This is a genomic window from Xylocopilactobacillus apis (assembly GCF_033095965.1).
Taxonomy (GTDB): domain Bacteria; phylum Bacillota; class Bacilli; order Lactobacillales; family Lactobacillaceae; genus Xylocopilactobacillus; species Xylocopilactobacillus apis.
The window spans coordinates 288,358-344,365 of the sequence record NZ_AP026801.1 but is presented as its reverse complement, the minus strand read 5'-3'; the positions used below and the strand labels follow the sequence as shown (position 1 = coordinate 344,365).

The following is a 56,008-nucleotide window of genomic DNA, read 5'->3' as shown; positions in this document are numbered from 1 at the left end:
TATCAACACTTATTGATCTAGACAATCATTTACCCGCAAACGATAAAAGAACTCCAATTAATAACACTATTAACAAACATACAATCGACCCAACAAAGTCCGGATTCTTTTGGCAAAAGTTCTTTTTCTCTTCTTCCTTATTCTGATTAACACCTGTCAGTGTTCCCGTAAGCAATCTTAAAGCCGAATTCGCTATCATATTATAAATAGGTAAATTTGTTTTACTCTTATCTTCTCCAGAAAGAGCTTTAATTAACTTCAGCAAAAGACGAAAAAATACAAAAATGGCACAAATCATTACTATTCCAATCGAAGAAATAGAAACCAAAACATGCGATAAGGTCGGAGATTTAGTGGCAGCAATATCAACAGTAGATTTAAAACCGCCAAAAAGCGAAAAAATTAATGACGAGAAAAGTCCGATTATTGCAATAAAACTTGTATAAATTTTGACCTGAGAACTCTCTAATTTAGACTCATAACTAGCAGATCTTTTTTCAAGCTCATCGGATTTATTTTCAATTTTACCGAGTTGTTTGGTTTGACTTAAAATTTCTGCTTCCAAGTTTTGAGTTTGTTTAACCTGAATCCCAGCTAATTCGATATGATCCAACATTTTATTTATACCATATGGCATGCTATCTGAATACTTACTCCGACAGGATTCTTTTAAAACATCTATAAAATAATGAATCTCCTCGCCCTTATTGAGAACAAAGCCACTAATTGGAGAGTACCGAATTGGATTATCTTGACTATTGCAATCTTTATAAAAGTCACATAAATCTAAGAATTCTTGTTCATTTTCTAAATTTGATTGATCGGCGGTACTTAACTCATAGAGACGCTGTAATAATCCCATAACATAACCGTCACTGATGTTTTGATCCCCTTGATTAGCTAGCAGCGATGTCATTTAACTTGTACCTGAATGTTTCTGTATGGTTTAAAATTTTTTCTCGGTTTTCTCTCCACAGTGGCTGTTGATGGCTTATTTTTACTAGGTCGAATACTTTCTTCCATAAATATTTAACAATAGATTCATCAAAACATTCCAATTCAGGATCATTTATTCCCTTGTTTGGTATTGGCATGCTTGAATAACCGCTATATTTTCGGTAAATACTAGGAACAACTGGACCATAATCCCAAGTTTCAAATCGATCATCATATAAATTATTAATAAAACTATCATTCTCGAAATCTGGATGTTCTTTTAGATAGTCTCTAATGCAGAAATACATTACTTTTTGTAACTGCAGGTTAGTGACACCTAAATTGTGATCTTTAGCAACTGCGAAAATGTGTTCAGCTAATTCATTCATACCCATGTTGCTCCTCCTTTGATTAAATACTTATGAACTCTATCTATATACTATCATTTGGAAAAAGATAAAGAAAGAATCTTATCTGATAATAATAATTTTCTTTAAAAATCATTTTTTTTCAAATTAAAACAACATATATTTATTTAAACGTGCAGCCATAGCAATTCAGGTTCTCCATTATCATCAATAACAATAAACGTGTTAGGAAGATCTTTTAAACTCCCATGTATCGCCTATTGTAAAGAACAACCCATTTTCCATTAATCTTACTTAGTTAACTTGTAACTTTTATCAACTAGCTTAAATATTTGGTCATCATCAACCTTACCAATTCTAATTGATATCCAATTTGTCTTATTCATATGGTAGGCTGGCATAAAACCATCTAAATTTTGAATGATTTCTACAGTTTCTGGATCAAGTTTAATATCCAAAACATCTTCGCTGCCAGTTTGAGATATTCCTAAGCTAGATCTCTTTACGTTCATAACAATGCCAAACCACTTTCGATTACGATTATGTCTAAATACACAATAGCTTGGATGCTTTTCCCATAAGGTTTCCGGTAAAACGCCATACTTTTGTTCGATAAATTTAAAGAGTTTTTCGCGTTTCATTTTCTGATTTCCTATATTGACATTCCTTCCATTTTATAAAGGATATAATTCTACTTCCGAAACAGACTGAAAGCGATCCAAATCCAAGTTTCTATTTTTCAAATAATCCTCTAACTCAGCGAGAGAGTTTAGGTAAAAAAATTGACCAACTCGCTCATATGATGGATCAAATCCTTGTTCTAAATCTGATCTTATAAATGCCGACTCCCGCAATTTGAATTTAGCCTTTTCAATCGGACAACTGTTAAAAAAATTCGGCTCTACTCTTGCGTAGTGATCACGACGAAACGAATAAGTTGGCTTCAAATCATCTTGCAGTGAGATCTCAAGCCACATTACATCATCAGGATTATTGCTTGGGATTTCTTTAATCACAGAATTACCTTTTAATAATAAATCAAGTATTTTGCAATCTGGCATTTATATTAACCCTTTAAGTCTCATTAAGTCTTGTTTGGAAAGTGAAGTATAAGTGCAATCAAGATCTGTGTGGCAGACAAAATCGTCCTTGATAGCATAAGCATAATAGCCTTCCGACATTTCGGGGTTAAAGAGCGACGGCGGATCTTCAAAGTATCCTTCCAAACTGCACCAGCTTAAGCCAGCTTCTTCACTAAAATATAGAAGCGTTTCTCTCATTGCTTTACGCCAGTCTTTAGGAAAACTACTTACTTTTAGATCCCAGACCCAAACGACCCAATCATCGCCGAATAATTTATTCTTTTTGACGACTGTCCCTTTTTTCCAGAAACTAAGCGGAAAATCTAGTTCACTACCCCAAACATAGAAGGTTTGACCTGGTACGTCTCCGACGATTGAGTCCCAATAAATAGTTAAAAAATCTTTTGTAATGTTATTTGTGTTCAAAAAATCCTCATTTGATATATTAAATTAACTTTTGATAGTTGTCATATGGTACATTTTTACCTAAAAATTCAAAATCAACCAAACTTAATGTTATGATATTTTTTGCAGATAAGTTAAGACGGTGGCGCTTACTTTCTGAGGAGGTGATGCTTATGAATCACTCAAAAATTCCAAAGAAAGGAGAGCTAACGTGTCCAATGCGGACGCAATACAACTAATGTTAGCTTTTGGTACTTTTACCTTAATGCTAATTACTGTTGTAATTGATTTGATTAAAAATCAAAAAAAATAACCGTCTTAGCTCCAACAAGCTGATGGTTATCTAATTAAACATTTAGTTTGCGTCACCGTCTATGACGGATCTGCTGAGAACTAGTGTTAACGCACTGGTTCTTTTTTTATGGTTTTATTATAACACTAAGAACGGATTCTACAAACAATCGTATTTTCTCTCTTTATTTCCATCAATTCAACTTTTTAAACTTCTCTCCATTCTGATGACTCTCGTCTTTCGTAGCAAACTAGATCATTCAAAGGAATCTGCTTTAAATTATCTGTAATACGATCATATACGATTAATTGGTCGCCTTGGAAAATAATAAAAACCGAATTTTGTTCGTCAAAATCGGCAAGATAAAGCCCCCACTGTTCATGATAAACTCGACTGTGAAAAGTTCTAATTGTTTGAATCACGAATGGATCTAACTGCTTTTCCAATCGTTTTAATTCGTTATATTTTGCATAAAGGTTAAAAACATCAACTTCATCCGGCCAAAAATTAGAAAAATACGGATTCACTCCGTCAACAAAAATCCCAACATTTCCAAGATATACTAAATCTCCCAATCGATCACCGTCTTGATCGCTAAAAAAAGTTAAACTCTTAACCTCATTTCCGTAGAAAAAGAAATCTAGCTTCTTAAATACTGATTTTAAATATTCCATCATCGCTCAACCTGCATCGCCGTAAAAAAGTACTTGTTGCTTTCATCAAAGTATAAATTTTCAGTAACCAAAATAATTTGAGAATCTTTGCGTAACTTGCGAAACTCATCGACCGTCGTCGTTGACCGAATTTTGTGTCTATTGAAAGATAATTCATCAGATCGATCAATTTCGTATTGAACATTAACTAATAAATTATTATCAAAAATTATTTCTGCCCCCTCAACAAAGATGCCAAATTGTCCCTCAGCATCATTAATTGGACAAACATTATAATTACTGAAATTTCTGGCAAGATCTGAAAAACTATACCAAACTTCACGCACGTAATCCCATGCTTTATAAAATCATCAAACATCATCATATTCGTTTCTCACCAATTGACGATTAAACTCCATTTTAAGATCCAGATTATTCTCAAACCCTAAATACTTTTTTCTTAGCAGTTAGTCTAGATCGACTTCAATCGATTTATTATGATTTAGTGCAGCCATCACAATCAAAAACGGATACGAATAATTCCTGGGACTTTCTTTCACATCATTGATTAACTGTTCGTTTAATTCAATTAAATTAAACACCCGTGGAATGTAAATTGATTGGAAAACTTTCAGAAAATTTTCGAAAGTTCGTTTTTTTCCAGCTTCAGTCGTCGGAAGCATTAACGGAAAATACTGTTTTTCATTCAGATAATAAGAATAGTAAACGAGGTTTGACGCTGAAATATTCGAAGGATAAGGAGGATTGATCTGCTCAATAAATTTTTGAATTCGTTTTGAAGACACATTCATACTAATCGAATATTCCATCGAAATATTTAAATAAGTAAAATTAATTTCAGCTTTGGTCCCAGATCGATCATCGATTATTACTTGATGGAGATTTACTTTAAAACTTGCTGGCACACTAAGATGCTCTTTTAGAAAAATTTGGAGTTCTTTTTCGAAATCGTTTTTCATCTGCCAATCTCTGTTTTATTTGTCCAACCATCGTCGGCGTAAACTTTCAATATCATGTACTTCTTCACTAGTATCTTTAATTAAACCAAATTCTTCAGCCTTAACAATCCACATCGCCTCTTCAACCTCACGAGGAAGAGTAGAAAATCATCCAAGCTATCTTTACGTTTGATCCGACAGCTACGATTAAATTGATCAATCATCAATTTAATAACTTCTTCTACACTAAGCCCCATGGAATTGGCATTTTTCTCTAATTTTCTTTTTTCTAACTCATCTAGTCCGATCTTAATTTCAGTTGTTGACATGAGGGCACCTCTCTTAAAAACTAAATTTGCCAATGTACTTTAATCCGTTATAATTGTCGCGCTCTGGCGGATTAAAACCTAACTGATTAGCATCATACCAAAATAAGGTGTTACCATTATCGATGCCTAGTCGATGGCAGCTCTCTACGATTTCTTGTTCACACGGCATCCCAGGTCCTAACAGCTTGTTCACTAGTTTTGAAACCGTGACTTCTTTTTTCAAAGGTTTCGGATAACCGATGAAATCTTCATCATACCAACTAATCCCTAAATCATGACAAAAATTATTCGGACGATCTAGCTCGAAATACTCATCGTATTCTTTGTTAAAATTGCTTCCAAGCCATACATGCTGTTCGGTTGCTTGATGCGTTAAAGTTTTTTCTTCATAAATGCTTCCTGCACAAAAATTTCCGATATATTTTAAACCGTTGTAGTTTTCTCGATAAGGTTTTTCAACCTCCAACTCGACTTCAAGGTCAGCGTTAACGTACCAAAAAACGGCATTAGCCTCCGTAATTTCCAAGATTTCACACACCTGGTGAATTTTGGCTTTTTCTGCTTCATCCACTTTAATAATATCGATAATCGTTTGAATATCTTGCGATTCAGCAAATCTTTTGGGAATAACCATAAAATTCGGGTCGAACCAGATGTCACCAATATTGGCAAGAAACTGACATTCTTCAACATAATTAGGATCTAGCGGATTAGCATCCTCATTTTGCTCAAAATATTTTAGATATTTATCTTCCGCAGCAAAATTATTGCCAATCCAAATCTGAATATTTACTTCATTCATCTGACAACCTCCTTAAAATTGTATCAAATTGTACTAATAATCTACTAGACAAATTACCTTGTCTCTTGTAGCATACCTAAAAAAGGAAATTTTCTATAATTGTGCCAACAATATCACTGCATTTTAATAAAGAAGAAGATCAACTATTTCGTGATTACGCTAAACTTAATGGATTAACTATCAATGAATTTTTCAAAGAATCGGCTCTTGAAAAAATTGAATCTGAAATAGATTTAAAACTTTACAATAAAGCAATTGAAGATTTTGAAGAAAATCCGATCATTTATTCCCATAAAGATGTGTTGAAAGAATTAGATCTACAATCGATCTCTCATGTAATCTTCTAGTCGAAGTTCGCTATGTAAATATCTCTTCCATAAATAACACCATGATTTTGCCCCGAATTTATTTGATATCTTTTAGTTCGATCCCTATAACGTCATTTGTCAGAAGAAAATTTCGGCTTTGATCGGAAACAATAATACAAGATGGATATTCCTGGCATCTGGCAATCCAAAAGTCCTCACTCACGTCTTCTTTAAAAACTATTCTTCTAAATTTTTTAGGGCCATCAGGAAGATAACTTAAAATCGGCTCACTTTCTGAAGCTTCTAGATCTATCGCAGAAACTTTCCTAACAATTTTCACCATTTTATAACCTTGATAATTAACACCATTAACCGAAACATTTACCTCGATTAACTGAACATCTGAATTAGTTTCATCTATTAACGATGCAAGTCGCGGTGAGATAAAAGCTGGACCATCACTGAAAAATACATCGAAGGAAAATAATTTTTTTAAACTAACTTTCGATTTTAACGAAAACTGGTTATTCTTAAATTTAAACCAATAATTATTTGGATAACTAGCGTAAATCTTTAATTCATAAATCATATTAAATATCCTCTACATCTATTAATAATTCCTCGGATCTGAAGTGTTTGATCCAATAATATCAATATTCTTGAAACAGACATTAGTGTTGGAAGATCACTGATTTTCATAATCTTTTTAATCTTCAATTCAACAGAATATTTAGTCATAAAAAGTGCCTCACAATCGTTAGTATTTGTCTAACAATTATGAGGCACTTCACCTTAGGTCTTAACTGATTGGAATTTATCATATTTAAAAGATAACATTTTGTAACAAATCATTTCTATTTTTTCAATCAGCACTATAGTATAGTCATTCTATATACAAGAGGAGTTAAAATATGTCACCAGCAATTAAATCCTTAAGTAGGGCAATTCGTTAGGTATTAGGTTAACCAGCGATATAGCATCTCAGATCTCACTTCACGTCGGTGATAAAATTGACATTGTTGTTTCTGGCACTGAGCTAATTGTAAAAAAACACCAATCATTAACTGAGGAAGCTTTATTAGAAGACATTGATAAAATCAATGCTCATGCCGATAAATTACCCTCTATCTCAGATTCTGAATTTACCTATTAATTTTCAAAATGCAACTATATCGTGCTGATTTGCTGTCCAATCAGCACGGGAACTCTATCAGAAGTCCCATGTGTTGTAGCAACAACTCTTATTCAAACATTAGACTGGCGTATCCGTAAAGTTAAATTTTTAATATCAGTTTTATTAAGAAATGAACTTTTTGCTGAACGTCAATCTGATCTAAAATGATCACATCACAAGCCCAGAAGAAGATCCCCTCTGCAGATTCACCAGTTTTTCTATCTTTATCCATTATTGATTTAATCGCATCAATAGTAAAAGCCCAACAAAAGTAAACTTTGTCGATAATCATCCGTAATAAAGTTGAAAATTTTTCATCCTATATTCTCCTAAGAGGTTTTAACTAGTTGCACTAAAAAATTAATTAGTTTTTAAATTCCATACTGAAAAATCAGAAACGTAAATTTCATTCAAAGTCAAATTGCACGGTATATCTTTAATGCTATCTGCTATCTCATCGTATGGTGTAGGCAATATAAAGGCCAAACCAAACTCATCATCAATGATAAGATGACCATAAAATATTCGTTGTCGAGATGTTAATTTTACAATTTCTATCATAGATAATCCTGTGGAAAGTTTATTTTTATAGAAACCGTGATATTGTTCATTACAACTAATCGCAACTATTGTCTCACTTGATAAGGTAGTTATTTTTATTATGTCGTTGAGCGAAAATACAATTCTTTCCGTGCCATCAAGCAAGGTGAAACTCTCTGATACCACATTATACTTTGCATACATTTCTTCAATATAATCACTAATGTTATTTCCGATAATAATATTGCCTATCGAATTATAGGGAATGATATCTGCTCTTAAATCTATCAACTTCTTCTCCTAGATAATGTATTGACTTAAAAAACTCCCAATATTTATCATCATATTCCTTGAAAGCCTGATCTTTGTCATAAGCTTTAAGAAAACATTCGTAAGCCTCGTTATCTTCTCCCAACTCAAAGTGAACTCTTCCAAGATCAATCAGCTCTGAAGCTGCTTTTTCTGGGATGTTACATTTAAATATATCTTTTGCCCACTTCTTAGCCTCAAAATGAAGTCCTTCATCAATTTTCTTTACAATCGTTGCGTCCATTTTCACATCCTAACCCTAAGACATCAATGTATTAAGCTGATTTTCTTCTGAGATAAACAAAAATCGACATATCCCTCAAAACTTATAACAAGGCACCATTTATTCAAAAAATCAAAAAAATAGTGATGCTGAGGAATATTTTCTATAGCAAAAGCAAGAAATTTATTAAATTGCTTAAGTGTTAAACAAACTGCAAAATCTAAAGACGAATCATTTATATAATAAATTTTTTGACTCTTTTTTATCTCAACATTTATATCATCGTCAGCAATAAACTTTCTTATTGTAGATAACCAATCAGGGTAATTTCCCAAAAGTTGACTACTCTTATGATTAATTGTCTTTGACCAATCAATTTTCGTTCCCTTCCAGTCAAAAGAATCAGAAAGATTATCAGCAATTCTCTTCCAGCTATCAACCATTTCAGGAGGATCTAATAATTGAGAAATCTTTATTCTTATTTCATCATCAAGGGTCATAAACCCCTCCTTGCCTTTAAACATCAGAAAAATATATTACCTAAAGCATTTCCTTCAGGATTACAGTAAATTTTCTTTCCTTAATAAAGTTAATAGTTCTTGACCTTTTTCTGAAAGCTCTAATTTTTTCAAATATATTTGCACTCGATTTCCAGTATTATTTGAAAAGAACAATTTCGGGTTTTCAAAAAATATTCCAAGAACTTTATCCGGGAAAGGGACTGTTGAATCCATATAAACATCGTATCTTTCTTCTGGTTGTGTTTCTTTACTTAAAAATATTAACTTTAAAAAATCATCAAATGATTCTGCAATTAAAGACAATTTTTCATTCTGCGGCTGATAACTGTTAGGCTCTTTATTAAAATACAAATCATTTATTTCATGGTTCCAATGATATATCTTTCCTTGAGAATTTATGCAAACTATATCTTCTGAGTTAATCGAAGCCACTGGCAAATAAGAAGAAGGAATTCTATTTCTATAAAAACGGCTAACAGACTCTATATCTTCCTCTTCCTGCTTTGAAAAACCAAATATAGTTTCAATAGAAATACTCTCTTTTCCTGATTTAATATTATAATTTCCATCAAATTCAACGACATTAAACCTTTTCAGAAAATTTAAATAGCTTTTACTAAACTTTATTTGCGTGTCTGTTTCGATTTTTTCAATTAACTTATCTAAATTTTCAGGCGTTTCATATTTCGATACAAACATGTTTACTCCTTTTTTATTACAACGCAAATCGGTTTCTAGTTCTATTTGCTCCTAATCACACCTACAAAGCAACTTACCGATGTCAGAAATAATTTTATTAAATTCAATAAATACTTCGTTCTTTTTATCAAACACTAAATCATCTGCATATTGTTTCTCAGATATGAAATTGAATTCAACATGCCAAGGTTTTTGTAAGGAAATAATAGCCGGTCCTAAATTGATTAGATCGTAATTTTGATCAATTTCTTGATATAAATTTTCAGAAAAGTCTTCTGTATACAAATAAGGATTGGGTAGTTTGATTACTTCCCAATCTAGTTTAGAGATTTCAAACCTAAACAAAGTACTTTTCAAAGCCATTTGTGTATAAATACATTAAATCATCAATAGAGAAAAATATATGAAGTATGATAAAGCCGTCTTGCTCCAGGTAATGCACTATATCGTCAATAAATTCAGTATTTGAAAGAGTTTTATCTTCAAAATACAATAATTCTTGACCAATCGATTGGAAACTTTTTACTTCTTTTTTATATTTATTAAAAAAGTTATATTCATAATTTTCATCTTCAATATTTGTAGAAAATACTAATTCGAAGAAAAATTTTTGATCGTATTCTTTAAGTAAATATTCACCAAGAAAACTTAAAAATTTACCAAGATTCATCTGTGATATAAAAATATTTTTATAATTCATACTTCTAACTCTATCATTTTATTTAAGTTCTATTGTTTAAAACTTCAGGCAATTTCCAGTGCTCGCCAAAATCATCAAGTTATAATTTTTCTAAATAGCTAAACCCATCAAGACTATCAGTATAACCAACTGCCTTAAGGTCTTGCTTAAGGTTTCTCAGCAAATTATCCCACTGATTCACAAAATGAGTTTTATTAACCAAGACTTGATATAAATTCGGATCGATTTCATTTATTAATTTATTAGAAAAAATACTATTACTATTCCATTTTGCATTAATCCTAATTTGCTCTGTTTTATATAGAGTAAATTCCCATTTTGCTGTAAAGGCATTTGATAAAAAATTTATATAAAATCCTTTTTCCTTATTCATCTTGATAAGGATCAACATTTTAACAATGTCATTATAAATTTCACTCAAATCTCCTTTTTTACTCAAAGGAATTAAGTAATTATTCCAATTCAACGTAAAAGTTTCACTGTACTCTGAATATATTGTATATATTGCTTCTGCTACCGTTGAATCTTCACTGTCTAACTTACCTAAATTAACAGAACTACTAAAATCAATCTCAAACATCTCGTCTTTCCTATATTCTTCTATCTAACTTCCCGATTGATCTGAGGTCACATTCTATAAGATAGTAAAATAGCTGGAAATTTGATTCCAGCTATCTTTAATCTTCAAAAGTCAATCAAGAAAATCATCTTCTTCGAGATAATAAACAACGGCATCCAATGGCTCATCTTTAGTGGAGCGAGAATGTGTAATTCATTCCAAATCTAGATGTGCCATATCCATCTTACCGTATATAATTCGTACAATACTTACAGTATGAGAGTCTTTGTTAGGCAAGTATAAAACTATATATTTATCAATGGGCATAAAACGAATTTCTTTGGTTCGAAAGGTCTCTATTGAAGTTAATGGATAACGAAAAGGTTGATGATCAAGTTGTTTGACTGCATTTTCAATTTTAGCAATTTTATTTTTTGTGGTTTGCTCGGATCTAGAAAGTTCGTATAAATGCGTTTTTAGATTAATAATATCAAAAAGCGCTTTAGCAGAATAATCTATTTTCCAATTTTTTTCCACGATCTATTCTCCTAAAGTCATGTTTTTGACTTCCTCTGCCGTATAAGTTCTTCCTGCAGCTATATCGTCAAGTCCTTTTTGGATTTCATGGTTAAATTCTTCTTTGCTGAGATGGCTTAAGTCTAAAGGATTTCTAGCAGTTTTTACTTTAAAAGGAATTTCATTTGTATTTACTACTTGTTGTAAAAACATATTTATTGCTGTAGTCATTGGGATTTGTAATTGATTTAATACTTCCTCTGCCTGCCGTTTTAATTCAGGAGTTACCCGAGCGTAAATGCTTTCTGTTCTTTTGCTTGTATTTTGCATGAATTTGTACCTCCAAACTATTTGTTATAAGTATATTGCAAAAAGCAGTAAACAGCAATCATATAGCAACCATTAATCTAATTCTTGTGAAATGTTTTGCTTCAGTAATTTTTCGTTCAAAATATCATAAATGATGGTGTACATTTGTTGCTAGGATACCTTGGTTTCATCACCCACCGTTGTTTCAAAGGAATTAGGTAATTATTCCAATTAAATGTAAAGCCATCACTGTACTCTGAATATATTGCTTCTGCTGCCGTTGAATCTTCACTGTCTAACTTCCCGATTAATCTGAGGTCACATTCTAAAACTAAAGTATTTAAAGATAGTAAAATAGCTGGAAATTTGCTTCCAGCTATCTTTAATCTTCAAAAGTCAGTCAAGAAAATCATCTTCTTCGAGATAATAAACAACGGCATCCAATAGCTCGTCTTTAGTGGAGTTGGGATGATGTTCAAGTTTATTATCAACAATATCACAAAATGTCGGGGATTCTAAAAATGTCCTAAGTTCATCATTTTCTTGCATATCAAAAGATTCATCATTAGTTTCAGCTAAATAATAATTTTTATTTAAAATATCCATTTTTGAATCAAGATCAAAATCTTTATCTACGTACAACCACCCAACATTGGGTAATGTTTTATTCTTAGCTTCAACTAATAAGCCATCAAATCCTTTAACTGTTTTCATATAAAACCTCCTAGAGGAATTATAACGTAAACCGGTTTCTATATCTACGTATTCTAGGTTGGATGGTTTTTTAGACATCGCTTTATAGTTCTAAAAAATCATCATACTCAGCATAGTAGTTCAAGGCTTTAATAAAATCATCTAAAGAAGCTGAATCCTTTTGATCTAAAACTGAGTCTACTACATCGGCAAATTGCTCACCTGAATAAAGGTAATACAGTTTCTTTTGTAAAATGAGCGGGGGATAAACTTCTTTCCCGTTATCGTCTACGCTTGGATATTCATCGACATAATAACTGTTATTGCTTTGTAAGTCTTCATCTGATTCTCCGTATAGAGAAAAATTATCATCACGTTTATTACTATCTTTCATATAAGAAATGATATCGTTTATTGAGTAAAGATTTCCTTTGGCAAACATATTAATACTCCTAAATAATTTTTTTTACAATTACCAAGATTTCATTTCATCTATTGAACTTACTTCCGTAAACTTCACTTGATAATCTTTTTAAAGACAAAAGAACGTTATGATTAAATTTTGCCCTGCTTACGGCATATTGTTAATTAAGGCACGACATCCGGGTTTTTCCCAGTATTTTATCTTTTCCATATCATCTTCACCAAGTTCATCATCAAATTTTTCCGTAATTATTCGCCTAACTTCGGCTAACATTTTTATTAATAAATTGTGTCGTTTCTTGATAGTAGGCAAACAAATCATTGTCATTGTTTCCACCAAAATAATAATCCGAAATATTTTTTAAGAAATTAATATATATTCGATTTCAGATAAAACGTCAATCGCCTCTGCTCCTGATAACTCTATGCGCTTTCATATTATGTCCTTTAAATCATTTGTACTATAGTTTTTTTGCCTTCCAGACCCTTGACGCAGCTGAAAAAGAAAGGTCTTTAAACAATGCTGCTAGCGGGGTCAGTTGCTCCCACGTATAAAGTTTCTTAGAGCTATATGTAATACTTCCATCTTGATTCGTTATTTCTAAGAAATAACATCCTTTGTTATATTCGCGATTTGAATATTCATCTTTGGCGAAAGCCGGACGAAAAAGAATTACACATTGATCTAGCAATAGAAATTTTTTCTTAATTTCAGCTAAATCTTGATTCCACGGATTGTAATCCAATGGATTGTTTTCATCATTATTAACAGCAAACCAAGTATCATCTACACCTTGCTCTTTTGCTTTTAATCTATCAGAATTAAACATAAATATTTCTTTTGTCATATTCGACTTTACCTTCATTTAGCTACTTGATTTTTTCCTTCTAATCTAGTACCGATTGCAGATGCACCAGTTCAACGATAAATTGTAATGTAAGAATTATTTCATTCTGATTAACCAGTCGCCATCATATAAACGCAAGTCGCCATCTCCATATTCGCTCCACATTAACTTATTATCCGATTCATTGTCATTAATCACTCTATATTCTGAATATCCTGTTGCTGACAAAGGTAGTATATGAATATCTTTAATATCAATTTCCCCTTCAGATTTATCAAGAAAATATGCAAGTTTTATCAGTGCATCAATCTTATGGAGGAATAATGTGTCATTATTATTAACGTTAATAGAATGATCCTTTTTTAATCCCCTTAAAAACTCTATAACTTCATTCATTAGAAACCTCTCTCAATATAAATTGTGGCTTTACAAGTAAAGTTTCGTGTCTCTCCAAACCGATAATCCTTAAGGGAAACAGATTAAATCCACCCCCAAAAATCGCATCAGGATCATAGTAACTGAAAGTATTATAATGTATTTCCCTTGCCACTTTTAATCATTTGAATTTGTCATTATTTCATATAAGTATCTAGAGAAGTAGTTACTCGAGTTCTTAAAATCTTCTATTGGTTTCATTTGTTTTTTCAAAATTTCTTCTCTAGTTTTCTGCCTTATTAAATTTTCTTTTTGAAAAGCCCCTTCTATTTGAGAAATAAAAATATTATTTTCTGTACATATGAACCTAGTTACTGTGTTATTTAAGATAATAACGCCCTCATCCTCAAAATCACGCAGCAAATATATTTCAAACTTATTTTTAACTATAGATAAAAAATCATCTAACGTTAGATTGTTATTATCTAAATTAACTGCATCCATTATTAATTCATAATTTTCAAAGTAAAACTGTACTTCAATAATATAGTTATCGGTAATATCTTTTCTTTGAATAAAAAATGAAAAAATTTCATATCCATCTTCGCCTGAACTATTATCACATTCGTTTTTTAAAATATCATAACTATGATTAATTTTAAAAACATTGGGGAAAAATAAAATAGAGCCATAAGAAATATAGTTTAGTATAAATTGTTCGAATTTATTTGATGCTATGCAATTTAGATAATTTGTTATTTGCATGGATTGGTTTTAGCCTCATTTCTCGTTTCCATAATTTAGTATCTATTTCAGATTTTATGCGAGGATCAAGAAGAGTTACAATGCAACTTTAGGTTATTTGAACAATTCATTCTTTAACCTTATTTCTAATTGAGTTGGAGTCCAAACAATCCATTGTTCATAATTATTCGCTTCAATTTCACTAATTTTCCTTTCAATTCCATTCTGCCATAACCTTGAATCTTCTCCTCTGCCCAGCACTAATTGAATTTTTGATAAACTAGAATCTTTTTCTGGATCATAATCCCTTTGCGTATAAATTTTTTTCCATCTTCCTTTTAAAATTCCTAATCCTGATATAGATATTGGTGGAAATAGTCTACAAGAGTTTATAATGGATTGAAAATCTTCTTGCAGTGTCCCTACTTTATTAAATACCTCGACAAATATACCACTTCCAACTTTATCTTTAATAATTCTGCAATAGGCAAATTCTCTACCTCTATTTTCAAACTTTTCCTTTTTATAATTTTTTAAATTTTCCTTAATATCTTCAGTAGGTAGAAATAGAGGAATAGCGTATATTTCCCCTGGTCTAACTTTAATTTTTTCCATTAATGGCATTCCTTCATAGCTGATTCTTTTCTTTTTTCATGTTTCACGCCAAGATATAAGAATCCCTGCCTCCCCGCAGACTTTATTAATATGATCCAATTGATTACTATCTACACTCCACAGCCAAAGTTTATTATTTATTTTAGTTAAATCGCCGTGTTTAGTGTCTGATAAAATCCAATCCCTCAAGGAGATCGCATTATTAAGTTTTATCTCAAGATGTCTATCATTGATAATATTAAACTTGTATATCATTCGGAGCATTGACTCTTTATATCTAGCAGAGCCTTTAAATCTTCCTGGCGTTTCTCGATTCCAAGTGTTAGGCGATTCATACTTATAAACTGAATAAAAATTTTCGCCTTCTGTATAAAAATACGTTTCGAACATATCATTTAATTCGAATGATATTCCATAAGGAAAATCTATAAACTCTGTGACTTTTTTCGCCAGTTCTACCATAAATTGTTTTTGATTTTCAATTTTATGCGCATATTGCATATTCAAATTATAAAAACTACCGAATTCCTTAGTAATGTAATAAAAGGCAGCGATGGTTTCATTATTCTCAATACCATATAAGCCGAATTGTAATTCATTATTCTGCTCTAATTTTTTAAGTAATCCCTTTGCTGTAATCTTTTGGGAAGTATGATCTCCATTAGATAAAGGTTTGTAATAAGAAGCAGTAGTAATGTTAATGTGCAATCGATCAAAAATAAATTTGCCTATTTCATATGCGTTTAATGCTGTAAGACCATCTGTATTGTATAAAGAAATTCCTACGCTCATGATATACCCCGCTACAAATAATAATCTAATAAATCATTTATAGAATCTGCAATTATTTTTTTCCTAAAACTACTTTTAATACAACTCAAGTTTGGTGTAATTGTTTTGTCTAAACTTTCAACAAGTGGACTCATATCACCATTAAATTTTTTAAGATTATTATCTGACATTATTTCGAAATAAGTACCCATTAATTTGTATTCATCTGAATTTGGTTCAGTTTTATAATCTGGTTTTTCCATTTCATGACCAGTTAAATAACTCAACGGATTTTTTAGCATAAAGCCTGAATAAGAATCTTAATTAAATAGAAGGAAAAAATCACTCTTGATTTCAACAAGATCGATAGCCATCTCTTGAGATAAACCATATTTTGTACAAACTAGCGATCTTGAAACTGGATCAAAATAACGCAATTTATTGGGAGGTAAGATCAAACCTGCATCTGTATTTTCTTTAATAGCTAGTGTGCCAATGCACTTTTTTCTTTCATTTAGAAATATTTTTTTGTTCGATGTGGGAACATATAACTCTAAATTGCATAAATAGTTATCAATATCAAATCCAAAAATATCAGAATTATCGCTAATCCAAGGTTCTGAACTGATATTTATTTTTTGGGAGTTAGATAATTTTACTATCGACGAATTACCTCCCCAAATAAATGATAGAAAAAAATCGGTATCTAAATCCGGGTTATTTCTTACTGCTACGATTTTTGAATTAATTAGCATCGTATATTCCTTAATTTATTAGAACAACTTAGTTAATCCCCATTTAACCAGTCTAGCCAAGCTAATAAATCTTTGAATTTTTGCTCACTTTGACCTGAATATCTCCAGATCTCAGGTTCTAAATGCTTGTTCCACACAGCAAGAGTGTAATCTCCCTCATCTTCACTCATTACAGAAATTACTGATAACTGTGCGTCAGGATAAATTGCTGGGGCGGAGTCTTCCCAATTTTCTCTCATAGACGTAACCCAACTTTTAAAGTGCGGTTTACCGACTAATTCGATCATCTCCTCAATGCTCAAAAATGTTTCTCCGATATCTTCCCACGTCCCACCGTACAAAAACCTTTCTTTCAACTGTGGGGAGACTTTTTGACATACAGCTGTATCTAGTGTCGGTATTTTATCCACTACCGAACCGGGAAGTATTTTTTGTTTTGCGTAACTCTTGGCTTCTTTCTCTGTTATGCCATACGAAATACATTCTTCAATAAAGGCTTTAGATCGCTTATCAAAACTATTTTTATAATTATCGAGAGATTCTTTTACGGACATTTTGCTATCACCTCATGATAGATTTTTACGAAAATCAATTACAGTTTAACGCGATCAAGAACAATTTAATTCACTTATCCATTCCCTAAAATCCTCTTCAGTATATAAGTAGTTTCTATCTGAGGATGGTAAATCTACCGCGCCTAACATCTCCAAGTAATTAGATATCATTGGATCTGATATTCTTAAAGAATCATCATTATAAATATCAAACGCCACTCAGATACAGCTTTCCTATTTTCATGTCTTGATAGTAAATTTTGTATTTTTTTAATTAAGTCACTTTTTCTAGGGATTTCTCTCATATTTACCTTCGCCCCATATATTCACCATTTGAATCAAATATGTGGTGATTCTTTTCATGCACTACAGGCTTTGGAGCAACGCTTCTTACACGACCAGAATGATCTACAGTTTTATACCATGTTCTTCTATTACCTGTCGCAGGATCCCATTCTCTTACCAATCTTGCACCTTGCATTTCTCCATATGTTCTAGATGGTTTTATATTTCCATAGAAACGATAACGACCGTTCTCAAGGCTTTTAATGTCAGCTGAACCATATTTTTCAGCTTGCTCATAAAAATCTTTCAATTTCTGATAGTTTGCCGCATTATGAGCATCATTTCCTTTTCCTGAAGAACAACTAGTCAGCCCCAACGGGTCAACCCAAGTCAGCGGATTATGTGCATACCCATACGGATTTATTCCACCTAATAGCCCTATCGGGTCAGGACTAATATATTGCCCGGTATCCGGGTCATAATACCTGAATCGATTATAGTGTAGCCCACTTTCATCATCTCGATACATCTTCCAAAGAGCTCATGACAGGTCGTTGGGATCGTGCCATAGAGCAAATCGACGCACTCCTACAATAGAGATGGGCAGCCCCTCCGCATCTGCGCTCACATTGTCGTAGAGAAATCATCAACAAACCCAAGAAACCGCCTCTCTTCTACTTCCGAAAAGCGCCGTTGGGCTACATCTGCCAACCACCGATTACAAGCGTCTAATCTGCTTTTGCTGCTGTCGTCAATTTCGAAGATTCCAGAGTCGCAGTAGGACTCATCAAGCATCTCGAGTATTTGAAGGAGCTCGGAGTCGTTTCCCACCAGCTCGCCTTCCGGAATCGTTTGTAAGGCCTCCATGACCTCCAAGATCTGGGGCAAGCCTAGAATGGTCGGCCCGCTCTGCAAGCGCTCAACTATCTGGCTGCAACTCAGTTCTTCAGTCATGAAAGTTGGGTATCCTCCCTGTTCGAATCGCTATATTTATCGTTGAGGTGCTTCCAATTGGCAACGTTGGAGAAGGATTCATAGCTATATTTGCTGAAATGGCGATAGTCGTCGGGCGATGCGCCGTGCTTGAGGGCCCATGCGCTCCCAGGTAAGGTCAGGAGACTCTCGAACTCCATGTCTGGATCGAGCTTTTGCTTCCCTGCCTTGACCTGGTCATAGAACTGCTTCCCATTCACCAAGGCTATGCAGCGTTCATAGAGGAAGACGTCACCTGAGTCGCCCGCATACCATTGATCCCCATCAATGTCATACAGGAGCTTGCTCATGATCTCGTCAAAGGCAAAGATGTCTTCATCACTGCATGAAGCCAGGTATGTCACTGCGGGCTTGAGTATCTTCTCATCGTCCTTATCCGCATATTTCCAATCCAACATATCCACGATTTTCCAAAACTCATCAGCAGTCATAATAGCACCCTTCTCCTTGTTGACCGGAAACACTGCTGTCCGCAAATGTTTTAAACGATGCCTTGGTCCAGCCTATAGAACGAATGCCCTGTCTTACTCCATTGATGTCAACTGAACATCAGAATCGAAACCCGTACAACCCTATTAGTTTTCAATCACCATCTGTAATTGTTACTTTATCTTAGCGAATTGAACCCACCGTTTAATCGCATGAGCAAGTGAAGAGGGATAACCTAAACTTAACACTTCTCAAAGGGGGCGGCATGGGCGCGACAAATACGGAATCATTGGTTTTCGTTAGAACACTTGAAGCACCCGCTCAGGGCTCAAGCATCGCTGAAGCGCATACCGCCTACGACGGGCGACTAGTGCTTATATGGCAGAACGCGGAAGGTGCAAGAACGCAATGCCAAGTGTACAAAAAGAACGGCAGCTGTGAATCCATATCTTTTAGCGCATTCCCAGGTCATGTCAGCTTTGTCATGCCGATGCCAGGCAATCGTTGGCTAGGCTGCAAAGCCAGAACCTGGTACGAGGAAGGCAAGCCCTTAGCAGATTCGGCGTGGATCGTCTCAGAGCAAGGGAAGGTCTTATCCAGCGGGAACATGGGAGATGCCCTTTCGTGCCCTACCGTCGCCCAAGATGAAACAATCTGGGCCCCTTACTTCGACGAACATCCTGGCAGAGATGAGGGTCCCGTAGACGAGAGTTCGGATTACGGTAAATACACAGCCGGAGATTCAGGCATGACCGTTTTTGACGATCATCTGAAGGTCCTTGGAAGACACAACTCCCCCACCTACGTGATGGATGTCTATTACAGTCATCACGACGGATACAGGTATTGGTATCTTTCGTACCCTGATTGGATAATCGACAACTGGAGTGCCAGCGGTCAGGGTGAGCCCATGGCAGCCGACGATGAGCTGGAATTGCGCGGAGCCCCGTTCCTTATGTACAAGAACAGGCTGGCCAGGCTCAGCGTTTTCGAATCAGAGTAGACCCGATGCAGAAGACCCCACGATGAGCATGTCTCCCTGTACCGCTATCCACAGTGCTCCGACCTTGCCAGTGTGAGCAGAGACAAAGTGCAGCAGACCCTGCTGACCTACCCTAACGGCCTGCAGGTGAGCATGGATGTTCTCGTCTGTTCTTGGTCCAACAAGTTCTACCTGATAGATAAGGACACAGACTGGTACGAGATTGAAGCATTCCCTAGCTAACAAGATGCACAGGCTACTGTGCTCTCGGGATTTAATATTTCTGTATGCAGAGAATCCAGGAGAGGTTCCATTGCCGCAGACTCCGCCTATTGCCAACTACTAGATATCTTATCTGCTCGAGTATCTGTAAGCTCCTGGAATGATAGGGAAACTGTACATTGCCCTTGCCGTTGTTAATTACGATCACTTGAATTTATTATTAATTTCATATAAGTGTCTAGAGCAGCTACTAAGCGATCTAGATAATTTCTTACTTGCATGGATTGGTTTTAGCCTCATTGCGAGATTGTAGAATATCTCTAGTTTTCTTAACTCGAGGTGCTCGTTCAGATGTCATGGAACTTGGCGGCAAATCACTACCAGCCTGAGCTGCCGATAGAAGACGGGCAGCATTTTTGTGTGGTCCAAATTATTTCATTCTGACCAACCAGTCCCCATCATATAAACGCAAGTCGCCATCTCCGTATTCAGTCCACATTGACTTATTATCTGATTCATTGTCATTGATTACTCTATACTCTGAGTATCCTGTTGCTGACAAAGGCAATATATGAATATCTGTAATATCGATCTTCCCTTCAGCTTTATCAAGAAAATCCGCAAGTTTCATCAGTGCATCAACCTTATCGAGCAATAATGCATCGTCGCTATCAACTGTAATGGAATGATCCTTTTTAAATTCCCTTAAAAGCTCTATAACCTCATTCATAAGAAACCTCTCTCAAGATACATTGCAGCTTTTGCCAACCAATTGCTAATACATTACTATGTGGAGTGTTTTTGTGCGGATGTCCCGTTGTCTATTTACAAGTGCAAGGGGATCTCGACCAGGTCTATAGCCACACCTTGGGATAAGTTATCAGGAATAATTCTAAATCCGACAATGCGTTCCTTGATAAGCCAGGCATTTTATTATGTACAGCGCCGTCTCACGAAAACTGCCAAAAACCGGCTACGATGCTTTGCCTTGCTACATTTTTGTACAGGTATACAGCGCCATAGCCAAAGATATATTCCCCGACCACACCATCCGGATAGTAATCCTCGTCTATTTGCATCAAGAAATCATAGTTATCTTTCTGCAAATCTTCGTAATAATATGTTTCATCTTGAATTAGCTCTGGAGAACCAGTTTTTGTTATGAAATCAAATTCCTTATCCGCTGCCTTATCATACCCGACAATGTTTGTCCTGTTGATAGTTTTTGCAGTGTATCGATTGTTTGCGCTTTCCTTTGAAAATGGGTGCGTGAAAACTTTCACTGAGCATTTCGGATAGATATTGTTGTCAACCATATTTTCATAATCAATTGGAGTAAATATTGTAATGTACTCCTGAGAATTATCCGGATTTTGAACGGTCAAGTAAAAGTTATACCCTTTAATATCGTCTAACGTGTCCTCGAAGAATTGGGGAATATTCCCTCCGATTCGTCCGATAACATTACTGCTTTCAGAACTGCTTATTCTGGCAACCAGATTCGTTTGCGACATGTTTATCCTCAACTTTTTCAAAGTATATTTTCAAGCATAAAACGGAGATACATTCTAAAATGTGATTACCTTTCACTTCTATCTTTCACTGGAATACATTTTTTAAGAGTCAATCGACCATGTACCGTTAGCATCAATCACTGTGTATCGATATTCGATCTTGTTATCGTCTTATACTCATAAGTTATTTCGTCGAAATCATAGTCTATTTGAATATGAAAGGATACATCGTCTGGAACAATTCTGATTTCGTCAGAAACCAAGTCATCAAACCTGTATATATCCGAAAGATCATCTAGTACCCGATAAGCGCCGAAATACTTCCATTCTTCATCAATGAACACATAATAAGGCTGCTTATGTACCTTTGCCCGGATAAAATTCGCAACTTCTTGGTAATCAAAAGTATTTTCTTTTACCCTCGCCACGATTGGCTACGATTGATCGTTTCGATGAGCAAGTCGGTATCTTCTAAACTCAGAAACCTATCAGTCTTGACGGCTCCATTTGTGAAGGCCTGAATTTTATTGAAATAGGTCTCTTGGTGAATCTTGACTTGCCCTCTTCGGTAAAGCAATTCACGCTTATATTCTTTTTCCACAGACTACCTTTGACTCTTTTATCCTCAAACTCACTGAAACGTTCTTTTTTCTAACAGTCACTCGTCCTTTATAAGGAAAACACATCCTGATACTAATTCCCAAATCCTACGTGCCAATGGACATATTTAGCATTTTGCTCTTTGACTCATCTGAGTTTGTTGCCTTTCCATTCGATGAATAAGTAGGAGATTCAAAATCGACCCTCTGCATTTCTTATGAGCGCTGTTACGTGATTAAGATTAAACGCGCCACCTTATCCAATTGATTCTCCTTGTATGCTTTTACCTGGCTGAAGCCAAGCAATGGAGTCATCAATGACTGTATCTAGACATTTTTCCTCACTGGAAGAAAAATCGCCATATTGCGCCATTGCCCTGCATGAGGTTAACTCCTGAAGGACGGAATCCAACTCACCCGGATCATCGCAAGAACTTTGTATCTGCTTGATTTTGTCAGAGAAGAAATTCGCAGGGGCTGTTTTCCCGCCTTTATCCAAAGCAGCGACAAGCACATTCAATGAACCTAATAGCCTCTCAATATTCATCACTCCCCCTCCCAGGGTGAAGGGTCGCTATGAAAACCCCACCAATAGACTTACCAGGTACGATATCCGCATCTAAACTTATAACGATATTGTTCATTACTGTCCCCACGAGTTCATCGACATAGACCTGAAGAATGCTTAACTGTTCGGTTAAGCCCTCTGACTGGTTTTGTTGGATGACAAATGCCTGCCCCCCACTTGTCCAGGGTTGATTGACCTACGCCTAGATGGCTAGCGGAGTTCAACTATTGATAGGTATGCATTAGATAGTGCATAATCAATTGATTATTGCTTGAATTCTTGACTAAAGTTTCTGACAGTGTATTTTTCTCCTCTGATGGTTAGTTACATCGTAGAAGTAACTTGTGTCCAATTGTTTGCAAGGATCAAGAGGATTTACAATATAATCCGACCGTAACGAACCCGTTGTCTATTTACAAGTGCAACGGGTTCAACAAACATATCAGTTAATGTAGCAAAATCAATATTGGCGTCAGAAAAGCAATCCAGCATATTTGTAAATAACAAACAATCCCTTATCTCTTACAAGAATGGAGAATAGATAGTGTTCCGTTCATTATTTGATAGATTAAATTTTGAACTATTCGTTCAATTCTATTCTCGTAAAAACCATGTTGTCTTCTTCAGTTACCGAAATAACATAGGAAAACAACTGATCTACGATATAAACATTCATGTAGGGCAAGTTTTCTAGGATCTCTATTCCTTCCTCCCAATTGTTTAAAACCAGACAGCTCTTGCTTTCTTCTGCAAACAGATAAAACTTTCCATTTTGCGGATTATTTCTGAGCACCTGCAGACAGTGGGAGTTTTTATAATAAACATTTGTCGGTTCGGGGGTGCGTTGGAAAAGTTGGACACCTTATTTGGGAGGTTGGTGGTGTCCTGTGGTGTATTCGGATGCGGTGCGTGATGGTGTGGTGGGGTTTGTGCGGGAGGGTCATTCGGTGCGGGAGGCGTTGGAGCGGTTCCCGGGTCCGGACCGGGGCACGGTGTATCGGTGGCTGCGTTGCGGGCCGGCGGTGCGTGAGGTGTCGCGGGGGTGGTGCGTCGGGCGTCCTCGTCGCCGGAGGTGCGTCTGGGGGTCGTGGCCCGTGTGCTGGGGGGCTGCCCGGTGGCGGTGGCGGCGCGGGAGTCGGGGTATGGTGAGGGTGCGGTGCAACAATGGGTGAGGCGCTATCGCGAGGAGCACGGGGGTTTGGACATGGGTGAGGGCGACGGCAGGGCCGGCAAGGACAAGGCCGGCGGGGACAAGGCCGGGGGCGATGCTGGCCGGGTCGCCGAGTTGGAGGGGCAGGTGGCCGAGCTGCGCATGCAGGTCGATGTGCTCAGGGAGGCGGTCGGGCTGATAAAAAAAGGCCCCGGCGGCCCTACAGCTCCTACCTGGGCGAGATCAGCCCGGCGGTGCCCAACCTGCTCGACCGTGACTTCCATGCCCAGGGGCCGGGCCAGGTCCTGGCCGGCGACCTGAGCGAGTTCAAGACGGACGCGGGCAAGGTCTACCTCTCCCCGGTCATCGACTGCTATGACGGCAAGGTCCTGGCCTACACCATCGGCGAGCACCCCGACGCGGCCCTGGCCAACACCATGCTCGACCTGCTCGCCGGACAACGCCGCCGCCGAGGGCTTCTTCGGCAGGCTCAAGAACGAGATGTTCCACAACCGCGACTGGGCCGGCACCACCCTGGACGGCCTCAAGGACGCCATCGGCGATTGGATCGACTGGCACAACACCACCCGCATCAAGAACACCCTGAACGGCAACAGCCCCGACCAACACCGCAAGACCCACGGCCTGCTACCATAGAACCCAACACAACAACGTGTCCAACTTTTTCAACGCACCCCCCCACCTAAGGATTTTGCAATTTCTTCTCTAGAAAATCTAGCACTTGGAACAGCAAAAAATAGTTTCTTTTCTACGACATTAGGAAAACTATTTTCTTCTGACAACTCTGCAAGTCTTCTTTTTAATTCTGCCTCCATGTATTCCCACATGATATTATTCTGTGTAATAAATGGAAGTACGGTATCTTCATATGAGAATGAAATGCTATTTGTTTCAGATATTGTAGGCTCTAGCCCTACATAGTCAATAAGTCTTTTACTGTAGGGATAAGGTGATTTCACCTCTAAGGGTATAATATGCTTATTGCTTCCAGTACGAATTAAGCTTACTAAAACTAGTTGCTCATTAAGTAATGTGAAGCGAGGCATACTTGAATTAGGAATATCAAAACTCAGATGGATATCAATAGTTTTATCATTCTTTGTTATATCAATTAGTAGAGGGCAAACTAATCTCTTGTACATAGCAAAACGCTGAAAGCCTTCTAATGCATTATTAGCACAAAGTGCAACAAAAAATGGAGGCATAAAAGTATTTATATTTTTCACTTCACTAAACAACAAAATTTGTTCATCTGTTATTTCATTATCTAGTTCAGTTAGAAACTTAATATAATTAGCAGGGGATAAGTCCAGTTCTTCTTTCCAAAGTACATTAGGTATTTCTGCTTTTTGCAAAATATCATCTAAGGATAAACCGATTCCCTTTACAAACCCTTGAAACTGTTTTGATATAGTTATTTTCGTAGATATACTCCTATTTTACTACTGTATTTTTCATCATTTTATCTAAAAACTTATCTGGTGCAAGTCTAGACATTAGGATTGAAGCCTTAGCTGGTAAACTATCTTGATAGCGAGTTTTAGGCTTTTTAGCTTCAATTGCTTTCTTAACAATAAGTGCAATTTTTTTAGGGTCATTTACTAATGAGGATTTTTTTAAATACATTTGTCGATAGTAATCTGCTACTTTCTTTGTTATTTTTTCATAAGGACTATTTTTCCCAGAATCTTCTAGATGGTCTGCAGCTATTGAACCCCATTCAGTCATAACACCACTTGGTTCAATAATTGAAACCTTAATACCAAAGTCAGCAACATCCATACGAATAGAGTTACTTAATGCTTCTACTGCAAATTTAGAAACATGATACCAACCACCTAGATAGCTTGTAACTTTGCCACCAACAGAAGAGGTCACGATAATTCTCCCATCATTTTGTTTTCTCATATATGGTAATACAAGCTGGCTCATTCTTGCTACACCTAACACATTCACATCTAATTGTTTTTGAGCCTCTTGCAATGATACTTGTTCTATTGGTCCGTAAGAGCCATATCCAGCATTGTTGAATAGTACATCGATTTTTCCTTCACTATCAATTATAGTCTTTATCGCATTCTTTGCAGATTCCTCGTTTGTTACATCTAGGCTTAGTGGAACTACACCTAATTCTTTAAGTGGTTCCATTTTATCTACTCGTCTTGCTCCTGCATATACTTTATATCCGTTTTTTGCTAATAGTTCTGCTGTAGAGTAACCGATTCCACTACTAGCACCTGTAATTAAAATTACTTTCATAATTATGTTCCTTTCTATTGTTGATATATATATTATAGCTGAAACAAATTAGGGGGTGCGTTGGAAAAGTTGGACACCTTATTTGGGAGGTTGGTGGTGTCCTGTGGTGTATTCGGATGCGGTGCGTGATGGTGTGGTGGGGTTTGTGCGGGAGGGTCATTCGGTGCGGGAGGCGTTGGAGCGGTTCCCGGGTCCGGACCGGGGCACTCCACACCGACCGCGGCTGCCACTACCGCTGGCCCGGATGGATCCAACGCATGGACAGCCACGGCTGGACCCGGTCCATGAGCGCCAAGGGCTGCTCACCGGACAACGCCGCCGCCGAGGGCTTCTTCGGCAGGCTCAAGAACGAGATGTTCCACAACCGCGACTGGGCCGGCACCACCCTGGACGGCCTCAAGGACGCCATCGGCGATTGGATCGACTGGCACAACACCACCCGCATCAAGAACACCCTGAACGGCAACAGCCCCGACCAACACCGCAAGACCCACGGCCTGCTACCATAGAACCCAACACAACAACGTGTCCAACTTTTCCAACGCACCCCCTTCTTTAAAGTTCAAAAATAATCTGTCATCAGATTTATTTAAAGAAAAATCCACAAATGTATCAAGCATTTTTTGTTTGATTTCATCAGCTTCAATTACCTGGACATTCTTTAATCCAGCATCCTGAATTGCTTCTAACAAATACAGTTCATCGTATTTATCGAATCGTTCCATTGTCAACTTTCCTATAGGCTCGCTTGTCTTGGTCAAAGGTATGTTTTGACAGTTGAAACTGGGATGAGAAGCCATGATCTACCCCTATGAAATAACAGGCTTTGCACAAGGAGACCAATTGCGTTACAAGCTACATTCGTTTAGCACTTAAATCATATATATCGTTGGCTATTCTCTCCATGCTCAAACTACCTAAAGCACCGAAATCAAGACTATAAATGGCATCCTTCTCACTACCCTTTTTTACATACACAAAATACCCAATATCACCATCTTGTCCTATCAAGCAATACTGTGGTTCAACGGATTGTATTTGGTATGTTTCGTTTCTTTCAAGAACATCCGTATAGCAAAATAAGTAGATATTAGACTCATTTTCATCTTGAATTTCATAAGAGGGGTTATCTTGAATCTCTTCTGCCAGGAATTTTCGGTATAAGCCAGGAAATGCAATATCCAATTCTTCTTCTATAAAACCTATTTGTTCCATCATTTTTTCGTGTATCACAGTAATGCTCCGATTATCTCAAATGCTGTACAAACAAAGTAACTTCATCCTTATTCCTGGATTTTGCTAAAGCGTTTCGAATTTTTCATTCAATTCCTTGATTTTACCCTCTTTTATCGATTAGCCTTAAACCTTCAAACCATCGGAAAATAACACAGGACGTGAAACAGCCTACCTTGTTATAGGCATCGTCAGGCGATTGGTCCAAGGTGATGAACATGCCCATGATATTCCCTGCTTCCCTGCCTTACTTAATTCCCATTGAGCCAGTTGAACCAGGCTAGTAGGTCTTTAAATTTGTGCTCGCTTTGGCCTGAGTATCTCCATATCTCGGGCTCTGCAGGATTGTTCCACACAGCAAGCGTGTAATCACCCTCATCCTGGCTCATCACAGAGAGAAGCGATAAGCGGCTGTCAGGATACATGGCCGGAGCGGAACCCTCCCAATCGTCCCTCATGGATGCAACCCAATTCCTAAAGTGAGGTTTATCAACTAATTCGGCCATCTCATTAACGCTGATAAAGGTCTCTCCGATGTCTTGCCAGGAACCGGCATACAAGAACCTCTCTTTCAAGAGCGGGGAGGCTGCTTGATACACGGCTGCATCCAGCGTCGGCACCCTATCCACCACCGAACCGGGAAGTATCCGCTGTTGTATGTCACTCTTAGCTTCTTCCTCCGTCATACCGCATGAAAGGCATTCTTCAACAAAGGCTTGAGCCCGACTATCAAAGCTGTTCTTATACTTATCGAGAGCCTCTTTTACGGACACCTTGCCATCACCTCACAATAGACTTTAGGAAAGTCGCCTACTGGTTTCATCTGAACAATAAACTAGGAAAATCTCCCTTTAATGCGATCAGGAACGATGTAATTCACTTATCCATTCCCTAAAATCCTCTTCAGTATATAAGTAGTTTCTATCTGAAGATGGTAAATCTACCGCGCCTAACATTTCCAAGTAATTAGATATCATTGGGTCTGAGATTCTTAAAGAATCATCATTATAAATATCAAACGCCCACTCAGAAACAGTTTTCCTGCTTTCATGTCCTGATATTAAATTTTGTATCTTTTTAATTAAATCACTTTTTCTAGGGATTTCTCTCATATTTACCTTCTCCATTTGAATCAAAAATAAATCACGTTTGGCTGCTTAATCATTTATTTTGATTAGATAGCACTTTCAGAGAGTAATTGTTTATCATTTTATCTTTAAAAAAACCATCGTTATACAAATGTCTTAAATAAGATATGGTGAAAAATTTATCTATTTGTTTCATATATTTTTCATTTAGAAGGGTAATGAACGTTGAATATAGTATTTCACCATACTCCTCTAAATTAAGTGCCTTATTTATATTCATCAGTTGCTCCTCAGAGAGGTCAGGCAATTCATTTAACCTAAATATTTTAAATCATCAATTTCTAAATGCTTATCAACACATATTCCAATTTCAAAAGTAAAGAATTGTTTTTGTAACGCAATAATTATTGTAATAACCTTACAAGTTTTGCTCCATGATGCCCGCTTCTTTTGGAAGCCAGATGATTTAACAATAAAACTAATATCTTGTTTTAACTTTTTGTCATCCAATTTAATTGTTTGTTCCATTTTCTAAACTCTGTAACTGAATCAAATTTTTGATATCATGATCGGATTGAGATGTGTAGTAGGGATACTTCTCTGCTTCTTTAGCATTAGTAGAAGTAACACTTCCCAAAAGATCGACTTTTTTCGATATCGGATCTCCATATTTAAAGAAAAATCCATCAACATCTTTAGGCTTATAATTTTCCTCGTGACCGATAATCCGCCAATCACCTTCTAATTTATTATCAAACAAAGTGTAAGAATCCAAAATTATCGGCGAGATTAATCTTTTGGCACCAATAATATTGTCTTTTGAGATCTCAGGTGAGGAATTAAAATAATCGAATATTTCAGCACTGTGACCCATCATTGAATCGGCAATTATCTGACCGAACCCAAATAAGTTATCTTCAATCTGAAAGCTGAAAATATCGCCAGGTTTAATAAATCGAAGCATTGTTCGAGGTTTTGTGCCCCAATCTCTAAACTTAAATTGCCTCACCAACGCCATTCCTTTCTAGTTGATCGTAAAAATTTTGCAATGAATCCTTTTATAAGCCAAGCGTTTTTTTATTATTTGAAGTATTACACTCCAATCTCCACCACCTAAGCCTTGTCCAATTTTAGGCATTTGAATCGTTAATCTATTTTTTAAAGCAAAATCCGCCACTTTTATCAAGCACTCATCTAATTTCTCGTATGAAACATATATAGTTTTATCATTGTAATCTTTTCTTATTCCATCTTGGGCGAGCATATTGGCAACATATATTCCATTATTTTTATCAGCGTTAATGAACTGAACTTCCCCTAAGTTAAAGTCTTTTTGGGAACTCCATTTTAAATATTGTGTTTTTACATCAGGAAATTTTCCTGAAAGCGCCAAAACAAAACCCTTACCCCATTTTCCACGATTGTTTACAATATGAATAATCAATGAAGAACTGTGTTTAGGAGCAGAAGCATCTCCTATTTCATATTTTATAAATGACTCAACATCAGCATTTGAAATGTGTTTGAACCAAATCTTTTCAAAGTTTTCCTCATTAATACTTACGGATTCAGATAAATCTAAATCGCTTTTTTTACCGTCATAGAGCAGATAACCAAATTCTTCATTCCAATCTTCTAAAGAGGAAGACAAAAAGTATTTGCCATTTATCACATTAATTTGTCTTATTGCAATTTCATCTAGAAATTCAGTGTAGATTTCACCAGTATCAAATTTACCTAAATAATATGTTTTCTTTTCATCAATATTCATGCTAACCATAAAAATAGTTCATAAAATTAGCGGTATTATCCCCTAAGATCGGAGCAAGTTTACTATTCATTTTGGGTAGAAATTCTGGTTTTATTTCATCACAATCATCATTTGTATATACTTCGTAAATGTTATATTCGTTGTATACAATATCTGCAAGCGCGGTTAGAGCTTCGATAAACTGAATGAAATTATCTGCGATTTTAAACGGATCTAACACATCATATGCTGCATAAACAGCAGTATTATCTGCAAAATTGAACAAAATTGATTCTCCGCCGCCCGACTGTTCCAAGAAGACGATACATTCATTTTCATTTAAGTTTGAAAATGATACTCTGCGTTTCGTTCTTTTAAACTTGAATAATCGATAAACGATATTAGAGAAACTCCTGTTTCTATCGTGACTTGTTGTAAGTCAAACTTTCGATAAAACTGAATTAGACCATCATTATTATGTAAATATGATTCATCCACATAGTTTTCGTCATTTGCCAAAAACCGGAAATCTTTGTGCTGTTTTAGTACTTCTAATAACTTTTCAAACGCTTGAATTTCTAACATTTTTACCTCGATATTTTTAATCAGAATCCGGTACAAAATCAGTAATTATCTGTTTGGCATACTTTGCTGCATACGGTATGCCTACCCTTTTCAGATATTTTACAAGTTCGGTTTTTCCTTTTTGAGCCATAATATATTCGAGTGTATTTGTTAACACAAAAAATTTCGAATATCCTAGATTTATCTCTTCATCTTCATAATCATCATCCGGGTCTGGCTCCTCGCCTTCTGGGTATTCGTCTCCCAATTCTACATAATTATTAATCTTATTAACAGAATAACTAATGAGGTTTTCCTTTTGCGTCGTCATAAAATCTTCGATCTCTTGGATTGTTAAATTAGCTTTATTTATTTTTTCTAGCGCAAAATTCAAGTCGAGATACTCATATTCCTGATCATCTTCACACATTTTTATTGGTACAATTTTTCTAATTTCTGACAAAATAGCTTCGTACAAATCAGAAGATTTTAACTGTTTCACATCCTGGGTGTTCATTTTATACTCCATCTCAATCTAGATTAATTCTAAAAAGTGATCCCCTTCCATTTCTGGGTTACACTGGAATACATTTTTTTAGAGTCAAGCAACCATTTACCGTTAGAATTAATCATTATGTATCGATATTTAATCTTGCTTTCTTCAACTACTGGATGAGTCCAGATCGTCTCAACCTTGACTTTTTTGGAAGAGAGGACGGTCACATTTGTAATTTTTTCACAGTTCAGATCATATTCTGGCGGAAATCCAGCATTGGGGATTGGCAGCCGCCCAAGATGTCGATCCTTGACTGTTAAATATGCATCGTAAATGCTTTTTAATTTTTTTCCAGCTTCAACCCCATAATCTTCGATGCCAACTTCACTATACTTTTGTTCAGTTTCCACTTCCCAGATATTCATTTCTTTCATAAACGAATAAATCTGATTTTCCAATTCTCTTTTGTCTATTTGTTCCATTCCTTGTACTCATATGTTATTTCGTCGAAATCATAATCTATTTGAATGTGAAAAGATAAATCATCGGGAATAATTCTAATTTCGTCAGAAACCAATTCATCAAAATTGTATTTATCCGAAAGATCATTTAGGACCCGATAAGCGCCGAAATACTTCCATTCTTCATCAATTAACAAATAATAAGGCTGACTATTTACCTTTGTTCGGATAAAATTCGCAACTTCTTTGTAATCAGAAGTATTTTCTTCAACATTTGCCAAGATTGGCTTATGCTTAATCTTTTCGATGATCAAGTCGGTGTCTTCTAAACTAAGAAATCTATCAATCTTGACAGCTTCATTTGTAAAGGTCTGAATTTTATTGAAATAGCGATCTTGATGAATCTTAACTTGCCCTCTTCGATAAAGCAATTCACGTTTATATTCTTTTTTCACAGATTATCTTTGACCCATTTATTCATTGCAGAAATAAAGTTTTCCAGCGTATTGTTAGCGTCGTTCGCAAACTGTCCGACCTTTATAGGTCAAATCAAGCGCCTGACAGAATTCAATTACCTTCAAGCCATAATTCAAAATCACAGATTTTATTTTCGCTGATCACAATTAGATTTGACTGTTCATTGCATCTAACAATATTAAAACCATCAGGTATATTATCTAATATTACTGTATATAAGAACATATAGACTGGATTGTGCGGATCAAAATTAGTCAACTCGTATTCGCTCTTATCCATATCGCAACAATCTATCTTTTTGATCGAATTTATCACACTGAAACCACTTAGAATTTCATTTTCATAACAAATTTCGGCATCAAAAAATTCAACTTCGGTTGGTACAGTTTGTTCAAGAACTACCCTAAGATCACGACTAACCAAATCAGGTCCAGTAGTGGATAACAAGTGGAATTTCTCGATTGTCTTAAAACTGGATTTATTCTTGGCTTGATATTTTAGGGTAAAATCAAGACCTTCGAGGCTAATACCTTCATTAAACAACGAAAAATTCGCTGATATATCGTGAAGATAGTCAAGCATATTGTAAGTGTTTCTTATTGTTGATATTATGTAATTCATTTTTTGCACCTACGCGCTCTCAATGTCTATCCGAAACTGTCATATCGTCGAAGACCAAATCTCCAGATAGTGTTATACGCAATAAAGAATAAAATTGGACCCACGAAAAAAACGCCAATATTTTCAAGTGTAATACCACTAAAATAATCATCTCATTCCAATACTTTACGTGCATAAAGGAGCTTATTGGAACTATTGTCACAATATTTCTTCATGCGTTCTTTAAGCTTATCAGGGATCCCTCTTTTTCCATTATTCCATGTATCCGTAGCTTTCCATGCCTTTCCCAATTCAGAATGATCTCCAAAAAATTCTGCCACATTATTAAGAGCTGTGCAAAGCAGAGATACATACGTGTCGGGCATCTGCATTTCTTCAACCACGTTCATTAACATTAAAATCATTTGTATTTCAATGTCGTATTTATCAAAAGCATTGGGTTTACGTGCTTGCTTGTAAATATTATCAATTACTGCCTTTATATATATGAGAAAGTTTGAAAGCAAATACGGATATAATGGAGCTAATTCTAGTACTTTTTTTGCATCATCCTTTACAACCTCTATAGATGAATCTGAATATTCTTTATCAGGTGAGTTTTCAGCCTCTACAAATTTTTGTGTTAATTTCTTTACGTCTGATTCGCTTTTCGAATACTTTTTCTTTAAAAGATGATTCTGATTAACTATTTCTGAAAAAATAGAATGTACGTCATTAGTTTCAATTATGGTTATTCCCGTTTCAGGATCTTTATAAGGATTATCAACTACTTTTTCGTCCTCACCTTTATAACGGATAAAGTAAACATCCTGTTCATAACCAACAGAAGAATCAACCTTAACAGTGCGATTCCAGTCAACAGCAGAAAGAACATTGAGGTCTCCCAAGTCGTAACCAACCATGAGGATTGTGTATTCCTTTAATAAAAATGGTAACCTTGTTTGTCGATAGTCTCCTGGGCGTAACATTTTAGCATAATCCTCGTTAGTAATAACTATGCTTTCAGGATTCCAAATACTACCATGTAAATGAAAAACTGGAACAAGTCCTTTCGGTTGTGAAAAAATATTATTCGGATAAATCGACAATGCTCGACCATTCAGTAAACATTCTGCAATATGATCATAGTTAGTAGTAAGTATCCATGAACAATCCGTCTTAATAAGTACGTCTTTCCATTTCTTCTCTTCATTATTTTTGGGATATACAGAAACAACGTTAGCTATTATTTCTTTAAATTGAAAATCACTAGCCCTCACATAATCTTCATCTTGCTGATTCTTTTGTTTGTTACTCTGCTGAATTATTTCATTTGCTTCATTAAGAGCTTTGTTTGCAGCTTTATTGATCCTGCTCGCAACAAGTGGATAAGTTAAACCGGAATTCAGCAAATCGTCCTCAAGATCTAGTTTAATATCCAGTTTGTCACATGATCTATTTAAACGTTCTACAGACTGTTTCAGCAATTCAGCCCATGATAAGGCTCTATCACCAACAACAGCTTTTGAAAAACCTGATCCTAGAAATAAACCCAACATTCCTTGCTGAGATCTTTCGCAAATCTTTCCTATCACTTCTTCTCTATTTAAAACAAATTCTGAATTCATTTCAGAGCTTGTCTCAGAACTAATTTCTTTACTCATTTGACTCCTTTTCCGTTTTATTTTTTTATCAAAATTGGTTAAATCAGATTACTTTTAATTCAATGCCAAAACCCTTTTTATCATGTCGTGAATCTTAAGACAAAAATCGGAATTCTCAATTATGTCTGGAACAACTAAAACATAATAAAAGATGTTATCAAAACTTAAGTTAATATCGTAAGGTTCAAAATCTGATTTGCCTTCAAACTCAAAAAGCGAAGCAATTCCGTGAAGATTAACACGCTTCGCTTCGACACAAAAACAACCTTCACCTTCGAGGTCCAAATTGTAGCCATTATTTAAATGATAGTCCAACATCTCCTGACTTTTGTAAAAGAGCAAACTTTTTTCATCTTGGAAATGATTATATTCGAAATGATAATTGATATTTTGAGCCTCAGCTTTCAACAATTCGAAAACTAACTCAATAGGTTTAGTTGTATAAAAGCCGTATAGGATCCCGGTCATATTTTTATAATTCCTTTACAGCCTGTTCTAATTGCTTAAGATAGTCTGCCTTACTCATTTGGATGAACATAAAATCCTCTGTTCCCCAAGTTTTTACAACTAAAAATTCTTGGTTGTTGTAATAAATGAAAAAGCCGATATCTCCGTCAAAAGATTCAATGCACGTGGGAAGAACTGTATTTTTCAATACGTTCTCAGACAGAATAGATAGTTGATTGACTAGATTTTCCGCATTACAAAAAATGTTATCATGATGATTTACTCTTAGAATAGTATCGTCAAAGGATAACTTCAGACTATCTGCCAGCACTCTAACATCCGGGTCTCCAACAACAGCATCTCCAAATTGAAAAAAGCATTCGGCAAACACATATTTATTATCAAAAGACGGGAGATTTTTTAAATGAACAAATTCGATCATATGTTTTTCACTACCCTGGCAAAACCAAGTTCCCTTCAATACAACTAACAGCATTGCCGCCTAATAGAATTTGGTCATCCTCGGTAAACTTAACTTCAACTCGTCCATCACGTCCAAGACATTTTCCTTGAGTTGCAAGGTAACTATTTTTATTGATCAGGTGATGTTCTTTAATTAAAACAGCAACACTCCCATTGCCACTGCCACAGACTGGATCTTCATCAACGCCTTCATTAGGTGCAAAAGAGCGGACCTCAAAATCACTGAAATTATCTTCAGTTGGGCCAAAAACGGTCAGACCTGTAACGCCAGCTGCAATTATTTTAGATAACATATTCATATTTGGCAATATATCTGTGACCGGTTTGGCGCTTGGAAGTTTTACTGTATCCCAAACAGCGCCAACATTAATTTGTTCAGCAATTTCGATCTCTGTCTCGTTGATGCCAAGAGCTTCGGCAAGTTGTTTAACCTGAGAAGAACTGATGTCATTCTTGACAGGCTCGGGTAGCGTCAGAAACAATTGTTCGCCTTTTTGATAGATTTTCACAAGACCGCTGCCGCATTCTTGAACCACATAATCTTCGTGCTGCGGGCGAAGACCACTTTCTAATATGGCATGAGCCGAGCCAATCGTTGGGTGACCAGCAAAAGGCAATTCATTGTTAGGAGTAAAAATCCTTAAGCGATAATCAGCTTCAGAATTGCTTGGAGAACAAACAAAAGTTGTCTCTGAGAGGTGAATCCAATTAGCGATTTGCTGCATTTGACTGCTCGATAACTTATCGCCGTCCATCACTACTGCAACTGGATTTCCTTTGTATGGAACTTTTGTAAAAACATCAATTTCTTTAAATTTCACGTTTCTGTTTGACAAAATGGGGCTCCTATATTTCTCCCAAACAATTGGTCAGGTCTTGATTTAGATAAATTTTAAAAACTAAAAGTTGATTCAGCAAATCATTGATGGATTTTCAACTCGTCAATTGAGATTTGTCTTTTGCCAGATATCGCACTCGGTTAATAAATTCAATCGTTATGTTTCGAACGGATTTGAGGTTTAAGCCTGATGGTTTTGGCATCGGTTAAAGTTTCTTCTTTAATCGGTTTGTGTAACTCACGAATTCTTTCTTCAGTTGAGGGTAACGTGTTCATCATCTTATTAAAGGCACTCTGTTCGCTCGCTTCGTCATTAGCGATATAATAACGCATCAAGTTAATAGTAAATTCAGCACGATCTAAATCATTAAACGGAAGAACTAAATAATTTCCCGATTCGAAGGTTCCATATGCACTATTTGCTGCAATTAATGCTGTTCGTTTATTGCCATCTTGAAATGCTTGTAGTTTTGATAATTTAGCGAACACCGTCCAGGCATCAAATTCCTCCTGAGCAGAATGACGATATTGATTTACAATTTCATCAAGATCATTGCGAGTAATAACTTCTTTAGGAAAATATTTTAGCTGACTTTTTTCGTCAACAATGATTGCGATGCGATCGTCTTCATTGTACATGGCATTTCTCAAATGTCCGGGCCAATTAGGCTGTTCGATTGAAAGTGAGTCAAATTGCTTATTGATTGCAATAATTCCCTCGGAAGAAAAGCCCACTTCTTTAATGGCTTCGATTCCTTTCAAGGCATCGGAAAAAATGACAGGATCTTCACTATTTTGCGTCAATGGCTCTGTTGACTTTGCATCTAAAGCCTTTTTTGTTTGCAAAACTGTACTCCCGTACCCGTTTAAACTCCCCAACGAGGTAATAAATCTTGCTAAAGAAGTATTATCCAATTTACGTCACTCCTTTTTCTACTTTTGTATGAGTCTTAGACAAGATTTGTCTTTTGCCAGATATAATCTTAGCTAATGATTATTTGTTCATTGTAAAAACCCGTCTAAATATTGAGAAATAATATCCCAAAAACTAAACATATAGTTTTTTCTTTTTTCTATCTCATCTTCGTTATCTTCGTAGAAGTCGCAGTAGTAACTTTCAACTTCACCAATCAGATCCCATTTTACTTTCGTTAGTGTCGTCTCTGATAAAAAATCCGGAATTAAAGCAACGTCAAAATTTATTGGGGAAAAAGGCGGCAACATTTTTTTACTTATCGATCGATGCCATAAAAAATAATATAATTCATTTTTAGCTATATCAACCATTCTAAAATAATCAAAGATTGATGATTTTTGGGGGCAATACACGAAAACAGACAGCTTTCTAGTTGATTCCGTTTCAACTATAAATATGCCTTGGTTATCAGAAATATCTTTAAGTAATTTTATATATTTTAAAATTACAGTAGATAAAGTTCTCATAATGCTTTCCTTAGATTTTGATAAAAAGTGATACTGTGTGTGAATTCGATTTAATTGAGGTTTATTAATTTTTTCAAAATATACATTTAGTCTATTTACTGACCAATTAAAACCTTCATACTCTTTATCCAAATAATTATATCTACCATTTTTATAAAAATCTCTTAGCAAGTTTAAAAGCTCGTTTTCTTCTTTGTTAAAATTCAAATTATAAATTTTAGATATAATTGACCTTAGCATTTCTACATTATGACTATTTAAAAACTTTCTTTGATCATCCTGAATTTTGCTATCATCGAGTAATAAAATTATTTTTTGCATTCTTTCAATACCAACAGAAATATTATAAAGAGCATTAAAAATTTCATAATCTAAAATGTAATTGCCCGTATAGTAAATTGCTTCACATCCGTCAAACAAAAATTCACCTACATTGTGCATCTCCATGTTTAGTTGTAATTTCATTTCCATTTATTGTGCTTCTTTACTTTAACTTGAATAAATTATATCAAAGCATTTCTTTGATCTATTTTGGAAAGGGTTTTCGTATTCTTAACTTGCAATCTTAGTACTTCTATAAAGTTCTCAACAGAAATTTTATTTTCCAACGTCTCTTGAATTAAATTGTTAAATTTTGTCTCGATTATATTAGTTTTTGTCAACATCTTCTTACCCATCTCTGTAATGTAGATATTAATAACCCTTGAATCAAAAGTATTTTTCTTTTTTTCAACAAGTTCCTTATGCATAAGTCTTTCAACCAATCTACTAGGATTATCTGACCCACAGATTAGCAGTTCACCAATCTCAGAAATTGAAAGACCATCTTTAATTGAAAGAATTTTTAGCACCTCATTCTGACTGGGCGTAATATCTAACGAAGCTAACATTCTAGCATATTGCATCTCTCCCTCTTTATCTGCTGCCTTAATCAAATATCTTAATTCTTCAATACTCTGCACAAATAAATTATCCTTTCAAATTTGCTTGTTTTTTCATAATTCGATAAACCATATTTACCATAGCTTTTCTTGGCAAAATTCTGGGTAAGATAGCACTTGTGAAATAATTATTAATCCCATCAATCTGCGAAATCTTATTTTTACTTAATGCTTTCATTGTTACGTCTACTACATGACTAGGAGTTCTTAAGTTTCCAACTGCTACTCCTCCACCAGTAGAAAAAAAGTTTGTATCCGTGGCTCCGGGACTTATTGCTATTACCTTAACTCCACTATTTTGACATTCCACAGCAAGTGCTTCAGTAAACGAAAGAACAAAAGCCTTACTAGCCGCATATACTGCCATTGTAGGTATTGGATGATAGGCTGAGCTTGAGGCCACGTTTATAATTGTTCCTTTATTTCTAGCTATCATCGGTTTCAAAAATTTCTTTGTAAGATCAAATACTGAAACAACATTTAACATTACCTCATCATGTTGATTATTATAATCAATCTCATTGACAGTTCCATTAAGGCCAAAACCGGCGCAATTAATTATTATATCTATAAATATTCCTTGTTCACAAACATATTCATAAATTTTTGATCCACTTTCTAAAACCGATAAATCAGAACTTATTATTTCAACCTTAACATTAAATTTGTGATGAAGGTCTTTGCTAACTTTTGTTAGTCTTTCTTTTGATCTAGCTACTAATAAAAGATCCCTCCCCTCTTGTGCATAGTGTTCTGCAAAAGCTTTTCCTATTCCAGAAGAAGCGCCAGTTATTAAAACTTTTTCTTTCATTAATTAACATTCTTATTATGCGTCTCGACATATTTGTCTAGACACATAATAATTCAAAAAATTGTAATGGCAAGAAATATATTTAATTCAACCTCGTCATCTTAATTGTCCTCAAATTAAGGAAATCTACTGCTTCTAATCTAAACTTTTATTCATCAACCTTAGTGAGACAATTTATCTCCTCATAGTTATCCCCTTACACATCAGGATTAATGCTGGAATTACATTTTTCAATTAAATCCAAGCACGTTTTGAGTAAAACCTTGTTCTTTTCATTGAACAAAAGTGAGCTGAGAATGAAATATGATAGAAAAAATTAGCTGATAAATCAACGAATTTTTTTCATATTTACGTTGTAAACATCTGATCGTTTACCTACATAAACAGTTGTTATTATCAATTGATCATCGTTAATTACTGTTATCAAGCGGTAAGATCCAATCCTAAATCGCACATAACCCGATAAATTTCCTACCAATTTTTTCCCTGGAGTATCGGGAAAATCAACATCAATCAGATGCTTTTTTATAAACTTTGCGATCGTCTTCTGGACATCGGGAGATAATTTTTTTAAAGATTTTCGAAAATATGCGGTCGTTCTAACCGAATATTTACTCATTTTCTAAATTTAATTCTTTAAGCGTATCATCCCAGCTTAAAGTTCTCTTATCATCATCCAGCCAAGCCTTAAAAGCTAAATCTGCCTTTTCAATATCAAGCCAATCTTCTAATTTTTCCTGCACCGCAGCCTGAATGAATTCAGATTTACTGATTGAATGAGATTCCGTATAAACATTTAACAAATCATTGATTCGATCATCGAATCTAACCGAAGTTGCCTGGGTCATAATATTTACCTCCAAAGTGCTTTCATCATATCATTCAAGATTTTGGTAGTCAATTATAACTACTTCGTATCTGTTATGCTTCCTTTTTAACAACATAAATCCGCTTATATTTCTTAAAATCAATTGCCGTATAGACGTCGTACTCGAGACGATCTAATGAATTTAAATACTCCCGCACCAGATTTTCTTCAACGGTTTGAGTACTTTTAAGCTTCAACTTAGACAGCAGCCAATCTTTCCTTTGTGAGACAAACAAGTTGGGGGTGAGACAATTTATCTCCTCATAGTTATCCCAATCAGTAATACTGACACAAATAAAATGGTCAGGCTTAATGCTAGAATTACATTTTTCTGCTAAATCCAAGCACGTTTTTAGTAAAACCTTGTTCTTTTCATTGAACGAAAGTGAGCTGAGAAATGAAATATGACTGAACCTTGAGAAAACGGGAATTTCTTCGAATGTTTCATACTCCGCAAAAAGCGTTAAGGGATCGTCTAATCCTTCAGCTTTGATAAGATCGTTCATATTGATAATCATTCATAAACCTTAGTCGCCTGAATTATATCTGACAAGACTGACCAATTGATATTTTTCGGCACTGCTTGAGTAGTATTCAGATAATATCCATCCATATCCTCAACCCACGAAGACATGGCTTCAAGAAACTGGAAATATCTCGATTCTTCCATTGCTCTGGATGATTTTGAAAATTAATTAATAAGTTCTTCAGCATTTCGATAAACTCTTCTTTAGAATTAACCATTTTATGTCTCCAATTCATTATGTGCAGATGCCCTGTGATTACTTGAAGCTGGGTTCGCATAAACGTTGAAATATTCAACCAGTTCAGACTTCCCATCAACTACAGATGACATCATGAATGTTAGTCCATCCCGATCCACACTGTCTAACCTAAACTCTCCAAGAAATTTTTTAGTTCAAAAATTAGTTAATCGTGGCGATCATCAAACTATTCCTCTTTCGTGCATATTCCTAAGTTTCACCATTAAAACTTAATATACAAATAAATTAGTTCCATTTTTTCACTTTATATATGGAAGAAAATCGCAGACGTTCCATAAAACAACTATTTTTGAAATAAAATACGGTCGTCTGACTAAAATCTGACTAGTAACTTGAAACAAAAGAAATATTCGTTAGATTATTGCACAATAAAACTATCCGAAGATAGACTGTTAATAACCAGCTTAATTAAATTTATCAATAATCAATAATATTATATTATAAAAAATAAACCAGCTCAGTGGGTTATTATTTGGAATTCTTAATTCAATATAGTAAAAAATCAGCCCCGCATGTGCGGGGAATACAGTAGCAAACAAAATAAAACTTAACCTTATAACTAAGCCCGCAAAGGATTTTTATACAAAAAACTTCTCCTATACAGAAAGGAGAAGTCAATTGTAAAGTTAAGAAAGCTAGAACGGAGTCAACGTTTTAGCTCGGGCACCATAAAATACCCTATGTTAATCATAACAAAAATTAAAAAAATTTAAAGATCACCCCCGCGAGTGCGGGGAATAACGCACTTGATATCAGCGAAGGCGATGCTACAATCAATAATTCCACCCTAGCTACCGACACGTTAACACTAGAAAAAAGCAATACCACCATTAACAGTTCCCACCTCTTAAGTTGTCAAAGGTGACTTCGACACGACTTCTAAGCAAAGACTAGCTTGATACCTGACCGCTGCTGACGATGAAATTAAAGTGTAAGGACACGACTACGAAGGCTCTTTCCGCCAAGGAACTAGGAATGTCTCTACATTAAAAGTTAACTGCAGTGACAGTAACATCACCATAGACTAACGCAAAGTAATTTAATTATGAAAAGGATCGTTAAAATAGTCCTAATTGTTCTTGCAAGCGGCCAAAATTAATAACAACAAACTGCTCAGAAACAACTACATTACCCTAGAAAGCGCCTCCCTTTCTATGACTGAAACACCAAAAGTTGGCTACGACTTGACCGATGAAATTGGATCAATCTCATACCACGGCAAGAGGGTAGGCCATAACTTTAGTAAAAACCCTACAAGTCCAGTTATGCTATCAGCTAAAGCGGAAGTAGGCCCGATCCGAATTAAATAGTCAAAGTAAACTAAAAAGCCGCGCTTTACGGTACAAGCCTGTCTACTAAGACAAAGTATTTGACCAAAAAGAGGTTTTTTGTATCTATAGCTTTTTTACAGTCACTGTTGGACGTCAATCACAAAAGAATTAATATCGCCGCGGTATTCGGCAATCGAAAATTCAATCGGGCGCCCATCACCAGTTAAGCCTTGAGTATGAAAGTAAAAAACCGGCTTATTGACAGCAATATTCAATAAGTTAGCCGTTGTCTCGCTAGCTTCCACAACTTCCAACTTTCTAATTACCCGAGTTACCTTAAGCTGATGCTTTTCTAGCGTACTATATAATGAATCCTTAGCAAAGTCATAGTTGACCAATTCCGGTATCCGTTCTTTAGGCACATAAGTTGTGACTAAGACGACTGGCTGACCGTCAGCATAGCGCAAGCGCACCAGTTTAAACACCACAGCTCCAGGATCAACGTGCAAATTTTGAGTAACTTCACTTGTAGCTTTCTCCTCGGCAAAATACAGCAAGTTGGTCTTGGGATAAATGCCCTTAGCACTCATTTCCGTACTGTAGCTCTCAATCAGGTGCGTGAATTCCTGTTCGATTTTTGTCTTCTTGACAAGGGTTCCCCTCTTACGTCGACGCTCCAGGTAACCCTCGTTGACCAAGGTGGCAATTGCCTGCCGTACAGTTGGGCGGCTCACTTGAAACTGTGTTGCTAATTCAAGCTCTGGCGGAATTAACGTATTTTGCGGATATACTCCAGTCTGAATTTTATGTAAAAGGTCAGCAGCAATTACTTGGTATTTAGGTTCAGCTTTTTCTGGCACTTTGACCCTCCCACTACTTTTCAAGAGAACATTATGTATTACTATACCATGCAAAAAACCAGTGTAAAGCAAAATCACATTTGCAAGCACTGGCTTTTTCGATGAAAAAACAAATAATAATTGGTGTTAACCAACCTTTTTAATTAAATTTCAATTGCAGTAATATCGTCTTCCTCAAACCGCTTTTTGAGTACTGTAATAATTTTAACGCCAGCACTGGTACCTATACGTTCAGCACCAGCTTCAATCATAGCCAAGAAGTCGTCCGTGTTGCGGATGCCGCCCGCGGCCTTGACCTTCACAGTCGGGCCGACTGTTTCCTTCATCAGTCGAACGTCTTCAACCTTAGCACCTGAAGTACCAAAACCGGTTGAAGTCTTAATAAAATCTGGTTCGACCTTCTTAGCCAACAGTGCCAGCTGTTTGATTTCAACCTTGGTCAAGTAACAATTCTCAAAAATCACTTTGCAGAGCACGTGATGACTATGACACAATTCCACCATTTGACGCATTTCATCTTCAACGTACGCCCAATTATGTGCTCGCACCTGCGTTAGGTTGACAACGTAATCAATCTCATTTGCACCATTTTTCAAGGCATCCTTTGTCTCTGTTAGTTTGCAGACAATACTAGTCTGACCCAAAGGAAAACTAATAGCCGCACCCGTATCAATATCCGTACCCTTTAATTGTTCAGCACAAAACTGGGACTGTACCTGGTTAATTGCTACCATCTTGAAGTGGTATTTTTTAGCTTCACTACAAAGTTTTTTCATATCAGCCGTAGTAGCATCAGCATGTAGGTTGGTGTGGTCAATCAGCCGGGCAAAATCATCAATGGTATATTTCATAGTTTCTATCTCCTTTTGTAATTACATAAATTGATTTTAATAATAAACGGTTATGTTGTCAACAATGCATTTAAATCAAAAAATACTTATTGACTTGCTGGAAACGGTTGCATATAATTATATTGCTAGATTAATATGTAATTACAAATAAGAGGGGAGTGGCAATGAAAGTATTATTGACTTCACACGGACATTTAGCTCAAGGACTAGTTTCTGGTTTTGAATTCATAGCCGGTAAATCCGATCAAATATCTGCATTGGAACTTGATAGTAATGGGATTAGTTCGTACCATAAGCGACTAAAAAAATTATTAGACAATGAAAATGTTCCGGTTTTAATTTTGACAGATCTTAAAGGTGGAACACCTTATAATGAATCCTTCAAATACTATTTGGCTCATAAAAAAAAGGTGCGCGTAATTAGTGGGGTAAATTTACCCATGCTTCTAGAATTAATTCCACAGTTAGACACAACAACAACCTTAGAAAAGGCCGCAAAAATAGCTTTAATGGCGGGAACTGATGGAATTACTCAGGCTCAGGATGAATCAGATGACAATGACGAGATTGAATTTTAATTATTTATAAAAGGAGTGTTAAAGATGACTATATCAGTAGTAAGAGTTGACGACCGGGTAATTCACGGACAAACAATGACCAGGTGGACCAAAGCCCGTCCAGTTGACGGCATTTTAGTAGTAGGAGACAATATCGCTCATGATATGCTACGACGCAAAGTCTTAAAGGCAGCTGCCAACGACCTAAAAGTTGGCATCTACACTGTTGCCGAAGCTGGGGAAAAAATCGAAAAGGGAATTACTTCAAAAAAAAGATTCTTCTTAATTAGTGATTCACCTAAAACCTTTGCTCAACTGGTCAGTAATGGAGTTGATTTTGGAAAAGTTTTAAACGTTGGTCCAATGAATACTAGGCCCGGAACCAAAGTCTTAGGGCGAACAGTTGCGCTAGATCAAGACGATTACAACGCATTTGAAACCATTGCCAAAAATGGCATTGACATTCAATTTCAGCTTCTACCCGACGACGATATTAAGTCTTGGTCAACAATGAAGAAAAAATACGATTCCATGTCTTAGTGATTTTAGGAGGTATTAAAAATGAATAATTTATTTTTCCCTGCCCTATTAACAGGAATATTTTGTTATCTAGGTGCAATTGAATCACCATGGTTGTTTGGGATGAGTGGTGGTTTCTATATAGTCGGACGTCCATTAGTCGCCGGCCTCCTTGTTGGTCTTGCTTTTGGCGATATCAAAAATGGAATTTTGTGTGGTCTTGCTGTTCAAGCAGTCTTTATCGCCAACTTATCAACTGGTGGTGCAACTAATAGTGAAATTACATACGCTGCATACGGTGGTATCGGTCTTGCCATGGCAACCACCAAAAATCCGGCAATTGCAGTTACATTGGCAATTTTAATCGGACAGACTTTTGGATTAATTTTCTATAACGGTAGAATGGCACTGTATTCTTTTTGGAACACTCGCGCAGAGAATGCTGCTCACAACAATGATGACCGCGGTATCATATTAAATCATTTAGTATATCCGCAAATCACCACCTTCCTTTTGCGTGCGGTGCCTGTCTTTTTAGCAATTTATTTTGGCAAGGGACTTGTTAATTGGCTTATCAATAGTATTCCAAAAATTGTGACACACATTATCCAAGTTCTAGGCGGTGTATTACCCGCTTTGGGTATTGCAATGCTAATGAGTATCGTCATTAAAAACAAGTCACACTTTATCTTTTTCTTCGCTGGCTTCGTTCTACTTGCTTTTGCCAAATTAAGCATGATTGCCATCGTCTTCATTTCTGCTCTTGTTGCCTACCTTTACTACATGTCAACTAGCAAAAATAGTGCGACCTCTGCAACTTCTATCAACAATTCTGAAGATGTAATTGATACTGACGATAAATATGAAGATGAAGATCTATTTTAACTTAGGAGGCCTACTAAAATGACTATAAAGGAAAACACTAACGAAACACAAAAATTATTATCCAAACGAGATCTCAATCAAATATGGTACCGTTGGGGTTTTACCCATTTAAGCTCAATGAGTTATGAAAAGCTACAAGGACATGCCTGGGCATACTCCTATCTACCATTTGCGCGCAAATACTATAGCAATGATCCGGATAAAAAGAGACGTCTGCTCGAACGACATTCAATGTTCTATAATACTGAACCTCAAACTGGTCAAATAATTAATGGTATCGTGGCATCTTTAGAAGAGCAAATTGCTCTAGGAAACGATGTTTCAGAAGAAATGCCAATCAACATTAAAGCCACATTGATGGGACCCTTAGCGGGAATTGGAGACTCAATTATTCAAGGAATTATTGTCCCTATTTTGCTCTCAATTGCCATGAGTTTAGCTAAAGGCGGCAGCCCTGTCGGACCTTTATTCTATATTATTGCCTATGGCATTATCGGACCAACTATTTCCTATATTGCCTTTCACAGTGGCTATAAACTTGGAGTTGGCGCACTTGATACAATTGTTGGGGAAAACTCAAAACGAATTACTGATGCCTTTAATATCCTAGGCGTTATGGTCGTTGGAGCTTTAGCAGCAAATACAATCGTCTTAAACACAACAGCTAAAATTCCTTTGGGTGGTAAATCACAAGCTCTGCAGACTGTTCTTGACGGTATTTTTCCTAATCTGCTACCATTAGCAATGGTTATTTTAGGCTGGTGGCTTGTTTCCAGCAAACAAATGACCGCAACTAAAGTTATCATTATTATGGTCATAATTGTAACAGTGGGTTGTCTAGTTGGGTTTTTCTAATCTTAATAATTATTAATAAAAGAGTATACGTTTGAAGTGCCTCATAATTGTTAGACAAAACTAACGATTGTGATGCATTTTTTATATTCGTTTAAGAAATTCTCTAAAACTAAATGCCAATATTACTTCTCAAAGTTGATCGAAAGCACGGAATGCCAATCTGATCGGCAACCCGTTTAACATCTTCATAGTATTCAGTTGCAGTACAACCGCCCTCATCATCAGTATCGTCCCAATTTTTCATGAAGAAGCCAATGACATCATAACCATGCTCGTTTAGCAACAGAGCAGAGACAGAAAAATCTACCCCCACCACTCACGCCAACAACAATCCTATTCTTCTTGGTCGACCTAATCAATCATTTACAGCAACAATAATTTTACGCTCTTCCATGTCCTTTAAAATATAGTCTAAAAGTTCGCCCCAACTGTTTAAGAGCTCCCCCAATACAGTAAGCGATCTCTTATAAATTCTTGTGCTAGAGGATCACCCCCGCGAGTGCGGGGAATACGGGATGGAAAAAAATACAACGAAAAATTATTTAGGATCACCACCACCACCCCGAGTGCGGGGAATACCTTAATTTTTTTGTATCGTAGCAAAACATTAAAGGATCACCCCCGCATCCGCGGGGAATACCAAACAGTATCAACAAAGCTGTTCAGGCTGCAGGGATCACCCCCGCATCCGCGGGGAATACACATAATTGCTATTGCTTCCAGAATAAATTTCGGGATCACCCCCGCATCCGCGGGGAATACTTAAAGTTATAGGAGCAATTTTAATTGGTGGTGGGATCACCCCCGCATCCGCGGGGAATACTTAGAAAATCCAATGAAATAAGCATTTCTAAATAAATAAATTATAAAATTCAATTAGTTTTAAACTTTTAAGGATAGTTCATATGATTTTTATTTTTGAACTCATATTTCACTCAATCATTACTATATTTCAAATAAATTAAATTTACAATTAGAACAAAATCTATCATCAAGAATTTCAAAAAATTATCTAAAACGCTCCAAGATAAATTGAATCAAAAAAGTGCCGATATTTACTACCAGCACTTAATCTTTATTTCATTAAATTCCTCGATAAGTTATATACAGATTATGAGAAACTATATTTCCTGTTGCATCAACAACAGATACATTGAATTTATTTAGCCCCTTAATCAAATTTAAAGTCGTTGAGAAATCGACTGAAAATCCTGTTTGAACTGAGAACACACCATTTTGTGGCGTCACTTCCAAAACATTATTGTTTACAAGAACTCCAAAACCACTAAAGTTATCGCTCGCACTTCCTGTTAAAACAAAAGGCTTTTTCAGTGTGGAGAAGTGATAATCGCCTTTATTATCCTGCTGCCATCCGGCACTATCTTTAAAAGTTAATGTCGGCAAGTTAGTATCAACTGCAAAATGAACGGATCCATCAACTAAAGCTTTACCTTGTTCATCAGCTACATAAATCCAGATTGATTTATATCCATTAGTAGGCAGCTGAACTGTTTTACTAAATTTCAATGTTTGCGGATCATACGAAACATTGTCTCCAGCTATCTTAAATGTTCCAACTGGTTTCTTAAGTTTTCCTGAGATCGTAAACATTCCTGTTCTAGAATCAAAGCCTTTAGTTTTAGTTGTAATAACCTTAGTTGCAGCAATATCTAGATCTCCGTCATCAAAGAAAACTTGATTCTTCGGGTCATCATCGTAGGTTGTATTGACAGTAACGCTAACTGGTTTAGAGATATTACCATCAACATCAGTAGCAGTTACTGTAAATTTATTACTTCCATACTTCAGATCAAAACTTGCCTTAAAGGTTCGATCTTTTGCAAAGTCCTCAACGTTAAGAACTTTCGTTTTAGAACCTTTAATTGTTACTTTTTTGACCGTTGGACCAACAGAACCGCTTAGCTCATAATCTTTCTTATCAGTGTTAACAGTGCGGTTTGCATCATTAACTGATATTGTCCCTAATTTCATCGCAATTACTGTTCTAACAGTCCGAATGAGCTTTTTACCCTTTGCATCCGTGGAGAATTTAAAGACTCCATTTGCTGGAATCGGAACATTAACTGAAAAAATTCCTTTACGGTCAAGTTTACCTAATCGACCATTAACATAAACATTTCTGATGTAAGAACCATTCACTCTAAAAGTACTGTTGCTGGTATTAACATATGGTGTAACTGTAGAAATTCGTTTCTTATCCTGCAGATTATAAAGTGCCAATCCTTTTGCTGCCTTGCCGGGAACCGTCGTTAAAGACTTAGTGTATCCATAATTAGCAGCGTTATCTAAAACACCTACTTCAATTTGATTTTTACCAGGCGTTAAACTGGAACTTTGAGCATTCACTAATTTAGTTACATAAGGATGGATCGAAACGGGATCCCCTTTGTCGTTATATAAATTATAGTTATGGGATACTCCATTAATTGTTACATTTAAAATTCCCATATTTTGAATGCCGCTGTTGTTATCGCTCAAATTAGCACTAAGATACATCCCGTCGCTTCGTTTAATTAACTTAATGTTCGTTAACTTTGGCTTAACCGTATCAACTCTAATTGTAAGGTCTTGAGTTTGAGCCTTAGCATCTGCAGCATTAGGAATTGCACTAAAGCGATATTTATAAACGCCGTCAACAACGGGCACATCTTTACCTTTAGCCGCATTCCAGTGCGTGCCATCCCAAATTAAATTAGGACCATCTGTTGCTGTAGTAAATGAGGAATGTTCCGCATCATAAAATGACTTTTTAACGCTTGTATCTTTATAAACTGTCTTAATTACGGAACCAGTTGAATTAATAATTTGTGCTTGAGAATTATGGGCATTTCGATACAAATAAAATGTTGGGTACGCATAATCTTGATGCCCGTCGTTATTTGGCGAAATTGCAACGGTATCAGGTTTGATGTAGCTTAATAATTTATCAGGATCTGAACTAAAATCTGGTGCTTCTTTCTGATTCTCGCGATCATCACCGGCTAAATCAGTTCCTAAAATATTGTCATCACCATCTTTAAAGTAGCCGCCACCGAAAACTGAACCTTTTTCCCAAGATGGTGCATCAATAACTTTCCCTTGTCCCCACTTACCGTGGAATCCAAGATAAGGGATTACCAAATTGGGTGCTTTATCGCTATCGAAACCAATATACCCTTCAACAAATTTTTGTTGGGCAAAACTCATCGGAAGGCTTAAATGAACCGTAACATCTTTTTTCCCGTTAGCTGGAACAGTAACGGAATTTTCATCCGTTGTTAATGATCCGCCGCTAATTGGAACTTCTGAAGTATTTTTATTTACTTCATCGTTACCAGTCCATGGACCGCCATGATTATTAAACGTGTATTTAACATCCTCATTACTTCTATTGGTTAATGTAACTACCATTTCAGCATTTTGACCAATTTCTTTTAAAGCAAATGATCCTTCGCCGCTTGGAGTGGTCGCAGTAACTCGATTATCTACTGCCTTATCAAGTTGAATTAAGCCTGATCCTTGTTCACGAGGCGAAATGACATTGTTCTTATTATCAAGATCCATCATTGGTTTTGCTGTATTCATCAAACTGATTTTTGCAAATTTAGTCAATTGATCTTTACTTAGATTGATTCCTTCTTTTTTCAAGCTTTCAACTAAAATTGCAGTCGATCCGGCAATAAAAGGACTCGCCATTGAAGTTCCACTCATGTTTTGATATTTATTATCATTGGCAAGTGACCAGATTTGTCCTCCTGGGGCTGTGATATCAGGTTTAAATGAAAGATCACTAGTTGGTCCAAAAGACGTGAATGAAGACATCCGGCCGCTGTCTGAATTTGGTACCTGTTGTTCACTAACAGTGATTGTGTAGATCGTATCAGGTGCTGCTTGGATGGCTTTAATCAACTCTTTACCATCTTCAGTTGTAACTCCTAACGATGGAAAATCTTCGTGCCAAGAAAATCCTTGATTAGCATTATTAGGATTGTTATCAACAATGACAATTCCCACTGCCCCTGCTTTTTTAGCATTATCCTGCTTTTCAGTAAACGCTAATTGTCCTCTAGCAACAACCGCAATTTTACCTTTTACAGATTCGTCGAAGTCAGCTGGTTTTCCAATCCCAGGTAATCCATCTTTACCATTTTTTGCGAGATAAAAGGCATGACCTGACGCTGTTTCAAAACTAGTCTTGTTGGACAATTGACCGGCAATATCTTTATCTAAAAGTTTCTTCCCTGCCGGATCAGTAATTGAAGTAACATTAGTTACTCTTGAACTGTTTTCAGAAGAAGCGACGGTAATTGCTTCTGGAGTAACTCCTGGTGCCCCAACAGTGCTTGTATCTTCAGTCTGATAAAAAGGAACATTATCACCTTTTGCAGAATTAGAAAGGCCTGAATTACCTGCAGAAATAACGGGAATAACCCCCTGTTTAGCAGCATTTGATAATGCCATTTGTTCAGGATCTTTTGGGTTAACATCTCCAGAAGTGGAACCTAAAGACATGTTGATAACATCTGCTCCGATTTTGACAGAATCTTCAATAGCACTAATGATATCGTCATCAGTTGCACCTTCAGAAGTATTACTAAAAACTTTCATATCTAATAATTGGGCTTCTGGGGCAACTCCTTGAACTGACGTCTTAGGATCATCCCCTGAGCCGTTAGCTGCCACAATACCTGCCACGTGCATTCCGTGCATTGTCGTTCCGGTATCTAAAATTGTTTCACTGGTTCCATCAGCGTAATTATAAGCAAAAGGAACTTTGTCATTACAAGACTTCCCATAACCTAACGTTTGAGCAAAACTATTACCTTGAGCGGGAGTAATTTTTTCTTTGCTTGGGTCTGTTAAACGTAAATCTTTATGATTGGGATCAATTCCAGTATCAAGAACCGCAACGACCATTCCCTCACCTTTTAAATGATTAGCCGACCAAACTTTTTGAACATTAGCTAATTCATTAGCTGAAGAGTCTGCCGGATGATAAACTTTAGCAACCGTTACATTCTTAACTCCCGCAACTTTCTTAATCTGAGCGATCTGAGCAGGTTTTGCTGAAATTGAAAAACCATTAATTAAGTATCCGTAAGTTCTTCTAACTTTGTTTCCGGTTATTGATTCAACTTGTTTTTGAATTGATGCCTGATTATCAATAACTTTATTTGAAGCCTGATCGATTCTTTGAATCGATTTTTTGGAACCCGTCGGTGTGATATTTTGTTTAACCGCCGGATTAGCAGCTAACTCAACAATAATTTTCACAGTCTTATTTTGCATCTGATCAAAATTTAATTTGCTCGTATCCACGCCCCGAGCACTTAACTGATCTTTAACTGCTTGATAATATTTCTTAGTCGCTTGCGATTTAGCCGCATTAGAAGCGGATCGCAAATTATCCTCAATGGATTCACGATTATCGGTTTTGTATTCAACGGATTGAGTTGAAGCAAATGTTTCTTCTAATTGAATTAATGGCGTTATTAAGAGCAATAGTGAACTTAATAAACTCGTAATTTTTCTCGACCCTTTTTTCAAGACTTTACCTCCCTATGGTATTGCTTGAATTTTACGTTAAGAATCTTTCTTTTACAATAGAAATATACAAAATAATGAAATTTTATAAGCGTTTTATTCTTTTAAAAGTCTTAAACTCCGTGAATAATTCCTTTTTAAAATCATAAAACATGAATATTTTTGAAAACAAAAAAGAGCAAATTTACTTTGCTCAATTTATAATGCGGGACCTGGGAGTCGAACCCAGATTTCAGGAATCGGAATCCTACGTGCGATCCATTACACTAATCCCGCATACTATAATAGATTAACCAACTTAAATTGCGCCGTCAAGAAAAAAACGCTGCTCAAGGCAACGTTTAGATAAATTCTTAAGGGAGGATTTATAATTTTTTGATCGAGAAATCAATGTTTGGGAGGATGATTTCTTCTACGTTTTTAATATATCGAAAATTTATGAACTTTTCATGAAATAAATCAGACAAAAACAAGAATATTAACTTTTGATTTTTGTTTAAGATTTAAAAAATCCTGGTATTTATTACTATTCATTGATTATTATATTTTAAATTGTTTACTCGCCACATCTCTTTAAAAAACTTATAATATAAGAAATTCTCTTTTCAGGAGCCAAACATGAACCTTAAAAGCCGAGCTGCAGTTTTTTTTGCTAAGACTAGTCATTTTATTTTAAAAAACATTCTACACCGAGGTGCAACTTCTCTGCCTGGGAAAATTGCACTAAAGATCGATCCCGATCTTCTTAGACATCTCAGCGATAACCTCGATGTCATCATTGTTAGCGGAACCAATGGCAAAACTTTGACTACTGCTCTTTGTGTTAAAGTTCTAAAAACGGCAGGCTATGACGTTATTTCTAATTCTTCTGGCTCCAACATGGTCCAAGGAATCGTTAATAGCTTAATCATGCAAAAATCTTCAAAAAAACAAGTTGCGGTATTAGAGGTTGATGAAGCAAATGTCGCTCCCGTTACTGAGTCTTTAACTCCCAAATTTTTCGTTCTTACCAATATTTTTCGCGATCAAATGGATCGTTACGGGGAAATTTATACCACCTATGACAAAATATTAGCTGGTATTAAAAATGCTCCAAAAGCAACTGTCATTACTAATGGAGACTCACCAATTTTTCAAAGAGCAAAGCCTGAAAACCTCACAGTCTATTACGGATTTGATCATTTAAATGAAAACAAAGATCTCCTCGCACCAACTAACACCGACGGCATCCTTTCACCAACAGATCACAGCATTCTTCACTATCACTTTTTAACTTACGCAAATCTCGGTTTCTACTATTCTATTACCGATAGTTTTAAAAGGCCAAAGTTAAACTATGCAGTTACAAAGATCGACCAGCTGACACCTAAATATTCTGAATTTGAGATTGGTTCAACTCGCTTTAAAATCGAAATTGGAGGTCTTTACAACATTTATAATGCACTTGCTGCTTATTCGCTGGCCCAAGAAATGGGAATATCCGCTAATGTCGTAAAAGAAACATTTGAGCAGAATCAGCAAATCTTTGGGCGTCAAGAGTCTATTGATGTTGACGGAAAAGACGTAACGATCGTTCTAATCAAAAACCCTGTGGGTTCCAATGCAGTGATTGATATGATGCTGACAGAAAAAGATCCTTTTTCTCTTGTAGCTTTGCTTAATGCGAATTATGCCGATGGAATTGACACTTCTTGGATTTGGGATGCTGATTTTGAAAAACTTCACCAAGCAAATATTGAAGCTGTCCTTACTGGCGGAGAACGTTACAAGGATATTCAAGTAAGACTTAAAATGGGCGGTTTTGAAGATCAAGAAACAGTGCCCGATCTTAAGCAGATTGTCGAAAAAATTAAAACTCTGCCAACTAAAAAAGTATATGTTGCCGCAACTTACACTGCCATGCTTCAATTAAGGGAACAACTTGCCAAAAGTGGTTATATTAAAGGAGGATTTTAAGTGACTAAAGAGATTAAAATTGCTCACCTATACGGAAATATCATGAATACTTATGGCGATTACGGTAATATTGTTGCTCTTAGATATTATGCAAAAAAAATTGGTCTGGATGTTATTGATGAAGTTGTCTCCTTAAATGATCCTCTAGATCCCAGCAAGTATGATTTTATGCTTTTTGGCGGCGGGCAGGATTATGAAGAACAAGTATTGGCCCCAGACTTTCAAAGTAAATCAAAACAAATGAAAGAATACATTGAAGACGGCGGACCAATGCTGGCAGTTTGCGGAGGATACCAAATGTTGGGTAAATATTTTCTAATGTCTAATGGCGAAAGGATTGAAGGAATCGGTGCTTTACCGCACTATACACTCAATCAAGAAAGCGATCGCTTCATTGGTGACATCACTATTAAAAATTCTGAAACTAATGAAACTTATCATGGTTTTGAAAATCATCAAGGAAGAACTTTTTTAGGTGACGGTGAAAAACCACTAGGAGAAGTGATTGATGGTCACGGAAATAACGGCGAAGACAAAACCGAAGGAGCAATTTATCACAATGTATTTTGTACCTATTTCCATGGTCCAATCTTAACGAGAAATGGTAATCTAGCTAAAAGAATTCTCGAAATTATTCTAAATCGTAAAAATAATGAACAAGACTTAATTCCTGAACTTCAAAAAGTTGCACCGGAATATTTTTAAAAAATATGGCGAAAATAATTTTAACTGGTATTACTTTATTTTAGGGTCCCGAAAACCTTGAAGTGGAGTATAAAATTTGGAAATTAAATTCATGAACCTAAAAAAATTGTTTTTGTAAGACGAACCGGAGCTTACGGAATTGCAAATAAAGAATTGATGGAAAATGAGAATCTATTGAATAATTCAACAATTTTAGCAATTGCACAAGACGATCCAAATAAAGTACCAGAATTTAAATGTCGGTATGAGATCTGTTCAATCACAAAACAAACCAAATTTAAACACCGTTTATCCCGCGGTGTTTGGCAGGTGGTAAATATGCGATTTTTAAAATTAAACATACCGCGGATTCAATTAATAATTTTTATCAAAATGTCTTTCAGACCATTCAGGAGAATCAACTCAAAATTATCAATCAATAGTTGAAAGATACCAAGAATCCTTAGTGAATCAAGGATTTTGTGAAATTCTAAATCAATTGAATGACGCAACTTAAAGAATTATTTGCAAAACCTGATTTCATCACTTCCAATATTAAGTTATTATATAAGAGATAATTTTCAATCAAAAAA

The 56,008-nt window shown here is 35.8% G+C and carries 78 protein-coding genes, 1 tRNA gene and 3 pseudogenes; 12 read left to right on the top strand and 70 right to left on the bottom strand.

Going from position 1 to position 56,008, the window contains the following annotated elements; all coding sequences use genetic code 11:
* Positions 1–25: 25 nt before the first annotated feature.
* The 5 genes from R8749_RS01630 to R8749_RS01610 form a co-directional block, all read right to left on the bottom strand.
* Entirely contained in the window at positions 26–916 is an 891-nt protein-coding gene (locus R8749_RS01630) for a hypothetical protein (RefSeq protein ID WP_317697356.1), read from the bottom strand.
* A complete protein-coding gene (locus tag R8749_RS01625; RefSeq protein WP_317697354.1) occupies positions 897–1,331 on the bottom strand; it encodes a Panacea domain-containing protein in 435 nt (144 codons plus the stop codon). Before R8749_RS01625 ends, R8749_RS01630 begins: the two co-directional genes overlap by 20 nt.
* Positions 1,332–1,594: 263 nt before the next feature.
* Positions 1,595–1,945 carry an MmcQ/YjbR family DNA-binding protein gene (locus tag R8749_RS01620; RefSeq protein ID WP_317697352.1) on the bottom strand — a complete coding sequence of 117 codons (351 nt, stop codon included), beginning with the start codon at positions 1,943–1,945 and terminating at the stop codon, positions 1,595–1,597.
* Between the two features lie 33 nt (positions 1,946–1,978).
* The gene (locus R8749_RS01615) at positions 1,979–2,365 is read right to left on the bottom strand and encodes a hypothetical protein (RefSeq protein ID WP_317697350.1); all 387 of its coding nucleotides are present in this window, start codon (positions 2,363–2,365) and stop codon (positions 1,979–1,981) included.
* Entirely contained in the window at positions 2,366–2,812 is a 447-nt protein-coding gene (locus R8749_RS01610; RefSeq protein WP_317697348.1) for a hypothetical protein, read from the bottom strand. It abuts the gene before it with no gap.
* A gap of 190 nt (positions 2,813–3,002) precedes the next feature.
* Between R8749_RS01610 and R8749_RS01605 the strand changes: the two genes are divergently transcribed.
* Positions 3,003–3,104 carry a putative holin-like toxin gene (locus R8749_RS01605; protein WP_317697347.1) on the top strand — a complete coding sequence of 34 codons (102 nt, stop codon included), beginning with the start codon at positions 3,003–3,005 and terminating at the stop codon, positions 3,102–3,104.
* Between the two features lie 185 nt (positions 3,105–3,289).
* Here R8749_RS01605 and R8749_RS01600 read toward each other — a convergent pair whose 3' ends face one another.
* The 4 genes from R8749_RS01600 to R8749_RS01585 form a co-directional block, all read right to left on the bottom strand.
* A complete protein-coding gene (locus R8749_RS01600) occupies positions 3,290–3,760 on the bottom strand; it encodes a hypothetical protein (RefSeq protein ID WP_317697345.1) in 471 nt (156 codons plus the stop codon).
* Positions 3,757–4,083, bottom strand: coding sequence for a hypothetical protein (locus tag R8749_RS01595; RefSeq protein ID WP_317697344.1), 327 nt, complete (start codon positions 4,081–4,083; stop codon positions 3,757–3,759). The genes R8749_RS01600 and R8749_RS01595 overlap by 4 nt, the downstream gene beginning before the upstream one ends.
* Before the next feature lie 120 nt (positions 4,084–4,203).
* A complete protein-coding gene (locus tag R8749_RS01590; RefSeq protein WP_317697341.1) occupies positions 4,204–4,716 on the bottom strand; it encodes a hypothetical protein in 513 nt (170 codons plus the stop codon).
* Between the two features lie 321 nt (positions 4,717–5,037).
* A complete protein-coding gene (locus tag R8749_RS01585; RefSeq protein ID WP_317697338.1) occupies positions 5,038–5,826 on the bottom strand; it encodes an immunity 22 family protein in 789 nt (262 codons plus the stop codon).
* A gap of 101 nt (positions 5,827–5,927) precedes the next feature.
* Between R8749_RS01585 and relB (R8749_RS01580) the strand changes: the two genes are divergently transcribed.
* Positions 5,928–6,173, top strand: coding sequence for a type II toxin-antitoxin system RelB family antitoxin (gene relB / locus R8749_RS01580; protein ID WP_317697335.1), 246 nt, complete (start codon positions 5,928–5,930; stop codon positions 6,171–6,173).
* Positions 6,174–6,231: 58 nt separating this feature from the next.
* Here the strand turns inward: relB (R8749_RS01580) and R8749_RS01575 are convergent, their stop codons facing one another.
* From R8749_RS01575 to R8749_RS01455, 25 genes are all read right to left on the bottom strand, one after another.
* Complete coding sequence (locus R8749_RS01575; protein ID WP_317697333.1) at positions 6,232–6,723, bottom strand: imm11 family protein; 492 nt, start codon at positions 6,721–6,723, stop codon at positions 6,232–6,234.
* Between the two features lie 685 nt (positions 6,724–7,408).
* Entirely contained in the window at positions 7,409–7,540 is a 132-nt protein-coding gene (locus R8749_RS01570) for a hypothetical protein (protein WP_317697331.1), read from the bottom strand.
* A 128-nt stretch (positions 7,541–7,668) separates the two neighbouring features.
* Positions 7,669–8,139, bottom strand: coding sequence for a hypothetical protein (locus tag R8749_RS01565; protein WP_317697328.1), 471 nt, complete (start codon positions 8,137–8,139; stop codon positions 7,669–7,671).
* Complete coding sequence (locus R8749_RS01560) at positions 8,105–8,401, bottom strand: hypothetical protein (RefSeq protein WP_317697325.1); 297 nt, start codon at positions 8,399–8,401, stop codon at positions 8,105–8,107. Before R8749_RS01560 ends, R8749_RS01565 begins: the two co-directional genes overlap by 35 nt.
* Positions 8,402–8,424: 23 nt before the next feature.
* Positions 8,425–8,880: a hypothetical protein gene (locus R8749_RS01555; RefSeq protein WP_317697322.1), complete on the bottom strand. Its 456-nt coding sequence runs from the start codon at positions 8,878–8,880 to the stop codon at positions 8,425–8,427.
* A 60-nt stretch (positions 8,881–8,940) separates the two neighbouring features.
* Positions 8,941–9,600: an SMI1/KNR4 family protein gene (locus R8749_RS01550; RefSeq protein WP_317697320.1), complete on the bottom strand. Its 660-nt coding sequence runs from the start codon at positions 9,598–9,600 to the stop codon at positions 8,941–8,943.
* Positions 9,601–9,651: 51 nt separating this feature from the next.
* Positions 9,652–9,945 (bottom strand): hypothetical protein, encoded by a 294-nt coding sequence (locus R8749_RS01545; RefSeq protein ID WP_317697318.1) that lies wholly within the window; start codon positions 9,943–9,945, stop codon positions 9,652–9,654.
* Positions 9,938–10,300 (bottom strand): hypothetical protein, encoded by a 363-nt coding sequence (locus tag R8749_RS01540; protein WP_317697316.1) that lies wholly within the window; start codon positions 10,298–10,300, stop codon positions 9,938–9,940. The genes R8749_RS01545 and R8749_RS01540 overlap by 8 nt, the downstream gene beginning before the upstream one ends.
* A gap of 79 nt (positions 10,301–10,379) precedes the next feature.
* Complete coding sequence (locus R8749_RS01535; RefSeq protein ID WP_317697312.1) at positions 10,380–10,880, bottom strand: hypothetical protein; 501 nt, start codon at positions 10,878–10,880, stop codon at positions 10,380–10,382.
* A 192-nt stretch (positions 10,881–11,072) separates the two neighbouring features.
* A complete protein-coding gene (locus tag R8749_RS01530) occupies positions 11,073–11,396 on the bottom strand; it encodes a type II toxin-antitoxin system RelE/ParE family toxin (RefSeq protein ID WP_317697309.1) in 324 nt (107 codons plus the stop codon).
* Positions 11,397–11,399: 3 nt separating this feature from the next.
* On the bottom strand, positions 11,400–11,705 hold the full coding sequence (locus R8749_RS01525) for a type II toxin-antitoxin system RelB/DinJ family antitoxin (RefSeq protein ID WP_317697306.1): 306 nt from the start codon (positions 11,703–11,705) through the stop codon (positions 11,400–11,402).
* Between the two features lie 375 nt (positions 11,706–12,080).
* Positions 12,081–12,398, bottom strand: a complete 318-nt coding sequence (locus tag R8749_RS01520; RefSeq protein ID WP_317697303.1) for a DUF7716 domain-containing protein — start codon at positions 12,396–12,398, stop codon at positions 12,081–12,083.
* Between the two features lie 82 nt (positions 12,399–12,480).
* Positions 12,481–12,819, bottom strand: a complete 339-nt coding sequence (locus R8749_RS01515; protein ID WP_317697300.1) for a DUF7716 domain-containing protein — start codon at positions 12,817–12,819, stop codon at positions 12,481–12,483.
* Between the two features lie 129 nt (positions 12,820–12,948).
* Positions 12,949–13,128: a hypothetical protein gene (locus R8749_RS01510; protein ID WP_317697298.1), complete on the bottom strand. Its 180-nt coding sequence runs from the start codon at positions 13,126–13,128 to the stop codon at positions 12,949–12,951.
* Between the two features lie 133 nt (positions 13,129–13,261).
* The gene (locus R8749_RS01505; protein ID WP_317697296.1) at positions 13,262–13,648 is read right to left on the bottom strand and encodes a hypothetical protein; all 387 of its coding nucleotides are present in this window, start codon (positions 13,646–13,648) and stop codon (positions 13,262–13,264) included.
* 96 nt (positions 13,649–13,744) lie between these two features.
* Complete coding sequence (locus R8749_RS01500; protein WP_317697294.1) at positions 13,745–14,044, bottom strand: hypothetical protein; 300 nt, start codon at positions 14,042–14,044, stop codon at positions 13,745–13,747.
* Between the two features lie 156 nt (positions 14,045–14,200).
* Positions 14,201–14,788, bottom strand: coding sequence for a hypothetical protein (locus R8749_RS01495; protein ID WP_317697291.1), 588 nt, complete (start codon positions 14,786–14,788; stop codon positions 14,201–14,203).
* 93 nt (positions 14,789–14,881) lie between these two features.
* The gene (locus R8749_RS01490) at positions 14,882–15,382 is read right to left on the bottom strand and encodes an Imm26 family immunity protein (protein ID WP_317697289.1); all 501 of its coding nucleotides are present in this window, start codon (positions 15,380–15,382) and stop codon (positions 14,882–14,884) included.
* 36 nt (positions 15,383–15,418) lie between these two features.
* Positions 15,419–16,174, bottom strand: a complete 756-nt coding sequence (locus R8749_RS01485; RefSeq protein WP_317697286.1) for a hypothetical protein — start codon at positions 16,172–16,174, stop codon at positions 15,419–15,421.
* An 11-nt stretch (positions 16,175–16,185) separates the two neighbouring features.
* Complete coding sequence (locus tag R8749_RS01480; protein WP_317697283.1) at positions 16,186–16,455, bottom strand: hypothetical protein; 270 nt, start codon at positions 16,453–16,455, stop codon at positions 16,186–16,188.
* 18 nt (positions 16,456–16,473) lie between these two features.
* On the bottom strand, positions 16,474–16,908 hold the full coding sequence (locus R8749_RS01475; protein WP_317697279.1) for a hypothetical protein: 435 nt from the start codon (positions 16,906–16,908) through the stop codon (positions 16,474–16,476).
* 32 nt (positions 16,909–16,940) lie between these two features.
* Positions 16,941–17,462 carry a hypothetical protein gene (locus R8749_RS01470; RefSeq protein ID WP_317697278.1) on the bottom strand — a complete coding sequence of 174 codons (522 nt, stop codon included), beginning with the start codon at positions 17,460–17,462 and terminating at the stop codon, positions 16,941–16,943.
* A 307-nt stretch (positions 17,463–17,769) separates the two neighbouring features.
* On the bottom strand, positions 17,770–18,276 hold the full coding sequence (locus R8749_RS01465) for an RHS repeat-associated core domain-containing protein (RefSeq protein WP_317697277.1): 507 nt from the start codon (positions 18,274–18,276) through the stop codon (positions 17,770–17,772).
* Between the two features lie 95 nt (positions 18,277–18,371).
* Positions 18,372–18,701 carry a hypothetical protein gene (locus tag R8749_RS01460; protein WP_317697275.1) on the bottom strand — a complete coding sequence of 110 codons (330 nt, stop codon included), beginning with the start codon at positions 18,699–18,701 and terminating at the stop codon, positions 18,372–18,374.
* Positions 18,698–19,171, bottom strand: a complete 474-nt coding sequence (locus R8749_RS01455) for a DUF4240 domain-containing protein (protein ID WP_317697273.1) — start codon at positions 19,169–19,171, stop codon at positions 18,698–18,700. The genes R8749_RS01460 and R8749_RS01455 overlap by 4 nt, the downstream gene beginning before the upstream one ends.
* A gap of 263 nt (positions 19,172–19,434) precedes the next feature.
* Here R8749_RS01455 and R8749_RS01450 point away from each other — a divergent pair, with 263 nt between their 5' ends.
* On the top strand, positions 19,435–20,172 hold the full coding sequence (locus tag R8749_RS01450; RefSeq protein WP_317697272.1) for a hypothetical protein: 738 nt from the start codon (positions 19,435–19,437) through the stop codon (positions 20,170–20,172).
* 631 nt (positions 20,173–20,803) lie between these two features.
* Here the strand turns inward: R8749_RS01450 and R8749_RS01445 are convergent.
* From R8749_RS01445 to R8749_RS01430, 4 genes are all read right to left on the bottom strand, one after another.
* Positions 20,804–21,103, bottom strand: a complete 300-nt coding sequence (locus R8749_RS01445) for a hypothetical protein (RefSeq protein WP_317697271.1) — start codon at positions 21,101–21,103, stop codon at positions 20,804–20,806.
* Positions 21,104–21,323: 220 nt separating this feature from the next.
* The gene (locus R8749_RS01440) at positions 21,324–21,887 is read right to left on the bottom strand and encodes a hypothetical protein (protein ID WP_317697270.1); all 564 of its coding nucleotides are present in this window, start codon (positions 21,885–21,887) and stop codon (positions 21,324–21,326) included.
* Positions 21,888–22,024: 137 nt separating this feature from the next.
* Entirely contained in the window at positions 22,025–22,315 is a 291-nt protein-coding gene (locus tag R8749_RS01435; protein ID WP_317697269.1) for a hypothetical protein, read from the bottom strand.
* 427 nt (positions 22,316–22,742) lie between these two features.
* Positions 22,743–23,033: a hypothetical protein gene (locus R8749_RS01430; protein ID WP_317697268.1), complete on the bottom strand. Its 291-nt coding sequence runs from the start codon at positions 23,031–23,033 to the stop codon at positions 22,743–22,745.
* Between the two features lie 1,063 nt (positions 23,034–24,096).
* On the opposite strand from R8749_RS01430, the gene R8749_RS10780 reads away from it, so the two are divergent.
* Both R8749_RS10780 and R8749_RS10775 read left to right on the top strand, forming a co-directional pair.
* The gene (locus tag R8749_RS10780) at positions 24,097–24,525 is read left to right on the top strand and encodes a helix-turn-helix domain-containing protein (RefSeq protein WP_425613204.1); all 429 of its coding nucleotides are present in this window, start codon (positions 24,097–24,099) and stop codon (positions 24,523–24,525) included.
* A gap of 54 nt (positions 24,526–24,579) precedes the next feature.
* Positions 24,580–24,861: an IS3 family transposase gene (locus R8749_RS10775; protein ID WP_425613203.1), complete on the top strand. Its 282-nt coding sequence runs from the start codon at positions 24,580–24,582 to the stop codon at positions 24,859–24,861.
* 29 nt (positions 24,862–24,890) lie between these two features.
* On the opposite strand, the gene R8749_RS01420 is transcribed toward R8749_RS10775, so the two are convergent.
* A complete protein-coding gene (locus R8749_RS01420; RefSeq protein ID WP_425613202.1) occupies positions 24,891–25,580 on the bottom strand; it encodes an AraC family transcriptional regulator in 690 nt (229 codons plus the stop codon).
* 79 nt (positions 25,581–25,659) lie between these two features.
* Positions 25,660–26,484: an oxidoreductase gene (locus R8749_RS01415; RefSeq protein WP_317697266.1), complete on the bottom strand. Its 825-nt coding sequence runs from the start codon at positions 26,482–26,484 to the stop codon at positions 25,660–25,662.
* A gap of 206 nt (positions 26,485–26,690) precedes the next feature.
* On the opposite strand from R8749_RS01415, the pseudogene R8749_RS01410 reads away from it, so the two are divergent.
* A pseudogene (locus R8749_RS01410) lies at positions 26,691–26,993 on the top strand (IS3 family transposase); the annotation flags it as partial.
* Here the strand turns inward: R8749_RS01410 and R8749_RS01405 are convergent.
* The 27 genes and pseudogenes from R8749_RS01405 to deoC all read right to left on the bottom strand — a co-directional run bounded on the left by R8749_RS01405 (position 26,985) and on the right by deoC (position 44,415).
* Complete coding sequence (locus R8749_RS01405; RefSeq protein WP_317697263.1) at positions 26,985–27,209, bottom strand: hypothetical protein; 225 nt, start codon at positions 27,207–27,209, stop codon at positions 26,985–26,987. The pseudogene R8749_RS01410 and the gene R8749_RS01405 sit on opposite strands and share 9 nt — an antisense overlap.
* A 130-nt stretch (positions 27,210–27,339) precedes the next feature.
* Entirely contained in the window at positions 27,340–27,717 is a 378-nt protein-coding gene (locus R8749_RS01400; protein WP_317697261.1) for an SMI1/KNR4 family protein, read from the bottom strand.
* A gap of 251 nt (positions 27,718–27,968) precedes the next feature.
* Positions 27,969–28,490: a hypothetical protein gene (locus tag R8749_RS01395; RefSeq protein ID WP_317697258.1), complete on the bottom strand. Its 522-nt coding sequence runs from the start codon at positions 28,488–28,490 to the stop codon at positions 27,969–27,971.
* Positions 28,491–28,577: 87 nt separating this feature from the next.
* Positions 28,578–28,829 (bottom strand): hypothetical protein, encoded by a 252-nt coding sequence (locus R8749_RS01390; protein ID WP_317697256.1) that lies wholly within the window; start codon positions 28,827–28,829, stop codon positions 28,578–28,580.
* A gap of 288 nt (positions 28,830–29,117) precedes the next feature.
* Positions 29,118–29,333 carry a hypothetical protein gene (locus tag R8749_RS01385; RefSeq protein WP_317697253.1) on the bottom strand — a complete coding sequence of 72 codons (216 nt, stop codon included), beginning with the start codon at positions 29,331–29,333 and terminating at the stop codon, positions 29,118–29,120.
* Positions 29,317–29,814: an immunity 26/phosphotriesterase HocA family protein gene (locus R8749_RS01380; RefSeq protein ID WP_317697251.1), complete on the bottom strand. Its 498-nt coding sequence runs from the start codon at positions 29,812–29,814 to the stop codon at positions 29,317–29,319. Before R8749_RS01380 ends, R8749_RS01385 begins: the two co-directional genes overlap by 17 nt.
* A 15-nt stretch (positions 29,815–29,829) precedes the next feature.
* Positions 29,830–30,576, bottom strand: a complete 747-nt coding sequence (locus tag R8749_RS01375) for a macro domain-containing protein (RefSeq protein WP_317697250.1) — start codon at positions 30,574–30,576, stop codon at positions 29,830–29,832.
* Position 30,577: 1 nt separating this feature from the next.
* The gene (locus R8749_RS01370; RefSeq protein ID WP_317697247.1) at positions 30,578–30,841 is read right to left on the bottom strand and encodes a hypothetical protein; all 264 of its coding nucleotides are present in this window, start codon (positions 30,839–30,841) and stop codon (positions 30,578–30,580) included.
* 53 nt (positions 30,842–30,894) lie between these two features.
* Positions 30,895–31,140: a hypothetical protein gene (locus R8749_RS01365; RefSeq protein WP_317697244.1), complete on the bottom strand. Its 246-nt coding sequence runs from the start codon at positions 31,138–31,140 to the stop codon at positions 30,895–30,897.
* A 16-nt stretch (positions 31,141–31,156) separates the two neighbouring features.
* The gene (locus tag R8749_RS01360; RefSeq protein WP_317697242.1) at positions 31,157–31,636 is read right to left on the bottom strand and encodes a hypothetical protein; all 480 of its coding nucleotides are present in this window, start codon (positions 31,634–31,636) and stop codon (positions 31,157–31,159) included.
* Positions 31,637–31,665: 29 nt separating this feature from the next.
* A complete protein-coding gene (locus tag R8749_RS01355; protein ID WP_317697240.1) occupies positions 31,666–32,097 on the bottom strand; it encodes an NTF2 fold immunity protein in 432 nt (143 codons plus the stop codon).
* On the bottom strand, positions 32,085–32,531 hold the full coding sequence (locus R8749_RS01350) for a hypothetical protein (protein ID WP_317697238.1): 447 nt from the start codon (positions 32,529–32,531) through the stop codon (positions 32,085–32,087). Before R8749_RS01350 ends, R8749_RS01355 begins: the two co-directional genes overlap by 13 nt.
* 112 nt (positions 32,532–32,643) lie before the next feature.
* Positions 32,644–33,174, bottom strand: a complete 531-nt coding sequence (locus R8749_RS01345) for a hypothetical protein (protein ID WP_317697236.1) — start codon at positions 33,172–33,174, stop codon at positions 32,644–32,646.
* Positions 33,175–33,326: 152 nt separating this feature from the next.
* The gene (locus tag R8749_RS01340; protein ID WP_317697234.1) at positions 33,327–34,817 is read right to left on the bottom strand and encodes an SIR2 family NAD-dependent protein deacylase; all 1,491 of its coding nucleotides are present in this window, start codon (positions 34,815–34,817) and stop codon (positions 33,327–33,329) included.
* A gap of 54 nt (positions 34,818–34,871) precedes the next feature.
* Positions 34,872–35,285 carry a hypothetical protein gene (locus R8749_RS01335; RefSeq protein ID WP_317697232.1) on the bottom strand — a complete coding sequence of 138 codons (414 nt, stop codon included), beginning with the start codon at positions 35,283–35,285 and terminating at the stop codon, positions 34,872–34,874.
* Positions 35,286–35,289: 4 nt separating this feature from the next.
* A complete protein-coding gene (locus tag R8749_RS01330) occupies positions 35,290–35,760 on the bottom strand; it encodes a hypothetical protein (protein ID WP_317697230.1) in 471 nt (156 codons plus the stop codon).
* Positions 35,717–36,583, bottom strand: a complete 867-nt coding sequence (locus R8749_RS01325) for a PhzF family phenazine biosynthesis protein (RefSeq protein ID WP_317697228.1) — start codon at positions 36,581–36,583, stop codon at positions 35,717–35,719. Before R8749_RS01325 ends, R8749_RS01330 begins: the two co-directional genes overlap by 44 nt.
* A gap of 152 nt (positions 36,584–36,735) precedes the next feature.
* Complete coding sequence (locus tag R8749_RS01320; protein ID WP_317697226.1) at positions 36,736–37,500, bottom strand: Fic family protein; 765 nt, start codon at positions 37,498–37,500, stop codon at positions 36,736–36,738.
* An 87-nt stretch (positions 37,501–37,587) separates the two neighbouring features.
* On the bottom strand, positions 37,588–38,499 hold the full coding sequence (locus tag R8749_RS01315) for a hypothetical protein (protein ID WP_317697224.1): 912 nt from the start codon (positions 38,497–38,499) through the stop codon (positions 37,588–37,590).
* Positions 38,500–38,531: 32 nt separating this feature from the next.
* Positions 38,532–38,990 (bottom strand): MarR family winged helix-turn-helix transcriptional regulator, encoded by a 459-nt coding sequence (locus R8749_RS01310; protein ID WP_317697222.1) that lies wholly within the window; start codon positions 38,988–38,990, stop codon positions 38,532–38,534.
* Between the two features lie 7 nt (positions 38,991–38,997).
* Positions 38,998–39,780 (bottom strand): SDR family NAD(P)-dependent oxidoreductase, encoded by a 783-nt coding sequence (locus R8749_RS01305; RefSeq protein WP_317697219.1) that lies wholly within the window; start codon positions 39,778–39,780, stop codon positions 38,998–39,000.
* Between the two features lie 328 nt (positions 39,781–40,108).
* Complete coding sequence (locus R8749_RS01300; RefSeq protein ID WP_317697216.1) at positions 40,109–40,399, bottom strand: type II toxin-antitoxin system RelE family toxin; 291 nt, start codon at positions 40,397–40,399, stop codon at positions 40,109–40,111.
* The gene (gene relB / locus R8749_RS01295; protein ID WP_317697214.1) at positions 40,392–40,628 is read right to left on the bottom strand and encodes a type II toxin-antitoxin system RelB family antitoxin; all 237 of its coding nucleotides are present in this window, start codon (positions 40,626–40,628) and stop codon (positions 40,392–40,394) included. The genes R8749_RS01300 and relB (R8749_RS01295) overlap by 8 nt, the downstream gene beginning before the upstream one ends.
* Positions 40,629–40,701: 73 nt before the next feature.
* Positions 40,702–41,166: an Imm15 family immunity protein gene (locus R8749_RS01290; RefSeq protein ID WP_317697213.1), complete on the bottom strand. Its 465-nt coding sequence runs from the start codon at positions 41,164–41,166 to the stop codon at positions 40,702–40,704.
* Positions 41,163–41,362, bottom strand: a pseudogene (locus R8749_RS01285) (DUF7660 family protein). Before R8749_RS01285 ends, R8749_RS01290 begins: the two are co-directional and overlap by 4 nt.
* Before the next feature lie 1,482 nt (positions 41,363–42,844).
* Positions 42,845–43,564 (bottom strand): GntR family transcriptional regulator, encoded by a 720-nt coding sequence (locus tag R8749_RS01280; RefSeq protein WP_317697209.1) that lies wholly within the window; start codon positions 43,562–43,564, stop codon positions 42,845–42,847.
* Between the two features lie 143 nt (positions 43,565–43,707).
* Complete coding sequence (gene deoC, locus R8749_RS01275) at positions 43,708–44,415, bottom strand: deoxyribose-phosphate aldolase (protein ID WP_317697208.1); 708 nt, start codon at positions 44,413–44,415, stop codon at positions 43,708–43,710.
* Positions 44,416–44,579: 164 nt separating this feature from the next.
* On the opposite strand from deoC, the gene R8749_RS01270 reads away from it, so the two are divergent.
* The 4 genes from R8749_RS01270 to R8749_RS01255 are packed head-to-tail and all read left to right on the top strand — an operon-like array spanning position 44,580 to position 47,231.
* Entirely contained in the window at positions 44,580–44,993 is a 414-nt protein-coding gene (locus R8749_RS01270; RefSeq protein WP_317697206.1) for a PTS sugar transporter subunit IIA, read from the top strand.
* 24 nt (positions 44,994–45,017) lie between these two features.
* The gene (locus tag R8749_RS01265) at positions 45,018–45,512 is read left to right on the top strand and encodes a PTS sugar transporter subunit IIB (RefSeq protein ID WP_317697205.1); all 495 of its coding nucleotides are present in this window, start codon (positions 45,018–45,020) and stop codon (positions 45,510–45,512) included.
* Between the two features lie 21 nt (positions 45,513–45,533).
* Entirely contained in the window at positions 45,534–46,376 is an 843-nt protein-coding gene (locus R8749_RS01260; protein WP_317697203.1) for a PTS mannose/fructose/sorbose/N-acetylgalactosamine transporter subunit IIC, read from the top strand.
* An 18-nt stretch (positions 46,377–46,394) separates the two neighbouring features.
* Positions 46,395–47,231, top strand: a complete 837-nt coding sequence (locus R8749_RS01255) for a PTS system mannose/fructose/sorbose family transporter subunit IID (RefSeq protein WP_317697201.1) — start codon at positions 46,395–46,397, stop codon at positions 47,229–47,231.
* A 125-nt stretch (positions 47,232–47,356) separates the two neighbouring features.
* Here R8749_RS01255 and R8749_RS01250 read toward each other — a convergent pair.
* The 3 genes and pseudogenes from R8749_RS01250 to R8749_RS01240 all read right to left on the bottom strand — a co-directional run.
* Positions 47,357–47,587 (bottom strand): annotated as a pseudogene (locus R8749_RS01250) (tRNA 2-thiouridine(34) synthase MnmA); the annotation flags it as partial.
* Positions 47,588–48,314: 727 nt separating this feature from the next.
* Positions 48,315–52,778 (bottom strand): S8 family serine peptidase, encoded by a 4,464-nt coding sequence (locus tag R8749_RS01245; RefSeq protein ID WP_317697200.1) that lies wholly within the window; start codon positions 52,776–52,778, stop codon positions 48,315–48,317.
* 201 nt (positions 52,779–52,979) lie between these two features.
* A tRNA-Arg gene (locus R8749_RS01240) sits at positions 52,980–53,051 on the bottom strand.
* Between the two features lie 342 nt (positions 53,052–53,393).
* Between R8749_RS01240 and R8749_RS01235 the strand changes: the two genes are divergently transcribed.
* A complete protein-coding gene (locus R8749_RS01235) occupies positions 53,394–54,731 on the top strand; it encodes a Mur ligase family protein (RefSeq protein ID WP_317697199.1) in 1,338 nt (445 codons plus the stop codon).
* A complete protein-coding gene (locus R8749_RS01230; RefSeq protein ID WP_317697198.1) occupies positions 54,732–55,436 on the top strand; it encodes a type 1 glutamine amidotransferase in 705 nt (234 codons plus the stop codon). It begins immediately after the preceding gene.
* Positions 55,437–56,008 lie beyond the last annotated feature (572 nt).

Coding starts and splice junctions, on each gene's coding strand:
- R8749_RS01630 (WP_317697356.1), bottom strand. CDS start 916: ATGACATCGCTGCTAGCTAATCAAGGGGATCAAAACATCAGTGACGGT.
- R8749_RS01625 (WP_317697354.1), bottom strand. CDS start 1,331: ATGGGTATGAATGAATTAGCTGAACACATTTTCGCAGTTGCTAAAGAT.
- R8749_RS01620 (WP_317697352.1), bottom strand. CDS start 1,945: ATGAAACGCGAAAAACTCTTTAAATTTATCGAACAAAAGTATGGCGTT.
- R8749_RS01615 (WP_317697350.1), bottom strand. CDS start 2,365: ATGCCAGATTGCAAAATACTTGATTTATTATTAAAAGGTAATTCTGTG.
- R8749_RS01600 (WP_317697345.1), bottom strand. CDS start 3,760: ATGATGGAATATTTAAAATCAGTATTTAAGAAGCTAGATTTCTTTTTC.
- R8749_RS01590 (WP_317697341.1), bottom strand. CDS start 4,716: ATGAAAAACGATTTCGAAAAAGAACTCCAAATTTTTCTAAAAGAGCAT.
- R8749_RS01585 (WP_317697338.1), bottom strand. CDS start 5,826: ATGAATGAAGTAAATATTCAGATTTGGATTGGCAATAATTTTGCTGCG.
- R8749_RS01575 (WP_317697333.1), bottom strand. CDS start 6,723: ATGATTTATGAATTAAAGATTTACGCTAGTTATCCAAATAATTATTGG.
- R8749_RS01570 (WP_317697331.1), bottom strand. CDS start 7,540: ATGGATAAAGATAGAAAAACTGGTGAATCTGCAGAGGGGATCTTCTTC.
- R8749_RS01560 (WP_317697325.1), bottom strand. CDS start 8,401: ATGGACGCAACGATTGTAAAGAAAATTGATGAAGGACTTCATTTTGAG.
- R8749_RS01555 (WP_317697322.1), bottom strand. CDS start 8,880: ATGACCCTTGATGATGAAATAAGAATAAAGATTTCTCAATTATTAGAT.
- R8749_RS01550 (WP_317697320.1), bottom strand. CDS start 9,600: ATGTTTGTATCGAAATATGAAACGCCTGAAAATTTAGATAAGTTAATT.
- R8749_RS01540 (WP_317697316.1), bottom strand. CDS start 10,300: ATGAATTATAAAAATATTTTTATATCACAGATGAATCTTGGTAAATTT.
- R8749_RS01535 (WP_317697312.1), bottom strand. CDS start 10,880: ATGTTTGAGATTGATTTTAGTAGTTCTGTTAATTTAGGTAAGTTAGAC.
- R8749_RS01525 (WP_317697306.1), bottom strand. CDS start 11,705: ATGCAAAATACAAGCAAAAGAACAGAAAGCATTTACGCTCGGGTAACT.
- R8749_RS01520 (WP_317697303.1), bottom strand. CDS start 12,398: ATGAAAACAGTTAAAGGATTTGATGGCTTATTAGTTGAAGCTAAGAAT.
- R8749_RS01515 (WP_317697300.1), bottom strand. CDS start 12,819: ATGTTTGCCAAAGGAAATCTTTACTCAATAAACGATATCATTTCTTAT.
- R8749_RS01510 (WP_317697298.1), bottom strand. CDS start 13,128: ATGACAATGATTTGTTTGCCTACTATCAAGAAACGACACAATTTATTA.
- R8749_RS01505 (WP_317697296.1), bottom strand. CDS start 13,648: ATGACAAAAGAAATATTTATGTTTAATTCTGATAGATTAAAAGCAAAA.
- R8749_RS01500 (WP_317697294.1), bottom strand. CDS start 14,044: ATGAATGAAGTTATAGAGTTTTTAAGGGGATTAAAAAAGGATCATTCT.
- R8749_RS01495 (WP_317697291.1), bottom strand. CDS start 14,788: ATGCAAATAACAAATTATCTAAATTGCATAGCATCAAATAAATTCGAA.
- R8749_RS01490 (WP_317697289.1), bottom strand. CDS start 15,382: ATGGAAAAAATTAAAGTTAGACCAGGGGAAATATACGCTATTCCTCTA.
- R8749_RS01485 (WP_317697286.1), bottom strand. CDS start 16,174: ATGAGCGTAGGAATTTCTTTATACAATACAGATGGTCTTACAGCATTA.
- R8749_RS01480 (WP_317697283.1), bottom strand. CDS start 16,455: ATGCTAAAAAATCCGTTGAGTTATTTAACTGGTCATGAAATGGAAAAA.
- R8749_RS01475 (WP_317697279.1), bottom strand. CDS start 16,908: ATGCTAATTAATTCAAAAATCGTAGCAGTAAGAAATAACCCGGATTTA.
- R8749_RS01470 (WP_317697278.1), bottom strand. CDS start 17,462: ATGTCCGTAAAAGAATCTCTCGATAATTATAAAAATAGTTTTGATAAG.
- R8749_RS01465 (WP_317697277.1), bottom strand. CDS start 18,276: ATGTATCGAGATGATGAAAGTGGGCTACACTATAATCGATTCAGGTAT.
- R8749_RS01460 (WP_317697275.1), bottom strand. CDS start 18,701: ATGACTGAAGAACTGAGTTGCAGCCAGATAGTTGAGCGCTTGCAGAGC.
- R8749_RS01455 (WP_317697273.1), bottom strand. CDS start 19,171: ATGACTGCTGATGAGTTTTGGAAAATCGTGGATATGTTGGATTGGAAA.
- R8749_RS01450 (WP_317697272.1), top strand. CDS start 19,435: ATGGGCGCGACAAATACGGAATCATTGGTTTTCGTTAGAACACTTGAA.
- R8749_RS01445 (WP_317697271.1), bottom strand. CDS start 21,103: ATGAATGAGGTTATAGAGCTTTTAAGGGAATTTAAAAAGGATCATTCC.
- R8749_RS01440 (WP_317697270.1), bottom strand. CDS start 21,887: ATGTCGCAAACGAATCTGGTTGCCAGAATAAGCAGTTCTGAAAGCAGT.
- R8749_RS01430 (WP_317697268.1), bottom strand. CDS start 23,033: ATGAATATTGAGAGGCTATTAGGTTCATTGAATGTGCTTGTCGCTGCT.
- R8749_RS10775 (WP_425613203.1), top strand. CDS start 24,580: ATGACGGCAAGGTCCTGGCCTACACCATCGGCGAGCACCCCGACGCGG.
- R8749_RS01415 (WP_317697266.1), bottom strand. CDS start 26,484: ATGAAAGTAATTTTAATTACAGGTGCTAGTAGTGGAATCGGTTACTCT.
- R8749_RS01405 (WP_317697263.1), bottom strand. CDS start 27,209: ATGGAACGATTCGATAAATACGATGAACTGTATTTGTTAGAAGCAATT.
- R8749_RS01390 (WP_317697256.1), bottom strand. CDS start 28,829: ATGAGAGAAATCCCTAGAAAAAGTGATTTAATTAAAAAGATACAAAAT.
- R8749_RS01385 (WP_317697253.1), bottom strand. CDS start 29,333: ATGGAACAAACAATTAAATTGGATGACAAAAAGTTAAAACAAGATATT.
- R8749_RS01375 (WP_317697250.1), bottom strand. CDS start 30,576: ATGAATATTGATGAAAAGAAAACATATTATTTAGGTAAATTTGATACT.
- R8749_RS01365 (WP_317697244.1), bottom strand. CDS start 31,140: ATGTTAGAAATTCAAGCGTTTGAAAAGTTATTAGAAGTACTAAAACAG.
- R8749_RS01360 (WP_317697242.1), bottom strand. CDS start 31,636: ATGAACACCCAGGATGTGAAACAGTTAAAATCTTCTGATTTGTACGAA.
- R8749_RS01355 (WP_317697240.1), bottom strand. CDS start 32,097: ATGGAACAAATAGACAAAAGAGAATTGGAAAATCAGATTTATTCGTTT.
- R8749_RS01345 (WP_317697236.1), bottom strand. CDS start 33,174: ATGAATTACATAATATCAACAATAAGAAACACTTACAATATGCTTGAC.
- R8749_RS01340 (WP_317697234.1), bottom strand. CDS start 34,817: ATGAGTAAAGAAATTAGTTCTGAGACAAGCTCTGAAATGAATTCAGAA.
- R8749_RS01335 (WP_317697232.1), bottom strand. CDS start 35,285: ATGACCGGGATCCTATACGGCTTTTATACAACTAAACCTATTGAGTTA.
- R8749_RS01330 (WP_317697230.1), bottom strand. CDS start 35,760: ATGCTGTTAGTTGTATTGAAGGGAACTTGGTTTTGCCAGGGTAGTGAA.
- R8749_RS01315 (WP_317697224.1), bottom strand. CDS start 38,499: ATGGAAATGAAATTACAACTAAACATGGAGATGCACAATGTAGGTGAA.
- R8749_RS01305 (WP_317697219.1), bottom strand. CDS start 39,780: ATGAAAGAAAAAGTTTTAATAACTGGCGCTTCTTCTGGAATAGGAAAA.
- R8749_RS01300 (WP_317697216.1), bottom strand. CDS start 40,399: ATGAGTAAATATTCGGTTAGAACGACCGCATATTTTCGAAAATCTTTA.
- relB (WP_317697214.1), bottom strand. CDS start 40,628: ATGACCCAGGCAACTTCGGTTAGATTCGATGATCGAATCAATGATTTG.
- R8749_RS01290 (WP_317697213.1), bottom strand. CDS start 41,166: ATGATTATCAATATGAACGATCTTATCAAAGCTGAAGGATTAGACGAT.
- deoC (WP_317697208.1), bottom strand. CDS start 44,415: ATGAAATATACCATTGATGATTTTGCCCGGCTGATTGACCACACCAAC.
- R8749_RS01270 (WP_317697206.1), top strand. CDS start 44,580: ATGAAAGTATTATTGACTTCACACGGACATTTAGCTCAAGGACTAGTT.
- R8749_RS01265 (WP_317697205.1), top strand. CDS start 45,018: ATGACTATATCAGTAGTAAGAGTTGACGACCGGGTAATTCACGGACAA.
- R8749_RS01260 (WP_317697203.1), top strand. CDS start 45,534: ATGAATAATTTATTTTTCCCTGCCCTATTAACAGGAATATTTTGTTAT.
- R8749_RS01255 (WP_317697201.1), top strand. CDS start 46,395: ATGACTATAAAGGAAAACACTAACGAAACACAAAAATTATTATCCAAA.
- R8749_RS01235 (WP_317697199.1), top strand. CDS start 53,394: ATGAACCTTAAAAGCCGAGCTGCAGTTTTTTTTGCTAAGACTAGTCAT.